Source organism: Bradyrhizobium sp. SZCCHNS1022, assembly GCF_032484835.1.
Taxonomy (GTDB): Bacteria; Pseudomonadota; Alphaproteobacteria; order Rhizobiales; family Xanthobacteraceae; genus Bradyrhizobium.
Map to the genome: position 1 here is coordinate 1 of NZ_JAUETT010000008.1, position 56,748 is coordinate 56,748.

At 64.9% G+C, this 56,748-nt stretch carries 47 protein-coding genes and 1 tRNA gene (1 of these 48 only partly in view); 21 read left to right on the forward strand and 27 right to left on the reverse strand.

The window, feature by feature from the left end; genetic code table 11:
- Positions 1 to 156: 156 nt before the first annotated feature.
- The 6 genes from QX071_RS32325 to QX071_RS32350 all read right to left on the reverse strand — a co-directional run bounded on the left by QX071_RS32325 (position 157) and on the right by QX071_RS32350 (position 5,116).
- Positions 157 to 1,581 (reverse strand): homospermidine synthase, encoded by a 1,425-nt coding sequence (locus QX071_RS32325; RefSeq protein WP_315706523.1) that lies wholly within the window; start codon positions 1,579 to 1,581, stop codon positions 157 to 159.
- A 35-nt stretch (positions 1,582 to 1,616) separates the two neighbouring features.
- Positions 1,617 to 2,006, reverse strand: a complete 390-nt coding sequence (locus tag QX071_RS32330) for a RidA family protein (RefSeq protein WP_315706524.1) — start codon at positions 2,004 to 2,006, stop codon at positions 1,617 to 1,619.
- Between the two features lie 85 nt (positions 2,007 to 2,091).
- Positions 2,092 to 2,286, reverse strand: coding sequence for a hypothetical protein (locus QX071_RS32335; RefSeq protein ID WP_315706525.1), 195 nt, complete (start codon positions 2,284 to 2,286; stop codon positions 2,092 to 2,094).
- On the reverse strand, positions 2,274 to 2,867 hold the full coding sequence (locus tag QX071_RS32340) for an N-acetyltransferase (RefSeq protein WP_315706526.1): 594 nt from the start codon (positions 2,865 to 2,867) through the stop codon (positions 2,274 to 2,276). Before QX071_RS32340 ends, QX071_RS32335 begins: the two co-directional genes overlap by 13 nt.
- 153 nt (positions 2,868 to 3,020) lie before the next feature.
- Positions 3,021 to 4,163: a type III PLP-dependent enzyme gene (locus tag QX071_RS32345; RefSeq protein ID WP_315706527.1), complete on the reverse strand. Its 1,143-nt coding sequence runs from the start codon at positions 4,161 to 4,163 to the stop codon at positions 3,021 to 3,023.
- A 692-nt stretch (positions 4,164 to 4,855) separates the two neighbouring features.
- The gene (locus QX071_RS32350) at positions 4,856 to 5,116 is read right to left on the reverse strand and encodes a hypothetical protein (RefSeq protein WP_315706528.1); all 261 of its coding nucleotides are present in this window, start codon (positions 5,114 to 5,116) and stop codon (positions 4,856 to 4,858) included.
- A 133-nt stretch (positions 5,117 to 5,249) separates the two neighbouring features.
- Here QX071_RS32350 and QX071_RS32355 point away from each other — a divergent pair, with 133 nt between their 5' ends.
- From QX071_RS32355 to QX071_RS32365, 3 genes are read left to right on the forward strand one after another with little or no spacing between them, the layout of a single operon-like run.
- A complete protein-coding gene (locus tag QX071_RS32355; protein WP_315706529.1) occupies positions 5,250 to 7,325 on the forward strand; it encodes a M3 family metallopeptidase in 2,076 nt (691 codons plus the stop codon).
- Positions 7,306 to 7,965, forward strand: a complete 660-nt coding sequence (locus tag QX071_RS32360; RefSeq protein ID WP_315706530.1) for a DUF1007 family protein — start codon at positions 7,306 to 7,308, stop codon at positions 7,963 to 7,965. Before QX071_RS32355 ends, QX071_RS32360 begins: the two co-directional genes overlap by 20 nt.
- Positions 7,956 to 9,080 carry a nickel/cobalt transporter gene (locus tag QX071_RS32365; protein ID WP_409977550.1) on the forward strand — a complete coding sequence of 375 codons (1,125 nt, stop codon included), beginning with the start codon at positions 7,956 to 7,958 and terminating at the stop codon, positions 9,078 to 9,080. The genes QX071_RS32360 and QX071_RS32365 overlap by 10 nt, the downstream gene beginning before the upstream one ends.
- Positions 9,081 to 9,113: 33 nt before the next feature.
- On the opposite strand, the gene shc is transcribed toward QX071_RS32365, so the two are convergent.
- Together shc and QX071_RS32375 are read right to left on the reverse strand one after the other, a co-directional pair.
- Positions 9,114 to 11,333, reverse strand: coding sequence for a squalene--hopene cyclase (gene shc / locus QX071_RS32370; RefSeq protein ID WP_315706531.1), 2,220 nt, complete (start codon positions 11,331 to 11,333; stop codon positions 9,114 to 9,116).
- Positions 11,334 to 11,567: 234 nt separating this feature from the next.
- Positions 11,568 to 11,966 carry an MAPEG family protein gene (locus tag QX071_RS32375; protein WP_315706532.1) on the reverse strand — a complete coding sequence of 133 codons (399 nt, stop codon included), beginning with the start codon at positions 11,964 to 11,966 and terminating at the stop codon, positions 11,568 to 11,570.
- A gap of 120 nt (positions 11,967 to 12,086) precedes the next feature.
- On the opposite strand from QX071_RS32375, the gene hemH reads away from it, so the two are divergent.
- The 3 genes from hemH to QX071_RS32390 all read left to right on the forward strand — a co-directional run bounded on the left by hemH (position 12,087) and on the right by QX071_RS32390 (position 14,871).
- Complete coding sequence (gene hemH, locus QX071_RS32380) at positions 12,087 to 13,124, forward strand: ferrochelatase (protein WP_315706533.1); 1,038 nt, start codon at positions 12,087 to 12,089, stop codon at positions 13,122 to 13,124.
- A 260-nt stretch (positions 13,125 to 13,384) separates the two neighbouring features.
- Positions 13,385 to 14,392 (forward strand): SPFH domain-containing protein, encoded by a 1,008-nt coding sequence (locus QX071_RS32385; protein WP_315706534.1) that lies wholly within the window; start codon positions 13,385 to 13,387, stop codon positions 14,390 to 14,392.
- A gap of 32 nt (positions 14,393 to 14,424) precedes the next feature.
- A complete protein-coding gene (locus QX071_RS32390) occupies positions 14,425 to 14,871 on the forward strand; it encodes an NfeD family protein (RefSeq protein WP_315706535.1) in 447 nt (148 codons plus the stop codon).
- A 70-nt stretch (positions 14,872 to 14,941) separates the two neighbouring features.
- On the opposite strand, the gene QX071_RS32395 is transcribed toward QX071_RS32390, so the two are convergent.
- Positions 14,942 to 16,645, reverse strand: coding sequence for an outer membrane beta-barrel protein (locus tag QX071_RS32395; RefSeq protein WP_316190315.1), 1,704 nt, complete (start codon positions 16,643 to 16,645; stop codon positions 14,942 to 14,944).
- 173 nt (positions 16,646 to 16,818) lie between these two features.
- Between QX071_RS32395 and QX071_RS32400 the strand changes: the two genes are divergently transcribed.
- Entirely contained in the window at positions 16,819 to 17,820 is a 1,002-nt protein-coding gene (locus QX071_RS32400; protein WP_315706537.1) for a KpsF/GutQ family sugar-phosphate isomerase, read from the forward strand.
- A 79-nt stretch (positions 17,821 to 17,899) separates the two neighbouring features.
- Here QX071_RS32400 and QX071_RS32405 read toward each other — a convergent pair whose 3' ends face one another.
- The gene (locus QX071_RS32405) at positions 17,900 to 18,457 is read right to left on the reverse strand and encodes a carboxymuconolactone decarboxylase family protein (protein WP_315706538.1); all 558 of its coding nucleotides are present in this window, start codon (positions 18,455 to 18,457) and stop codon (positions 17,900 to 17,902) included.
- Between the two features lie 230 nt (positions 18,458 to 18,687).
- On the opposite strand from QX071_RS32405, the gene QX071_RS32410 reads away from it, so the two are divergent.
- From QX071_RS32410 to QX071_RS32420, 3 genes are all read left to right on the forward strand, one after another.
- Positions 18,688 to 18,957: a helix-turn-helix domain-containing protein gene (locus tag QX071_RS32410; protein WP_315706693.1), complete on the forward strand. Its 270-nt coding sequence runs from the start codon at positions 18,688 to 18,690 to the stop codon at positions 18,955 to 18,957.
- 121 nt (positions 18,958 to 19,078) lie between these two features.
- Entirely contained in the window at positions 19,079 to 19,903 is an 825-nt protein-coding gene (locus QX071_RS32415) for an arylamine N-acetyltransferase (RefSeq protein WP_315706539.1), read from the forward strand.
- A 210-nt stretch (positions 19,904 to 20,113) separates the two neighbouring features.
- Entirely contained in the window at positions 20,114 to 21,724 is a 1,611-nt protein-coding gene (locus QX071_RS32420) for an ATP-binding protein (protein WP_315706540.1), read from the forward strand.
- 107 nt (positions 21,725 to 21,831) lie between these two features.
- Here the strand turns inward: QX071_RS32420 and QX071_RS32425 are convergent, their stop codons facing one another.
- On the reverse strand, positions 21,832 to 23,280 hold the full coding sequence (locus tag QX071_RS32425) for a glutamate synthase subunit beta (RefSeq protein ID WP_315706541.1): 1,449 nt from the start codon (positions 23,278 to 23,280) through the stop codon (positions 21,832 to 21,834).
- A 184-nt stretch (positions 23,281 to 23,464) separates the two neighbouring features.
- Entirely contained in the window at positions 23,465 to 28,198 is a 4,734-nt protein-coding gene (gene gltB / locus QX071_RS32430) for a glutamate synthase large subunit (protein ID WP_409977777.1), read from the reverse strand.
- A 533-nt stretch (positions 28,199 to 28,731) separates the two neighbouring features.
- Between gltB and QX071_RS32435 the strand changes: the two genes are divergently transcribed.
- Positions 28,732 to 29,616: a hypothetical protein gene (locus QX071_RS32435; protein ID WP_315706543.1), complete on the forward strand. Its 885-nt coding sequence runs from the start codon at positions 28,732 to 28,734 to the stop codon at positions 29,614 to 29,616.
- 50 nt (positions 29,617 to 29,666) lie between these two features.
- Here the strand turns inward: QX071_RS32435 and QX071_RS32440 are convergent, their stop codons facing one another.
- On the reverse strand, positions 29,667 to 30,434 hold the full coding sequence (locus QX071_RS32440) for an alpha/beta hydrolase (RefSeq protein ID WP_315706544.1): 768 nt from the start codon (positions 30,432 to 30,434) through the stop codon (positions 29,667 to 29,669).
- A gap of 191 nt (positions 30,435 to 30,625) precedes the next feature.
- Positions 30,626 to 31,099 (reverse strand): Hsp20 family protein, encoded by a 474-nt coding sequence (locus QX071_RS32445; protein WP_315706545.1) that lies wholly within the window; start codon positions 31,097 to 31,099, stop codon positions 30,626 to 30,628.
- Between the two features lie 224 nt (positions 31,100 to 31,323).
- Here QX071_RS32445 and QX071_RS32450 point away from each other — a divergent pair, with 224 nt between their 5' ends.
- Both QX071_RS32450 and QX071_RS32455 read left to right on the forward strand, forming a co-directional pair.
- Positions 31,324 to 32,271 (forward strand): alpha/beta hydrolase, encoded by a 948-nt coding sequence (locus QX071_RS32450; protein WP_315706546.1) that lies wholly within the window; start codon positions 31,324 to 31,326, stop codon positions 32,269 to 32,271.
- 91 nt (positions 32,272 to 32,362) lie between these two features.
- Complete coding sequence (locus QX071_RS32455; RefSeq protein ID WP_315706547.1) at positions 32,363 to 33,184, forward strand: tetratricopeptide repeat protein; 822 nt, start codon at positions 32,363 to 32,365, stop codon at positions 33,182 to 33,184.
- Here the strand turns inward: QX071_RS32455 and QX071_RS32460 are convergent.
- On the reverse strand, positions 33,181 to 33,891 hold the full coding sequence (locus tag QX071_RS32460) for a hypothetical protein (protein ID WP_315706548.1): 711 nt from the start codon (positions 33,889 to 33,891) through the stop codon (positions 33,181 to 33,183). The two genes, QX071_RS32455 and QX071_RS32460, sit on opposite strands and share 4 nt — an antisense overlap.
- A gap of 154 nt (positions 33,892 to 34,045) precedes the next feature.
- Complete coding sequence (locus tag QX071_RS32465) at positions 34,046 to 35,248, reverse strand: ABC transporter substrate-binding protein (protein ID WP_315706549.1); 1,203 nt, start codon at positions 35,246 to 35,248, stop codon at positions 34,046 to 34,048.
- 145 nt (positions 35,249 to 35,393) lie between these two features.
- Here QX071_RS32465 and QX071_RS32470 point away from each other — a divergent pair, with 145 nt between their 5' ends.
- On the forward strand, positions 35,394 to 36,068 hold the full coding sequence (locus QX071_RS32470; RefSeq protein WP_315706550.1) for a GntR family transcriptional regulator: 675 nt from the start codon (positions 35,394 to 35,396) through the stop codon (positions 36,066 to 36,068).
- Between the two features lie 82 nt (positions 36,069 to 36,150).
- On the opposite strand, the gene QX071_RS32475 is transcribed toward QX071_RS32470, so the two are convergent.
- The 3 genes from QX071_RS32475 to QX071_RS32485 all read right to left on the reverse strand — a co-directional run bounded on the left by QX071_RS32475 (position 36,151) and on the right by QX071_RS32485 (position 40,001).
- Positions 36,151 to 37,710, reverse strand: coding sequence for a TadE/TadG family type IV pilus assembly protein (locus QX071_RS32475; RefSeq protein WP_315706694.1), 1,560 nt, complete (start codon positions 37,708 to 37,710; stop codon positions 36,151 to 36,153).
- A gap of 551 nt (positions 37,711 to 38,261) precedes the next feature.
- Positions 38,262 to 38,771, reverse strand: a complete 510-nt coding sequence (locus QX071_RS32480; RefSeq protein WP_315706551.1) for a Spy/CpxP family protein refolding chaperone — start codon at positions 38,769 to 38,771, stop codon at positions 38,262 to 38,264.
- 288 nt (positions 38,772 to 39,059) lie between these two features.
- Positions 39,060 to 40,001 (reverse strand): LysR family transcriptional regulator, encoded by a 942-nt coding sequence (locus tag QX071_RS32485; protein WP_315706552.1) that lies wholly within the window; start codon positions 39,999 to 40,001, stop codon positions 39,060 to 39,062.
- Between the two features lie 92 nt (positions 40,002 to 40,093).
- Between QX071_RS32485 and QX071_RS32490 the strand changes: the two genes are divergently transcribed.
- Together QX071_RS32490 and QX071_RS32495 are read left to right on the forward strand one after the other, a co-directional pair.
- Positions 40,094 to 40,924, forward strand: coding sequence for a class I SAM-dependent methyltransferase (locus tag QX071_RS32490; protein ID WP_315706553.1), 831 nt, complete (start codon positions 40,094 to 40,096; stop codon positions 40,922 to 40,924).
- A 12-nt stretch (positions 40,925 to 40,936) separates the two neighbouring features.
- Complete coding sequence (locus tag QX071_RS32495; protein WP_315706554.1) at positions 40,937 to 41,455, forward strand: hypothetical protein; 519 nt, start codon at positions 40,937 to 40,939, stop codon at positions 41,453 to 41,455.
- A gap of 728 nt (positions 41,456 to 42,183) precedes the next feature.
- Here QX071_RS32495 and QX071_RS32500 read toward each other — a convergent pair.
- From QX071_RS32500 to QX071_RS32510, 3 genes are all read right to left on the reverse strand, one after another.
- A complete protein-coding gene (locus tag QX071_RS32500) occupies positions 42,184 to 42,993 on the reverse strand; it encodes a hypothetical protein (RefSeq protein ID WP_315706555.1) in 810 nt (269 codons plus the stop codon).
- A 98-nt stretch (positions 42,994 to 43,091) separates the two neighbouring features.
- A complete protein-coding gene (locus tag QX071_RS32505; RefSeq protein WP_315706556.1) occupies positions 43,092 to 45,884 on the reverse strand; it encodes a di-heme-cytochrome C peroxidase in 2,793 nt (930 codons plus the stop codon).
- A 175-nt stretch (positions 45,885 to 46,059) separates the two neighbouring features.
- Positions 46,060 to 47,850 (reverse strand): adenylate/guanylate cyclase domain-containing protein, encoded by a 1,791-nt coding sequence (locus tag QX071_RS32510; RefSeq protein ID WP_315706557.1) that lies wholly within the window; start codon positions 47,848 to 47,850, stop codon positions 46,060 to 46,062.
- A gap of 120 nt (positions 47,851 to 47,970) precedes the next feature.
- Here QX071_RS32510 and QX071_RS32515 point away from each other — a divergent pair, with 120 nt between their 5' ends.
- Positions 47,971 to 48,609: a LysE family translocator gene (locus QX071_RS32515; protein WP_315706558.1), complete on the forward strand. Its 639-nt coding sequence runs from the start codon at positions 47,971 to 47,973 to the stop codon at positions 48,607 to 48,609.
- Positions 48,610 to 48,611: 2 nt separating this feature from the next.
- Here the strand turns inward: QX071_RS32515 and QX071_RS32520 are convergent, their stop codons facing one another.
- Positions 48,612 to 49,364, reverse strand: coding sequence for a sulfite exporter TauE/SafE family protein (locus QX071_RS32520; protein ID WP_315706559.1), 753 nt, complete (start codon positions 49,362 to 49,364; stop codon positions 48,612 to 48,614).
- Positions 49,365 to 49,585: 221 nt separating this feature from the next.
- Here QX071_RS32520 and QX071_RS32525 point away from each other — a divergent pair, with 221 nt between their 5' ends.
- The gene (locus QX071_RS32525; protein WP_315706560.1) at positions 49,586 to 50,476 is read left to right on the forward strand and encodes a LysR substrate-binding domain-containing protein; all 891 of its coding nucleotides are present in this window, start codon (positions 49,586 to 49,588) and stop codon (positions 50,474 to 50,476) included.
- A 26-nt stretch (positions 50,477 to 50,502) separates the two neighbouring features.
- On the opposite strand, the gene hisN is transcribed toward QX071_RS32525, so the two are convergent.
- Entirely contained in the window at positions 50,503 to 51,285 is a 783-nt protein-coding gene (gene hisN, locus QX071_RS32530; protein WP_315706561.1) for a histidinol-phosphatase, read from the reverse strand.
- Between the two features lie 647 nt (positions 51,286 to 51,932).
- Positions 51,933 to 52,817 carry an N-formylglutamate amidohydrolase gene (locus QX071_RS32535; protein WP_315706562.1) on the reverse strand — a complete coding sequence of 295 codons (885 nt, stop codon included), beginning with the start codon at positions 52,815 to 52,817 and terminating at the stop codon, positions 51,933 to 51,935.
- Positions 52,818 to 53,179: 362 nt separating this feature from the next.
- On the opposite strand from QX071_RS32535, the gene cpdR reads away from it, so the two are divergent.
- The 3 genes from cpdR (at position 53,180) to QX071_RS32550 (ending at position 55,151) form a co-directional block, all read left to right on the forward strand.
- Positions 53,180 to 53,539: a cell cycle two-component system response regulator CpdR gene (gene cpdR / locus QX071_RS32540; protein WP_006610087.1), complete on the forward strand. Its 360-nt coding sequence runs from the start codon at positions 53,180 to 53,182 to the stop codon at positions 53,537 to 53,539.
- A gap of 126 nt (positions 53,540 to 53,665) precedes the next feature.
- Positions 53,666 to 53,740 (forward strand) — tRNA-Val (locus tag QX071_RS32545).
- 511 nt (positions 53,741 to 54,251) lie between these two features.
- Complete coding sequence (locus QX071_RS32550; protein ID WP_315706563.1) at positions 54,252 to 55,151, forward strand: NAD(P)-dependent oxidoreductase; 900 nt, start codon at positions 54,252 to 54,254, stop codon at positions 55,149 to 55,151.
- A 40-nt stretch (positions 55,152 to 55,191) separates the two neighbouring features.
- On the opposite strand, the gene QX071_RS32555 is transcribed toward QX071_RS32550, so the two are convergent.
- Positions 55,192 to 55,971 (reverse strand): ABC transporter permease, encoded by a 780-nt coding sequence (locus tag QX071_RS32555; RefSeq protein ID WP_315706564.1) that lies wholly within the window; start codon positions 55,969 to 55,971, stop codon positions 55,192 to 55,194.
- Positions 55,968 to 56,748: the 3' portion of an ABC transporter permease gene (locus QX071_RS32560; RefSeq protein WP_315706695.1), read on the reverse strand. Its footprint extends 335 nt past the window's final position; only the last 781 of its 1,116 coding nucleotides appear in the window; its start codon lies beyond the right edge, outside the window; it ends in the stop codon at positions 55,968 to 55,970. Before QX071_RS32560 ends, QX071_RS32555 begins: the two co-directional genes overlap by 4 nt.

The window sequence follows — 56,748 nt, forward strand, 5'->3', positions numbered from 1 at the left end:
GCAACCGGGAATCCAACGAGCTGTCTCTACCCGCCGCCACTATGACAGTGACACCCGGTCAGATACAGGAATCTCGACGTTGTTTTGCGTCGTTTCCCTCAGCTCGAGGTTCCGGGTTCGACGCTTACGCCTCGCCCCGGAACGACGGCGTTGGAATCACCGCACCAAAATATTCCGGAACTGCCAGGGATCGTTGGTGTCGATGTCTTCCGGGAACAGGCCCGGGCGATCGGTCAGCGGCGTCCAGTCGGTGTAGAAGCCCTTGACCGGGCCGAGATACGGCATCTGGATTTCGAGGCAGCGGCGGAAATCCAGTTCGTCGGCTTCGACGATGCCGGCGTTCGGGTTCTCCAGCGCCCACACCATGCCGGCGAGCACGGCTGAGGAGACCTGCAGGCCGGTCGCGTTCTGATAGGGCGCGAGCTTGCGCGTCTCCTCGATCGACAGCTGCGAGCCGTACCAGTAGGCGTTCTTGGCGTGGCCGTAGACCAGCACGCCGAGCTCGTCGATGCCATCGACGATCTCATGCTCATCCAGGATGTGCCACTTCTCCTGCATCTTGCCGGTGGCGCCGAAGATCTCGTGCAGCGACAGCACCGCGTCGTTGGCGGGGTGATAGGCGTAGTGGCAGGTCGGGCGGTACGCCACCTTGTCGCCGTCGCGCACGGTGAAATAGTCGGCGATCGAGATCGACTCGTTGTGTGTCACCAGGAAGCCGTATTGCGCGCCCGGCGTCGGGCACCAGGAGCGCACGCGGGTATTGGCGCCGGGCTGCAGCAGATAGATCGCGGCACCACAGCCTTCCGAGTGCGTGCGGCCATTGTCCGGCATCCATTTTTCGTTGGTGCCCCAGCCGAGCTCCGCCGGCTGCATGCCTTCGGATACGAAGCCTTCGACCGACCAGGTGTTGACGAACACGTCCATCGGCTTCGGGTTCTTGGAACGCTGGGTGTCGCGTTCGGCGATATGGATGCCCTTGACCCCGAGCTTCTGCGCGAGTTGCGCCCAGCCCTCGCGGCTCTTCGGCTCGACGATCTCGGTCTTGGTGTCGCGGGCGATGTCGAGCAGCGCCTGCTTGACGAACCAGGACACCATGCCGGGATTGGCGCCGCAGGTGGAGACGGCGGTGGTGCCGCCCGGGTTCTTGCGGCGTGCCGCCAGCAACGTCTCGCGCAGTGCGTAGTTGGAGCGCTGCTCGACCCCCATGTTCTTGTCGAAATAGAACCCGGCCCAGGGCTCGACCACGGTGTCGACGTAGAGCGCGCCGATTTCCCGACACAGCGTCATGATGTCGACCGAAGACGTGTCGACCGAGAGATTGACGCAGAAGCCCTGGCCGCCGCCCTCGGTGAGCAGCGGCACCAGCAGTTCGCGATAATTCTCGCGGGTCACCGCCTGCTGGATGAAGCGGACGCCGTGCTGCTTGGCGAGCTCGCCATTGTCATGCGGATCGATGATCACGAAGCGGTTCTTGTCATAGGCGAAGTGCCGCTCGATCAAGGGCAGGGTGCCCTTGCCGATCGAGCCGAAGCCGATCATGACGATGGGACCGGTGATCTTCGCGTGGATCTGCGAGCTCATCATGTTCTCCGAAAACGATAGGGTACTGAACGGGTTCAGGCGCTGCGGCGCTTGGCCGTGACTTCGATCTCGACCTTCATCTCGGGCTTGAGCAGCGCGGCGACGACGAGCAGCGTGGCCGCAGGGCGGATGTCGCCGAACACCTCGCCGCAGACGGCGAAGTGGGCGTCGGCGTCCTTGGGATCGGTGATGTAGTAGGTCGCCCGCACGACGTCGGCCATCTCGAAGCCGCCCTCCTTCAGGGCGGACTCGATGGTCTTGAAGCAGTTGCGTGACTGGCTCGTGACGTCGGCCGGCATCGTCATGGTGGTGTAATCGTAGCCGGTGGTGCCGGCGACAAAGGCGAAGTCGCCGTCGACGACGGCGCGGCTGTAGCCAAAGGTCTTCTCGAAGGGCGATCCGGTGGAGATCAGGCGGCGGGACATGGGCAACCTCATATGGGATTTGGCCGGGGTTTAAGGGGTTTTGCTGCACCTGCGCAACCCCGGAGCCGGGATTGCTGGGAGATCGTCAGCGCGGGCGGGTGACGTCCGGCGGCGCTGCAGGGGAGCCCGTCCAGCGCCGGACCACGATGTCTCGGACGATCATGATGGCGAGCAGGAGCAGGACGAGGCTTGCGACCAGCGTGCCGCGACGCCGCGCCGGCACGGCGATGGCCGCTCCGGGCTGCTGCGCCTTCGCTGTGCGGGCCGTCACGCCGCGCATGATACCAGCGCCGCCTTGCGGCTGCGCCGCGATTTGCGTTCTTGCGCGCCCGTCGGCACGATCATGCCCCAGGCGCCGTCGAGCGCACCGGCGATGAGCTCGCGGCCGAGCAGGCGCTCGCGCTCGAACGGGCCCGGCAGTTCCAGCTCGACTGTCTTCTCGGCCGAGAAGCCGAAGCGGGCGTAGTAGGGCGCATCGCCGAGCAGGATCACCGCGCCATGGCCGCGGGCGGCCGCGATCGCGAGCGCCTCTTCCATCAGCGCGGCCCCGATGCCGAGGCTCCGGACATCCGGATCGACGGCCAGCGGGCCCAGCATCAGCGCATCGCGCCCACCGGCGTTGACGTGCCACAACCGCACGGTCCCGATCACCCGGCGCTCGCGAACCGCCGACAGGGCAAGGCCTGCGGCGGGCGCGCGTCCGTCGCGCAGGCGCTGGCAGGTGCGCTCATGACGGTTGTCGCCAAAGCAGGCATCGAGCAGCGCCTCGCGCGCCGCCACGTCGGAGCCGCGCTCGCTGCGGATCGCGAACGCAGCGGCGGCTTGAACAGGCGCAGTGGTGGTCGGCCGAAAAGCAGTCATGGCACATCAGTCCCGGCTCGCCGCTGCAGACTGTCGCCCGCGCGCAAGCACGTCATGTCAGGTCAATAAGGAAGCTCTATCGCTCCCTCTCCCGCTTGCGGGGGAGGGTCGGGGTGGGGGCTCATCCCACCCGGGGCTCGGAAATGCGAGCGCTCAGATGTGGTAGGTCTTGAGCGGCGGGATGCCGTTGAAGGCCACCGACGAGTAGGTCGAGGTATAGGCCCCGGTCCCCTCGATCAGCACCTTGTCGCCGATCGAGAGCGTCACCGGCAGCGGATACGGCAGCTTCTCGTAGAGCACGTCGGCCGAATCGCAGGTCGGGCCGGCGAGCACGCACGGCGCCATGTCCGCGCCGTCATGCGGGGTGCGGATCGCGTAGCGGATCGATTCGTCCATCGTCTCGGCGAGGCCGCCGAACTTGCCGATGTCGAGATAGACCCAGCGCAGTTCGTCCTCGTCGCTCTTCTTCGAGATCAGCACCACTTCCGACTCGATAACGCCGGCATTGCCGACCATGCCGCGGCCCGGCTCGATGATCGTCTCCGGGATCTGGTTGCCGAAATGCTTGCGCAGCGCACGGAAGATCGAGCGGCCGTACTGCACGACCGGCGGCACGTCCTTCAGGTACTTGGTCGGGAAGCCCCCGCCCATGTTGACCATGGTCAGGTTGATGCCGCGTTCGGCGCAGTCGCGGAACACGGTCGAGGCCATCGCCAGCGCCCGGTCCCACGCCTTCACCTTGCGCTGCTGGGAGCCGACATGGAACGAAATGCCGCAGGGCTCGAGACCCAGCCGCTTGGCGAGATCGAGCACCTCGACCGCCATTTCCGGGTCGCAGCCGAACTTGCGCGACAGCGGCCACTCGGCGCCGGCGCAGTCGTAGAGGATGCGGCAGAACACCTTGGCGCCCGGCGCGGCGCGGGAGATCTTCTCGACCTCGGCAGCGCAGTCCACCGCGAACAGGCGGATGCCGAGCGCATGGGCGCGCGCGATGTCGCGCTCTTTCTTGATGGTGTTGCCGTAGGAGATGCGGTCAGGCGTCGCGCCGGCGGCCAACGCCATCTCGATCTCGGCGACGGTGGCGGTGTCGAATGAGGAGCCGAGCGAGGCCAGCAGCGACAGCACTTCGGGGGCCGGATTGGCCTTCACCGCGTAGAACACGCGGCTGTCCGGCAGCGCCTTGGCGAAGCTCATGTAGTTGTCGCGCACGACGTCGAGATCGACAACGAGACAGGGCTCGGTGTCCAGACCTTCCTCGCGGCGGTTGCGCAGGAATTCCCGAATACGTTCGGTCATAGCACCCTCCAAACGGCCCCAGCGACGAGACCCGTTCAAACGTTCTCGACGGCGGTGCTTTGGCGTTGCCACCCGATGGAAAGGCGACAAAACCTCGGACCGAAGCCGAATTGTGCTGCCGTGGATTGGTTGGGAGGGGTCCCGCCCGCACACCTGGCAATGAAGGACAAGCCTTTTCAGTAGCCCGCGCCGGCGTTGGACTGCCGGTAGAGACCAAAAAAGCCCGATCCGTCGTTGCTTTAAGTCGCGTCCCCCGTTGAGAGCGGGGTGCGCCGGTTCGCCTCCGGCTGCCAGTCACGGTTGCAAGAGGCGAGGTCACCTTCAGCGGCATCTCTTGAGAGAGATGCTGGGCTTTCGGTTTGTGCTGATCCCGATCGGTGCGATCGCGATCCTAACAAAGCCGAGGGCCCCTCGGTTCCTCATCCCTTGGCGGCTGTCCGGCCTCTTGTCCGGATACCTACCGACTGACACACGACCACAGGCACGTGCGAAATTGGGCAAGTCGGGAAATAAGCGTTTTGAATTTCGACCGCAAGATTTTTTTGAAGTCTCGCGCGTGATTTCCCTAACGGTGTGCTTGGCGGACACAGCTTGTGCGGGAGCGCGGGCTTGTGTGAACGAACGTTAAGCTAGCTTAAAGCTCTGTCACGCGCGAAAGCCTTGTGGCGTAGTGCTTTCGTGCAGCGCCAGGACTACGCGCGCTTCACGAACGGCTCGACGCGCTGCGCGCCGCGGATGAAGGCCACCATCACGAAGACGCCGAGCGCGAACAGCAGCGCCTGCAGCACATGGGTGCCGGTGTCGCCGAGCCCGAACAGAATCGAAAGCGCCCAGCCGCCGGCGAAGGCCGCCCCGAACACTTCGGCGCCGATCAGGATCGCAGCCGAGAGCACGGTGATGACGCTGGTCCAGACGATCTGGCGGGAGGCGGCGGTCTGGTTCTCTGAGCTCATGATCGGGTCCTTGTGGGCGGGCCGCAATCTCTCCGAAAAGCTGCGCTGCATCAAGGGGAAATGACCCAAAAAGGGCGCCTTGCGTGGTAAGAGGAGCCAGATTTGGATTTCGAGAGACCACGGACCTTTGCCGATGACAGACACCGCCGACGCGACCGCGATCAACCCGCTCCTGAAGGCGTGGGAAACGCCGCACCAGACACCGCCGTTCGACGCGATCAAGCCGGAGCACTTCCTCCCCGCTTTCGAGCGCGCCTTTGCCGATCATGCCGCGGAGATCGCCGCCATCACGCATGATCCGGCGGAGCCCGACTTCGCCAACACGATCACGGCGCTGGAGCGCTCGGGCAAGCTGCTCTCCAAGGTGTCCGCCGTGTTCTATGATCTGGTCTCGGCGCACTCCAATCCGCAGATCCTGGAGATCGACAAGGAAGTCTCGCTGCGGATGGCGCGGCACTGGAATCCGATTCAGATGAATGCGGTGCTGTTCGGCCGTGTCGCCCGGCTGCACGAGAACCGCAAGACGCTCGACCTGACCGGCGAAGAGATCCGTCTCTTGGAGCGCACCTATACCCGCTTCCGCCGTGCCGGCGCCGGCCTTTCCGAAGAGGCCAAGACGCGGATGGCCGAGATCAACGAGCGGCTCGCCCAGCTCGGCACCACCTTCAGCCATCATCTGCTCGGCGACGAGCAGGACTGGTTCCTGGAGCTTTCCGAGGACGACCGCGCCGGCCTGTCCGAGCAGTTCATCGCGGCGGCCAAGGCCGCGGCCGAGGAGCGGGGTCTGCCGGGCAAGGCGATCGTGACGCTGTCGCGCTCGGCGGTCGAGCCGTTCCTGCAGAGCTCCGCCCGGCGCGACCTGCGCGAGAAGGTTTACAAAGCGTTCACGGCGCGCGGGAACAACGGCAACGCCAATGACAACAAGGCCATCATCGGCGAGATCCTGAGCTTGCGCGAGGAAGCTGCCAAGATCATGGATTTCCCGAACTACGCGGCCTATCGCCTGGAGGACTCCATGGCGAAGACGCCGGAGGCGGTGCGCGGCCTGCTGGAGCGGGTGTGGAAGCCGGCGCGCGCCAAGGCGCTGGCCGACCGCGACGAATTGCAGAAGCTGATCACGGAAGAGGGCGGCAACTTCAAGCTCGAAGCCTGGGACTGGCGCTTCTATGCCGAAAAGCTCCGCCAGGCCAAAGCCAATTTCGACGACGATGCGATCAAGCCGTATCTGACGCTGGACAACATGATCGCCGCGGCCTTCGACTGCGCGACGCGCCTGTTCGGCATCACCTTTGCCGAGCGGAAGGATATTCCGGTCTGGCATCCGGACGTCCGGGTCTGGGAGATCAGGGATCCCGCCGGCAAGCACAAGGCGCTGTTTTATGGCGACTACTTCGCCAGGGCCTCGAAGCGCTCCGGCGCCTGGATGACCTCGCTGCGCGACCAGCAGAAGCTCGACGGCGAGGTGGCGCCGCTGATCATCAATGTCTGCAACTTTGCGAGGGGGGCCGAGGGCCAGCCTGCGCTACTGTCGCCGGACGAGGCGCGCACGCTGTTTCACGAATTCGGCCACGGCCTGCACGGCCTGTTGTCGAACGTGACCTATCCCTCGCTCTCCGGCACGTCCGTGTTCACCGACTTCGTCGAGCTGCCGTCGCAGCTCTACGAGCACTGGCAGGAGCGGCCCGAGGTGTTGCAGCGCTTCGCCCGCCATTACCAGACCGGCGAGCCGCTGCCGGACGACCTGCTGAACCGCTTTCTTGCCGCGCGTAGGTTCAACCAGGGCTTTGCCACGGTCGAGTTCGTCGCCTCGGCGCTGGTCGATCTCGAATTCCACACCCAGCCGGCCTCGGCGGCCAAGGATGTGGGAGCCTTCGAGCGGGCCGAACTCGAAAAAATCGGCATGCCGGCGGAGATCGCGATGCGGCACCGGCCGACCCAGTTCGGCCACATCTTCTCCGGAGACCATTATGCCTCGGGCTATTACAGCTACATGTGGTCGGAGGTGATGGATGCCGATGCGTTCGGCGCGTTCGAGGAGGCGGGCAACATCTTCGATCCCGCGGTCGCCAAGCGGCTCCATGACAACGTCTATTCCTCCGGCGGCTCGGTCGATCCGGAAGCGGCCTATGTCGCCTTCCGCGGCCGCGAGCCGGAGCCGGACGCGTTGCTCCGGCGCCGCGGCCTGCTCGATGTTCCCAAGGCGGCGTGAGGTGGTGGCCTTGCTCCGCACTCTTCTCACCGTGCTTGCGCTGGTCGTGGGCGCCAGCGCCGCGCAGGCGCATCCGCATGTCTGGATCACGGCGAGCAGCGAACTGCTCTACGCGCCCGACGGTTCGATCACCGGCGTGCGCCATGCGTGGACCTTCGACGACATGTTCGCGAGCTATGCCCTGCAGGGCACCGAGAGCAAGACGCGCGGGGTCTACACCCGCGAGGAGTTGGCGCCGCTGGCGCAGACCAACGTCGAGTCGCTGAAGGAATACGCCTATTTCACCTTCCTGAAGGCGGACGGCAAGAAACAGAAGTTCGAGGACCCGGTCGACTATTTTCTCGAATACAATGACACCAAGCTGATCTTGCATTTCACGCTGCCGCTGAAGGCGCCGGTCAAGCCGAAGCAGCTCTCGGTCGAGGTGTTCGATCCGAGCTATTTCATCGACTTCCAGATGGCGGACAAGGATCCCGTCCGGATGGTCAGTGCGCCGGCGGGCTGCAAGCTCGGCTTGGTTAGGCCGAGCGATGGCGGCGCGGTCGCGCAGACGATGAACGAACAGACATTCCTGAGCGGCGGGGCGAACGCCAATTTCGGAATGAACTTTGCCAACAAGATCTCGGTGGAATGCCCATGATACTGCAAGCTCGCCCCAACGCCGTTCGTCCGCTCCTGATCTGCGCTGCGATCCTTGCCGCGCTGGCCGCCGCAGATGCCGCCTCGCATGTGCTGCTTGCCAAATCGCCGTTCGGCGCGCCGGCCGAGCCCCAGGCAGGCGGCATCGTCGGCTGGCTCCTGGCCAAGCAATCGGAGTTCTATCGCCAGATGTCGTCGACCATCCGCGCCGCCAAGTCCGACGGCTCGGCGGTGTGGCTGCTGCTGGCGATCTCGTTCGCGTACGGCATCTTTCACGCGGCCGGTCCCGGCCACGGCAAGGCGGTGATCGCCTCCTATCTGGTCGCCAACCAGGAGACCGCGCGCCGCGGCATCCTGCTGTCATTTGCTTCGGCCCTGATGCAGTCGCTGGTCGCGGTCGTCATCGTCGGCATCTGCGCCTGGCTGCTCAACGCCACCGCGGCGACGATGTGCAGCGCCGAGAAGGCAGTGGAGATCGGCAGCTACGCGCTGATCGCGCTGCTCGGGGCGCGGCTGGTCTGGACCAAGGGCGTTGCGCTGCTGCGGACGCTGCAGCCCCAGCGACCGGCGCTGGCTCTGGCCGGCCACGAACACGTCCACGCGCATGCGGCTCACGACCACGCGCACGATCATGATCATGGCCATCATTATCGCGAGCATCATCACCATGGCGATCATGATCACCACCATCACGACCACGATCACGGCCCCGCACACGTCCATGACGCCCATTGCGGTCATTCGCACGGGCCGGAGCCGAGCGAGCTTGCCGGCCCGGGCGGCTGGCAGCGGGGTATTCAGGCGGTCTTCGCTGCCGGGGTGAGGCCCTGCTCCGGAGCGATCCTGGTGTTGGTCTTCGCGCTAGCGCAGGGCCTGTTCTGGGCGGGCATCGCCGCAACCTTCGTGATGGGGCTCGGGACCGCCGTGACGGTCGCGACCATCGCGCTGGTTGCCGTCTCGGCGCGGGGAGTGGCGCAGCGGCTGAGCCAGGCGCGCGAGGGCGGCGGCGTGCTGATCATGCGCGGGCTCGAATTCGGCGCCGCCGGTCTCGTGCTGCTGTTCGGCACCGGGCTGCTGCTCGGCTACATCGCTGCCGAGCGCACCACCTGTTTCTGACGCAGAGGAGCGGACGTCGGTCGCGCACTGTCGCTAGGGCTGTGCGTTCCCTCTCCGCAACGCGCGGCCGAGCGCGGCGACCGGAAAGTATTGCCGGTACAAGTCCCAGCGCAGCATGAACGCGCGCGATAGTTCCGGACCTTGCTGGCCGGCAGGGGCCGTTGCTGGCTGCGCCGCAGCTGCTCCTTGCACCGGAGCCTTGCCATGCGCCTGCGGCCGCAGGGTGCGGCCGAGCGCCATCAGCGGGAAATAGTGCCGGTACATCTCGTAGCGCAGCATGAAGGCGCGTGACAGCTCCGGGCCTTGCATCAGCCGTTGCTGCAGCGCTGGATCGGTGAGCTTGATGGTCTGGCCGACGCCGTAGCCGGGAAAGCCGGTGCCGGTGAATTCCGGCTCAACCCAGGTGCCTTCGGACTGCCGCTCGACCAGCCACAGGCAGCCGCGCTCGATCGCCTCGCGGTCCTGCGCGCGGTTTGCGGCGAGCAAGGCCATCAGCGCCCACGCCGTCTGCGACGCGGTCGCGGTGCCGCGGCCGACCGCGCCGAGATCCATGTAGGAGGCACAGCTCTCGCCCCAGCCGCCGTCGTTCTGCTGATGGGCGAGCAGCCAGTCGCAGGCGCGCTGGATGTAGGGCTGGCTCATGTCTTCGCCGATCGCAGCCAGTGCCGGCAGCACGGCGCTGGTGCCGTAGACATAGTTCACGCCCCAGCGGCCGAACCATGGTCCGCTCGGCTCCTGCTCGCGACGGATGTAGTCGAGCGCGCGCACCATGGTCGGATGGTTGCGTGAGAGGCCGAGCTTGCCGAAGGCTTCGATGACGTGCGCCGTGACGTCGACCGACGGCGGATCGAGCGCCTCGCCGAAGTCGCAGAACGGGATCTTGGTCAGGATCTGCTGATTGTTGTCCTTGTCGAAGGCGCCCCAGCCGCCGCTTCGGCTCTGCATGCCGATCAGCCAGTCGACGCCGAGCTGGATCGCCTCGTCGATGCCCTTGGCCTTCCACTTCGGATCATGCCGCAGCGGCGCCAGCGCGATCAGCGCCACCGCCGTGTCGTCCGTATCGGGATAGAAGTTGTTGGCATATTCGAACGCCCAGCCGCCCGGCTTGACGTGCGGCAGCTTCACCGACCAGTCGCCGGGCACGCGCACCTGGCGCTCCAGCACCCAATTCACCGCCTTCTCGATCGCCTCGGGATAATCGCCGATCACGCCCGCGTCGTCGAAGGCGAGCAGGGTCAGGATGGTGTCCCAGACCGGGCTGTTGGTCGCCTGGATGTAGGTCGCTTCTCCGATGTCGACGCGCCAGCCCGGGTCGTTCAGGGCATCGAGGCCCTTGGCGATGACCGGGTGGTTGAGCGGATAGCCTTCGACATGGAGCGCCATCAGGCCGTAGATCCAGGGCGGCTGGATGCCGCCCCACGCGCCGTCGAAATCCTGGTGGCGGATCATCCATTCCAGCACGTGGCGCACGGCGGCCGGGCGGAAGAGGCCGAGATTGAGCCTGTTGCCGAGGTTCTGCAGCGCGTGCAGCACCTTGTCGGCGCCGCGGAAGAACTTGTCCCAGCCACCGGCGCCGACCTTGGTCGGCAGCTCATAGTCGAACGCGTCGCGCCCCTGCGGAAACAACGCATCCAATCGGTTCTCGGGCGGTAGCGGCCGGCTCGGCCGCCGCGCCGAAAGGACCGCGATCGGCATCAGGGTTGCGCGCGCCCATTGCGCGAAATTGTAGATCGAGAACGGAAACCAGACCGGAAACCAGATCACCTCCGGCGGAAGGTTCGGGGTCTTCTCCCAGGGCCATTCGCCGATCAGCGCCAGCCAATAGCGGGTGAAGACGCGGACGTTGCGCAAGCCGCCCTTGGCCTCGATCCATTCGCGCGCGCGGCGCAATGCCGGCTCATCATCGCGGTGGCCGAGCGAGCGGAGGGCGGCATAGGCCTCCACGGTCGCATTGATGTCGCCGTTCGGCGCGTTGAAATAGATCTGCCAGGAGCCGTCGCCGCGCTGGGTCTGCAGCAGCGCCTGCCCCATGCGCGGACGCAGCGGGTGATCTTCCAGGCCGATGAACCACAGCGCGAGGCACCATTGCGCTTCCATGCACGCGTTGGATTCCGCGCGCCCGACCCAGTGGCCGTCCGGCTTCTGATGTGCGATCAGCCAATCGGCGGCCGCCCGCACGGTCGATTTCAGGGCGGTCTGGAAATTATCGGGGGCGCTGGCCGTGGTCGCCAGCGTCGGGCCGTTCGACGTCATCACAATCCCTTTGGCGTTTCCCTTGGCGGGGCGCCTTCACCGGTCCAAAGTTCCGTCGCCGTATAGAAAATTCTGGCGGCGAATCCAATCAATTGGCCGTGGCGCCCTAGATCAAAGCCGGAACAAAGGTGCGTCAGCCTGCACTCCCGGATCGGTGGCCTGCACGTGCCGTTAACCGTCTCAACAGCCATTCGATGTGATCCGCGTCATCCTATGGGTGCTGGGCCTCTCCACTCAGATTGGGAGATAGTTGCGCAACAGCGGCAGGAAGAAGATCGCCACCGTGATCGCGAAACCCAGCACCCACAGGATCGAGCGCAGCGCCGGGCGGTTGCCGACATAGGTGAGCACGTAGGCCGTGCGCACGATCAGGAACAGCATCGCGAGCTCGTTGATCAGGTTCTGCGGCGCTGCGCGGAACTCGGCCAGCAGCACGGCGGCGGCGAAGAACGGGAATGCCTCGATGCCGTTCTGATGGGCGCCCAGCGCGCGCTCGCGGATGCCGCTCTGGTAGAAAGTGGGGTCCCGGGGGCGCGCATTGTCGTATTGTCCGGCGCTGATCCATTTCACCGGGGCGATCGTTAAGAGGTACAATATCACGCTGGCGAAGATGCAGAGTTCAGCAATCGTCATGGCTCCTCCGGCCTGATGACATCGTCGTCACAACCATTATCTAGACAGGGCTGCCGCACCCCGCCAAGCGGCCTGTTACAAGTCGCCCGTCACGAGCCGTCCGACATCAGCCTGGATACCATGACCGCTGCCATCTCCCTCGACAATGCAAGGCCGCTCTCTGCCGCCAATCCATCGCGCGTCGGTGTGCTCTTGGTCAATCTCGGCACGCCCGACACCGCCGATGCTGCCGGCGTGCGCGTCTACCTGAAAGAGTTCTTGTCCGACCCGCGGGTGGTCGAGGACCAGGGGCTGCTGTGGAAGCTCATTCTCAACGGCATCATCCTGAACACGCGGCCGCGCCGGAAGGCGCGCGATTACCAGACCATCTGGAACAATGAGAAGAACGAGTCGCCGCTGAAGACGATCACGCGCGCCCAGAGCGAGAAGCTGGCGGCGAGCATTGCCGATGCCGGACACGTTGTGGTCGATTGGGCGATGCGCTACGGCAATCCATCGATCAAGGCGGGGATCGATGCTTTGATGGCCAAGGGCTGCGACCGCATCCTGGTGGTCCCGCTCTATCCGCAATATTCCGCCGCGACGTCGGCAACCGTCTGCGACGAGGTCTTCCGCGTGCTCGCGAGCCTGCGGGCGCAGCCGACCCTGCGGGTGACGCCGCCTTATTATGATGACGAGTTCTACATTGAGGCGCTCGCGACCTCGATCGAGGACCATCTTGCGACGCTGCCGTTCAAGCCCGAGTTGATCGTGTCCTCGTTTCACGGCATGCCGAAGGAATATGTGGACAAGGGCGACCCCTATCTCGAGCAATGCGTCGCCACCACCGCCTTGTTGCGCAAGCGGCTCGGCCTGGACGAGTCCAAGCTTCTGCTCACCTTCCAGTCGCGCTTTGGCCGTGCCGAGTGGCTGCAGCCCTATACCGACAAGACCATCGAGAAGCTCGCCAAGGACGGCGTGAAGCGCATCGCCGTGGTGATGCCGGGCTTTACCGCCGACTGCCTCGAGACCTTGGAGGAGATCGCCGGGGAAAACGCCGAGATCTTCAAGCACAATGGCGGCGAGGCGTTTTCCGCCATCCCCTGCCTGAACGACAGCGAGCCGGGCATGGACGTGATCCGGCAATTGGTGCTGCGCGAACTGCAGGGTTGGATCTGAGCAGGCTGGATCTCGGACGCGGCGGTTGATCGCTTCGAATTTGAAGCTTTGGTGACGTGCCGCGGCTCCGGCGGGGCGTAGCTTCTTAGGAGCACCGCTGCTGCCTGCAAGGCCTTTACCACGTCGGTATGTCGAAAATAGTTCGCTGAACCGGCCCCGCCGCCGCCGAGACAAATTCACGCGGCAATCCTTACGTCTTGATTGCTGTGGAATTGTGCGGAAGCCCATCCTTGTGACGGGTCTTTCGTCTTGGAGGTCTTATGAGCGGTTTCGACATTTTCGCGATTGCGCTGGCGCTCTTGGTCATCTTTACGTTGTTTGCCGGCGTGAAGACGGTGCCGCAGGGCTATGACTGGACCGTCGAGCGGTTCGGCAAATACACCCGGACGCTGTCGCCGGGGTTGAACATCATCGTGCCCTATTTCGACCGGATCGGGCGCAAGATGAATATGATGGAGCAGGTGATCGAGATTCCCGAGCAGGAGGTGATCACCAAGGACAACGCCACCGTGACGGTGGACGGCGTCGCCTTCTTCCAGGTGTTCGATGCGGCGAAGGCGAGCTACGAGGTCGCCAGCCTCTCGCAATCCATCATCGTGCTGACCATGACCAACATCCGCTCGGTGATGGGCGCCATGGACCTCGACCAGGTGCTGTCGCATCGCGACGAGATCAACGAGCGGCTGCTCCGCGTCGTCGATGCCGCGGTCTCGCCTTGGGGCGTCAAGGTCAACCGCATCGAGATCAAGGACATCGTGCCGCCGGCCGACCTCGTCGAGGCGATGGGCCGGCAGATGAAGGCCGAACGCGTCAAGCGCGCCGACATCCTGCAGGCGGAAGGCCAGCGGCAGTCCGAGATCCTGCGCGCCGAAGGCGCCAAGCAGAGCCAGATCCTGCAGGCCGAGGGCCGCAGGCAATCCGCCTTCCTCGATGCGGAAGCGCGTGAGCGTTCCGCGGAGGCCGAGGCCAAGGCCACGCAGATGGTGTCGGAGGCGATCGCCAAGGGCGATGTCGCTGCGCTCAACTATTTCATCGCCGACAAATACATCAAGGCGTTCGGCCAGCTCGCGGATTCGCCGAACCAGAAGGTGATCATGCTGCCGGTGGAGGCGATGAGCATGCTCGGCTCCCTGGCTGGCATCGGCGAGATTGCGAAGGCGACCTTCGGCGAAAGCGCGGCCTCCGCCGCGGCGGCTGCGCGCCGCACCGGCTCGGTGCCGCCGGCCGGAACGACGCCCCCTGCGCCGCCGCTCCCGCCGCGCGCGTGATAGGATGCGGGGCATCTAGCGAGGGTCACGTCATGGCCGAAATGTTTGAGAGCCTGAGCACCTGGAACTGGTTGATCTTCGGTGTCATCCTGATGGCGCTGGAATTGCTCGCCCCGGGCATCTTCCTGTTCTGGTTCGGCTTGGCCGCGCTTTTGGTCGGGCTCGCATCGTTTGCGTTCACGCCGTCCTGGCAGATCCAGATCCTGATGTTCGCGCTGTTCGCGGCAGCCGCAGTGCCGGTCTGGCGCCGGCTCGCCCGCAGCGCGGCACGGCCGGCCAGCGATAATCCCTATCTCAACCGCCGCGCGGCCGCGCTCGTCGGCCGCGTCTTCACGCTTGAGAAGCCGATCGTCGACGGCTCCGGCACGGTGCGCGTCGACGACACCGTCTGGCGTGTCGCCGGGCCCGATACGCCGGCCGGCAGCCGCGTGCGGATCGTGCAGGCCGACGGCGCCAATCTCACGGTGACAGGGGCGTAGGAGCGAGCCGACTTCGATTTGTAGGGTGGGCACGCTTCGCTTTGCCCACCCTACAGTCGTTCGCTTAAGCTCAATTCTGCAGCCGGACGCCGAGCATCACCACCGTGCCGGATGAGCTTGCGCCTGCGACGTTCGAATCCAGCACGTCGTAGCGTAACGTGCCCTTGAGCCAGAGGTTGCGGGTCATCTTGTAGATCAGGTTGCCTTCGGTCGAGTAGGTCTTGTCGCTGCGACCGTAGCCCTGATAGTCCAGCGTGCCGAAGGTGAACTTGCCGATGGCGGTGAGCCAGCGGCGGAAATCGTGGTCGACCTCGACGGTGTAGGTGCGCACGAGGACGCCGGAGGCGCCGGCCACGGTGGTTTCCGCAAGCTGCGTGTCGGAGAGGAATTTGGCCGTCGTCAACGGCGTCGCCGACCACACCAGCGAGGCCGTGGTCAAAAATCCCTGCAGCCGGTTCAGTCTGGGATCGACATAGCTGCGCGCGGCGTAACCGATCGAGACCTCGCCGGTCAGAAGTCGCGTCAGCTCGAACGAGCTGCCGGCCTTGGCGTAGCCGCCGCTCGAGTCGCGCCGATAGAAGGAGCGGTCGTACGGCAGGTCATGCACGCGGCTGTCGCCCTCGATTTCCGCGAACGGCTTCAGACCGGGCGAGACCTCGTAGGAGACGCGCCCGACCCCGCCATATTGGTTGAAGTTGCGGTCGTCGTTCGAGGTCATGGCGCCGTTGGTCAGCTTGCTCTGCTCGTAGCTGGTGCGGTCGATGGTGGCGCCGGCCGAAATCTGCAGGCGATTGAAGCGCTGGTCGACGCCAATCGTCGTGCCCAGCGTGGTGTAGACCGGATAGCGGGCGAGCCCGGCCTGGATGTTCGGGCTGCCGGGATTGTCGGTCGCAGCCCGCAGCCGCAGCTGCGCGCCGACCGAGGTGTCCCCGGTGACGTCGAGCCGGCCGTCGACGTGGCCGGTGAAATCCGGCCGGTCGAGATTGGTGGGCGCCGGGTTGATGCCGCCGTCGATGATGGCCGGCAGCGAGCCGCCATAGCCGGTGAAGGAGCCGCGCAGATCGGCGACGACAGCGTGGCGCTCCCAGTTCGATACCGCGAGAAACTCCGGCGCGACCACCCAGAACGGCAGCCCGCGCGCGTTCGCAAGCCGCGCCGGATTGGTGTCGTAGCCGGCGGAGATCTCGACCGCCGATTTCACCAGGAACGGGCCCATATAGTCGCCGACCGCGCCGAATGGATCGTCGTCGACCCTGAGCCGCTTCCGGGGTGGCTGGCCGGGCACGCTGCCGGCCATCGCCGGCGGCAGCGGCGGCCTGTTGGCACCGGCAGACGGCGGCAGGGACGGGCGGAGCTCGCCGACGAGGCCGCCGGGCGGCGGCGTGCCAGGGCCGAGGGCGGGCTTCGGGCGGGGCTGCGCCGGATAATATTTCGGCTTCCTGCGGGTGCGGTTCAGCGAATCATACCCAGAGTCCGCCGCCCCGCTCGCGGCCGACAGGCCGGCCAGCGGCCCCAGGCTGACCCGTGATGCGGCGGCGCCGCCGGGGGACTGCACAACGCGGGCAGGGGCGGCCGGCGCGGGCAGTTCGCTTGTGGCGATCCGACGCAGCGGTGAATCCTGCGGCAGCAGGAAGCCGTCAGGGACCGGGCGAAGCATATCCGTGGTCTGCGCCGAGGCAGGCGCGGCCGCGGCGGCCAGGAGCCATAGGCTTGCGGCGGCGCGGTCGCACCACGAAGGGCGCCTGATCCGGCCGCTGTCGGGCCCCCAACCCACGATGAAAATACTCCAACAAAATCATGTATTTGGCCCGCGCGGCCCCGCGCCGGTCGGCAATTCCTGCCGTGAAGGGAGTAAAAACAAATATGGTTAATGGGCTGTTGATGCCGCCTTTACCGCCCGACCCGTGGTAAGACCTCCGCGTCATCTGTCTGTCGTGGAATGCGTCGATGCCGAGCTCCAATCCCCTGATCGAATCCGCCGCCGACCATGCCGATGTGCAGTCGGCGCTGCGCACCCTGGAGATCGGCAGCAACGGTATCGTCGCGATCTCGGCCGCGCTGCGGGGAACGCTCGGAACGGCTTTCACCGCGGCGACGACGCTGATCCGCGAGGCCAAGGGCCGCGCCATCCTGACCGGGCTCGGCAAGTCCGGCCATGTCGCGCGCAAGATCGCGGCGACCCTGGCCTCGACCGGCACGCCCGCCTTCTTCGTGCATGCGGCGGAAGCCGGCCATGGCGACCTCGGCATGATCACCGGCGACGACGTCATCATCGCGCTGTCCTGGTCCGGCGAGCAGTCGGAGATGAAGAACCTCGTCAATTATTCCAAGCGCTTCGCGATCCCGATGATCGCGGTGACCTCGAATGCGGCCTCCTCGCTCGGTCAGGCCGCGCGGATCGTGCTGGAGCTGCCGAAGGTGCGCGAGGCCTGTCCGCACAATCTGGCGCCGACCACCTCGACCCTGATGCAGGCGGCGATCGGCGATGCGCTCGCGATCGCGCTGCTCGAAGGCCGCGGCTTCACCGCGCTCGAATTCGCCAATTTCCATCCTGGCGGCAAGTTAGGGGCGATGCTCAAGCACATCGCCGATCTGATGCGCTCGGGCGATGCGGTGCCGGTGAAACCGCTCGGCACCGTCATGACGGACGCGCTGCTGGAGATGTCGGACAAGGGGCTCGGCTGCGTCATCATCACCGATGGAAACGGCCACGTCGCGGGCATCATCACCGACGGCGATCTCCGGCGGAAGATGCGGCCCGATTTGATGACGGCGCTGGTCGACGACATCATGACGCAGACGCCGCGCACGGTCCGCAGCGACGCGCTCGCCTCGGAAGCGCTGGAGATCCTCAACTCCGCGAAGATCACCACGCTGATCGTCACCGAGGCAGGCAAGCCGGTCGGCATCCTGCACATGCACGATCTGCTGCGCGCCGGGGTGGCGTGATCTCTCTCCAGCCGTCATTGCGAGGAGCGTTAGGCTCCGAAGCCAATCCAGATTAGGGCTGAGCGCCGGATTGCTTCGCTCACGCTCCGCATGAGGTCCGTGCAGGAAAACGCGCCGAAGTTTCCTCCAGCGGCAGGTCCAGTGCGTTCGCCAGATACGACACGGTGCGATAGAATCCGCAGAGCAGGATGATCTCGAGGATCTGATCCTCGTTGTAATGTGCGCGTAGTGTCGCGAACTCGGCCACGCCCAGAGTCGCACGCCGGTGCAGAGCGTCGACGGCGAGGAGCAACGCCCGCTCGGCTTCGGACCAGCAGGCCGCCTGACTGTCTTCGAGGACGGTTGCGCGAATTTGCTCGGCAGTCAGCTCGGCGGCAGCAGCGAACGTGCTGACATGCACGCCCCACTCATATTCGCATCCATTCAGGGCGCAGGTCCGGTCGATCGCAATCTCGCGTTCGCGCAGGGACAGGGGACCGCGATCGAGCAAGCTGCCCCCACCGAACTTGCCCCACGCCCGCTGGTGGCCGGCCATGACGCGGAACAGCATCAGCGGCGGCGCGCCGCGCATGATGCGATCGAACTGCGCCTGGATGTCTGCAGGGTAGGGCGGCTCCAGCGGGGGGATGCGGGGCATGCGGCGGCTCCTCCTGTGTGCTACATTTATTGTAGCGAAACGCTACGCTTTTTGTAGCGTTTGGCAAGAGCCGTATTTCTGTGCGAAGGGGGCACGACATGCCGGCACCGACCAAACCGGGGCCAAACAAGCCAAGTCTGGCAAAATCGCGTCGGACCATCTCGGCTGCAGCCGAGTCGTCTCCGGTCAAATCACGAGCCGTGCGTGGCTCCCGCTCGGGCCGTCCGATCATGGTGCTGCTCGATCTGTTGGGCAGGCGCTGGTCCTTGCGTATCCTGTGGGAGTTGCGTGATGACGCGCTGACCTCGCGTGCACTTCGCACGGCTTGCGACGAGGTCTCGCCAACCGTGCTGCAGACGCGCATCACCGAGCTGCGCGAGGCTGGCTTTGTCGCGCTCGGCGAAGGCGGCTATGCACTCACGCCGCTTGGTCGCGAACTGTTGGAAACCTTCATGCCGCTGCATCACTTCGCGGAGCGCTGGAGCAAGAAGGCAGGGTGATGGGGGTAGGATGGGGCAAAGCACCTGCGCAGCCGGCGGGTGGACTGCAGCTCGTGCGATCTGGAACGACTGCATGCGACCATGCTATGCCCTCTAGCGAGAGAAAACAGAGGCGCGGCCGATGCCTGACGAATTCCACCTCGACAAATATCTCGCCCGCATCGGCTATCGCGGGCCGCTTCAGCCAAATCGGCAAACGTTGGCAGCACTCCATGCCGCGCATGTGGATGCGATCGCGTTCGAGGGGCTCGATCCGCTGCTCGGTCGTCCCGTTCACCTCGATCTCGCCTCGGTGCAGCGGAAGCTCGTCGATGGCCGTCGTGGCGGTTATTGCTTCGAGCAGAACGCGCTGCTGCAGGCCGCGCTCGAGGCAGTCGGCTTTACGGTCACCAGCCTGTCGGGGCGGGTCCGCTGGCGCTTCGAGCCCGATGCTCCGCTCGGCCCGCGCACGCACATGCTGCTCAAGGTCGATCTCGCCGACGGGCCTTATCTGGCCGATGCCGGCTTCGGCTCCTGCCTGCTCGATGCGCCGCTGAGGCTTCAGGCTGACATCGTGCAGCCGACGGCGATGGGGACGTTCCGCCTGACCCAATCCGATGACGGCCTGTTCTGGCTCGCGGCGAAGCAGCCCGCGGGCTGGCGGACGATGTATGTGTTCGATCTGCATCCGCAGCTGCCGGCTGACTATGCACTGGGCAATTGGTACACCTCCACCCACCCCAGCGTGCCGTTCACCTCGATGGTGGTGATGGAGCGGCTTGCGCGCGAGGCGCGCTACAAGCTCGTCAACCGGCGGCTGTTGATCGAGGCGCGCGACGGGGAGATGGTCTCCGAGCGTATGATCGAGACCGCCGGCGAACTGGGGCGGGTGATCGAGGAGACCTTCGGCGTCACGCTGCCGGTGTTAGCGGACGAGATCTGGGGTCGGATCGAGGGGCAGGGTTGAGCTTGCGCTCGTAAGCCCGGGACGTTGCCGCACCCGCTGGCTGCCCAGCGGGCGGGCACTCCCCGCGGGACCGGAGCCTTCCCCACGATCACTCCTGATCCAGGCGTTGTGCGCTTGCGCGGTAAGCAGGAACCTGAATGATCCGTCTGACCATTCCGACTCGGCGCGGAGCCGGTGCCGGGGTGGCTATGGCCTGGAGATGTTCTGGACATGTCGACGCTCACCCCGCACGAGGCCTGCTTGCCGTGGCAGCCGGGATTGCTCTGGTTGAATGTGGTTTCCGAGGCCGTGCTCGCCTGTGGATCGCTTGCGATGGCGATTGCAGTCGCGGTTTTCCTGCTGCGCCGGCACGGCGACATGTTGCGAATCTTCGTCAGCCTGATCGGGGCACTCGGCGGGCTCGCCGCGGTCGGCGCCGTGAGCTGTGCGCTTTCGATCGCTGGGCTGTGGGTGCCGGTCGATGGCCTGGCTGTAGCCATCAAAGTGGTCCTGGCGCTGATCTCCGCCGTGCTCGGGACCGGGCTGCTGCTGGGACTGCCGCATCTCCTGGTGATGCCGACGCGTGTGCAGCTTCTGCAGGCCTATGCGGCGCTCGAGGAGGAGACCCGGCAGCGCCGCAACGCCGAGGCCATGGTCCGGCGCTTTCAGGAGATGGAGGCGACCGAGGCTCAGGTGCGGCAGGCGCAGAAGATGGAAGCGATCGGCCAGCTCACCGGCGGCGTCGCGCACGACTTCAACAACATCCTGACCGTGATCACCGGCTCGATCGAAATGCTCAGCGACGGCGTCAAGGATCGGCCGCTGCTGGCCCAGATCACCTCCATGATCGGCGCCGCCGCGGCGAGGGGCGCGGACCTGACCCGGCATCTGCTGGCGTTCGCCCGCCAGCAGCCGCTGCAGCCGCGCAGCACGGACATCAACGCCCTGGTCGTGGATGTCGCGGGCCTGCTGCGCCCGACGCTCGGCGTGCAGATCGAAATCGAATCGATGCTGGCGCACGATGCCGCGCCGGCGCTGATCGATCCGAGCCAGCTCTCGACCGCGATCCTGAACCTCGCCTTGAACGCGCGTGACGCCATGCCCAATGGCGGCAAGCTGATCTTGGAGACCAAGAACGTCGTGCTCGACGCCGACTATGCCAGCCGCAATAGCGAGGTCCGGCCCGGCAATTACGTCATGATCGCGGTGAGCGACACGGGAGAGGGCATCCCGCGTCCCTTGCTCGACAAGGTGTTCGATCCCTTCTTCACCACCAAGGGCCTCGGCAAGGGATCAGGGCTCGGCCTGTCCATGGTCTATGGCTTCGTCAGGCAGTCCAACGGGCACATCAAGATCTACAGCGAAGAAGGCCACGGCACCACCGTGAGGCTGTATCTGCCGCAGGCCTCCCCCGCCCAGGATGCGGAGGCCGATGCGCCGGAGGTCGAGCCCGCCAGTTCGGGAAGCGAGCGTGGCGACGAAACCATCCTGATCGTCGAGGACGACGTGCTGGTCCGCGATTACGTCGTGGCCCAGATCGAGCGCCTGGGTTATCGCACCATCGCCGCCGGCAATGCCGGCGAGGCGCTGGCGGTCATCGACGAAGCCGGCCACATCGACCTGTTGTTCACGGATGTGATCATGCCCGGCGGAATGAATGGTCGCCAGCTCGCGACCGAGGCCGTGAAACGGCGGCCGGACCTGAAAGTGCTCTACACCTCCGGCTACACCGAGAACGCGATCGTGCATCACGGCCGGCTCGATGCGGGCGTGCTGCTGTTGCCGAAGCCGTATCTCAGCTCCGATTTGGCGCGAGCCATTCGCACTGCACTGGCGACGTGAGTCTGCCTTGTGCGGGTGAGAGGCGGCGCTGCTTCGGAAAATCCGGCTAGATCACCCGCGAAAGCGGGTGCGGCGCGAGCGCCGCAACCAACAGGTTGACCGCCGCTTCACCGCGGCAGGTCGGTCCTGCCCATCAGGAAGGTGTCGATGGCCTGCGCGCAGAGCCGGCCCTCGCGGATCGCCCACACCACCAGCGATTGGCCGCGGCGCATGTCGCCGGCCGAGAACACCTTCTGCACCGAGGTCTGATAGTCGGTGAGGTTGGCCTTGACGTTGCCGCGCGGGTCGAGATCGACGCCGAGAGTCTTCAGCAGACCCTCATGCACCGGATGCACGAAACCCATCGCCAGCAGCACGAGGTCGGCGGCGAGCTCGAACTCGGTGCCGGGGATCGGCTTGAACTGGCCATCGACGCGCACGCAATGCAGCTTCTTGACTGCGCCGTTCTCGCCCTCGAACTTCTGGGTGAGCACCGCGAATTCGCGCGCGGCACCTTCGGCCTGGCTCGACGAGGTCCGCATCTTCAAGGGCCAGTTCGGCCAGGTCAGCGGCTTGTTCTCGTGCTCGGGCGGCGCCGGCATGATCTCGAGCTGCGTGACCGACAATGCGCCCTGGCGCAGCGAGGTGCCGATGCAGTCACTTCCGGTATCGCCGCCGCCGATCACGACGACATGCTTGCCGCCGGCGAGGATGTCGGTGGCGTTAACGGGCTCGTTGCCGACGCGGCGGTTCTGCTGCGGCAGGAAGTCCATGGCGTAGTGGATGCCGGAGAGATCGCGGCCGGGGATCGCCAGGTCGCGCGGCGCCTCGGCGCCGCCGGTCAGCGCCACGGCATCATAGTCCTTCAGCAGGCTCTTGGCATCGAGCCCGCCATTGCCGCCGACATGGACGCCGTAATGGAAGGTGACGCCTTCGCCTTCCATCTGCGCGAGGCGGCGGTCGATGATGCCCTTCTCCATCTTGAAGTCGGGAATGCCGTAGCGCAGCAGGCCGCCGGCCTTGGCGTTCTTCTCGAAGACGTGGACGTCATGGCCGGCGCGCGCCAGTTGCTGCGCGCAGGCGAGCCCGGCGGGGCCGGCGCCCACGACCGCGATCTTCTTGCCGGTCTTCACCGCCGCCGGCTCCGGCCTGATCCAGCCCTGCTCGAACGCCTTGTCGACGATCGCGCATTCGATCGTCTTGATGGTGACCGGGTTGTCGTCGATGTTGAGCGTGCAGGAGGCCTCGCACGGGGCAGGGCAGATGCGGCCGGTGAATTCCGGGAAGTTGTTGGTCGAGTGCAGGTTGCGCGCGGCCTCTTCCCAATTGCCGTTGTAGACGAGGTCGTTCCAATCCGGGATCTGGTTGTTGACCGGGCAGCCGGGCGCCCCCGGCGCGGCCGAGCCGGTGCCGTGGCAATAGGGGATGCCGCAGTTCATGCAGCGTGCCGCCTGGTCGCGCAGCTCCTTCTCGGAGAGCGGGACCACGAATTCGTGGAAGTGTTTCAGACGCTCGGCCACGGGCGTGTACTTGCGATCGTGCCGCTCGATTTCGAGAAAACCTGTGACCTTGCCCATGAACCTACGACGTCCCTTACGATCCTTGTCCCGTCATTCCGGGATGCGCCGATCGGCGCAGACCCGGAATCTCGAAGTAATTCCCGTCATTGCGAGGAGCGAGGCGACGAAGCAATCCAGCCTTTGTCTGGAGCCATGGATTGCTTCGCTGCGCTCGCAATGACGCTCGCGGTTTTGTCCCGCATCAAGCCCCGATCGCGATCTTCGGCTCGGCGTCGGCATTGGCCGCCATTTCCTTCAGCGCGCGGCGGTATTCCACCGGCATCACCTTCCGGAACTTCGGCGCATAGTCCTTCCAGTTCGAAAGGATCTCGGCCGCTCGTTTGGAGCCTGTCGCCTTGGCGTGACGCGAGATCAAGATATGCAGCCGTTCGACGTCGGAGGCGAGCAGGTTCTTGAACACGTCGACCCGGCCATGCGCCTCGAGATCGCTCATCTGGTGGTAGGTGTCCTCGGCGATCATCTCCTCGGACAGCACCGGTTCGAGCTCGACCATCGCCATGTTGCAGAGCTTGTCGAAGTCGCCGGCCTCGTCCAGCACATAAGCGACACCGCCCGACATGCCGGCCGCGAAGTTGCGCCCGGTCTTGCCCAGCACGACGACGATGCCGCCGGTCATGTACTCGCAGCAATGGTCGCCGGCGCCTTCGACCACCGCGACCGCGCCGGAGTTGCGCACGGCGAAGCGCTCGCCGGCGATGCCGCGGAAGTAGCACTCGCCGGAGATCGCGCCATACATCACGGTGTTGCCGACGATGATCGATTCCTCCGGCACGATGCCGGAGATCCGCGGCGGCTTGACGATGATGCGGCCGCCGGAGAGGCCCTTGCCGACATAGTCGTTGCCTTCGCCTTCGAGCTCGAAGGTGACGCCGTGCGCCAGCCACGCGCCGAAGGCCTGGCCCGCGGTGCCCTTGAGGCTGACATGGATCGTGTCATGCGGCAGGCCGGCATGGCCGTAGATCTTGGCGACCGCGCCGGAGAGCATCGCACCGGCCGAGCGGTCGGTGTTGTTGATCTCGGCCTCGATCTTCACCGGTGCGCCGCGATCGAGCGCGGGCCGCGCCTGCTCGATCAGCTTGCGGTCGAGCACGGCCTCCAGGTGATGGTTCTGCGCTTCCGAACGATAGATCTTCTGGCCCGGCTGCTCCTTCTGCTTCACGAACAGCTTGGAGAAATCGAGGCCCTTGGCCTTCCAATGCGCGACCAGCTTGGACTGATCCAGCATCTGCACCTGGCCGACCATCTCGTTGAAGGAGCGATAGCCGAGGCTCGCCATGATCTCGCGGACCTCTTCGGCCACGAAGAAGAAGTAGTTGATGACGTGCTCGGGCTGGCCGGTGAAGCGCTTGCGCAGCACCGGGTCCTGCGTCGCGACGCCGACCGGGCAGGTGTTCAGATGGCACTTGCGCATCATGATGCAGCCGGCCGCGATCAAGGGCGCGGTGGCGAAGCCGAACTCGTCGGCACCGAGCAGCGCGCCGATCACGACGTCACGCCCGGTGCGGAAGCCGCCGTCGACCTGGACCACGATGCGGCTGCGCAGCCGCTCGCGCACCAGGGTCTGGTGGGTTTCGGCAAGGCCGATCTCCCAGGGCGAGCCGGCATGCTTGATCGAGGTCAGCGGCGAGGCACCGGTGCCGCCCTCGAAGCCCGCGATCGTCACATGGTCGGCACGGGCCTTGGCGACGCCCGCCGCGACCGTGCCGACGCCGATTTCCGAGACCAGCTTGACCGAGACCTGACCGTCCGGATTGACGTTCTTCAGGTCGTAGATCAGCTGCGCCAGGTCTTCGATCGAATAGATGTCGTGATGCGGCGGCGGCGAAATCAGGCCGACGCCCGGCGTCGAATGCCGCACCTTGGCGATGGTGGCATCGACCTTGTGGCCGGGGAGCTGGCCACCTTCGCCGGGCTTCGCTCCTTGAGCCATCTTGATCTGCATCATGTCGGAGTTGACGAGATATTCCGTCGTCACGCCGAACCGGCCCGAGGCCACCTGCTTGATCGCCGAGCGCATGGAATCGCCGTTCGGCAGCGGCTTGAAGCGGTCGGCTTCCTCGCCGCCTTCGCCGGTGTTCGACTTGCCGCCGATCCGGTTCATCGCGATCGCCAGCGTCGTATGCGCCTCGCGCGAGATCGAGCCGAAGCTCATCGCACCCGTGGCAAAGCGCTTGACGATCTCCTTGGCCGGCTCGACCTCGTCGAGCGGGACCGGCTTGCGCTTATCGTCCTCGGCCGACTTGATCCGGAACAGGCCGCGCAAGGTCAAGAGCCGTTCCGATTGCTCGTTGAGGATCTTCGCGAACGCCTGGTAGCGCTCCTTGGAGTTGCCGCGCACCGCATGCTGCAGGGTCGACACCGACTCCGCAGTCCAGGCGTGATCTTCGCCGCGGCTACGGAAGGCATATTCGCCGCCGACATCGAGCGCGCTCTTGTAGACCAGCGCCTCGCCGAAAGCGTCCGTGTGACGGCGCGTGGTTTCCTCGGCGATCTCGGCGAGCCCCACGCCTTCGACGCGGCTATGCGTGCCGGCGAAGAACTTCTGTACGAACTCCCCCTTGAGCCCGACCGCGTCGAAGATCTGCGCGCCGCAATAGGATTGATAGGTCGAGATGCCCATCTTGGACATGACCTTGAGCAGGCCCTTGCCGATCGACTTGATGTAGCGCTTCACCACCTCGTAGTCGCTCAGCGCGCCAGGCAGCTTGTCCTTCAGAGCGATGATGGTCTCGAAGGCGAGATAGGGGTTGATCGCCTCGGCGCCGTAGCCGGCGAGGCAGGCGAAGTGGTGCACCTCGCGCGGCTCGCCCGATTCGACCACCAGGCCCACCGAGGTGCGCAGCCCGGTGCGGATCAGATGATGATGCACGGCGGCGCAGGCGAGCAGCGAGGGGATCGCGATCCGCTCGGCCGAGACCATGCGGTCCGACAGGATGATGATGTTGACGCCCTCGCGCACCGCGGCTTCGGCGCGGCCGCAGAGATCGTCGAGCATCTCTTCCAAACCGTTCGCGCCCAGGCCGGCATCGAAGGTGGTGTCGAGCGTGCGCGAGACGAAATGGCTGTCGGAGACTTCCGAGATCGACCGGATCTTCTCCAGGTCCGCATCGGTCAGGATCGGCTGGTGCACTTCGAGCCGCTTGGTCGAGGCAACGCCCTCGAGGTCGAACAGGTTCGGCCTGGGTCCGATGATCGAGACCAGGCTCATCACCAGTTCCTCGCGGATCGGATCGATCGGCGGATTGGTCACCTGGGCGAAGTTCTGCTTGAAATAGGTGAACAGCAGCTTCGGCTTGTCCGACAGCGCCGAGATCGGCGTGTCATTGCCCATCGAGCCCGTGGGCTCTTCGCCGGTGGCGGCCATCGGCGTCATCAGGATGCTGATGTCTTCCTGGGTGTAGCCGAACGCCTGCTGCCGATCGAGCAGCGGCAGGTTGGTGCGCGCGCCCTTGGTCGGCGCATCCGGCAGCTTCTCGACCTGGATCTGGGTGCGCGCGAGCCACTCCTTATAAGGATGGCTGGCCGCGAGCTGCGCCTTGATCTCATCGTCCGGAATGAGGCGGCCCTGGTCGAGATCGACCAGCAGCATCTTGCCGGGCTGCAGCCGCCACTTGGTGACGATCTGGTCCTCCGGGATCTTCAACACGCCCATTTCGGACGCCATCACGATGCGGTCGTCCTTGGTGACGAGATAGCGCGCCGGACGCAGGCCGTTGCGGTCAAGCGTGGCGCCGATCTGGCGGCCGTCGGTAAAGGCGATCGCAGCCGGTCCGTCCCACGGCTCCATCATGGCGGCGTGATATTCGTAGAACGAGCGGCGCTCCTCGCTCATCAGCGGATTGCCGGCCCACGCTTCCGGGATCATCATCATGACCGCGTGCGGCAGCGAGTAGCCGCCCTGCACCAGGAATTCGAGCGCGTTGTCGAAGCAGGCGGTATCGGACTGGCCTTCATAGGAGATCGGCCAGAGCCGGCTGATGTCCTTGCCGAACAGCTCCGACGAGACCGAGGCCTGGCGCGCCGCCATCCAGTTGACGTTGCCACGCAGGGTGTTGATCTCGCCGTTGTGCGCGATCATGCGGTAGGGATGCGCCAGCGACCAGGTCGGGAAGGTGTTGGTCGAGAAACGCTGATGCACCAGCGCCAGCGCGCTCTCGAAATCCGGCTCGTGCAGATCGGCGTAGTATTTGCCGAGCTGGTCGGCCAGGAACATGCCCTTGTAGATCACGGTCCGGCACGACATCGAGCACGGGTAGTAGCCCGACATGCCGCGGTCGCGGCGCTGATAGATCGCCTGCGAGATCGACTTGCGGAGGATGTAGAGCTTGCGCTCGAACTCGTCCTCGGTCTTGGCGGCGCCGTTGCGGCCGATGAACACCTGCATGGTGCGCGGCTCGGTCGGCTTCACGGTGACGCCCAGCGAGGAGTTGTCGGTGGGCACGTCGCGCCAGCCGAGCAGCACCAGGCCTTCGTCCTCGATCTGGTCGGCGATGATGCTCTTGATGACGTTGCGCCAGGCCTCGTCGCGCGGCATGAACAGCGCGCCGATGGCATATTCGCCGGGCGCCGGCAGCTTGAAGCCGAGCTCGGTCGCCTTGCGCGAGAAGAACGCATGCGGGATCTGCACCAGGATGCCGGCGCCGTCGCCGAAGCGCGGGTCGGCGCCGACGGCACCACGATGCTCGAGGTTGCACAGGATGCTCAGCGCATCCGCAACGATCTGGTGAGACTTCTGGCCCTTGATGTTGGCGATGAAGCCGACGCCGCAGGAATCCTTCTCCTGAGCCGGGTCATAGAGACCCTCGGCCTCCGGGCGCCAGGTGTGAAGTTCCTTGTGGATTTCGTGGGTGGTCTCGGCCGGTTTGAAGCGGGAATCCGTCGCCAGCACTGCGCCACCCGATTGTTCGTGCTTCATCGACCCGCTCATGTCCATCCCTCGTCTTTTTCGGTCTGGGCCTTGCCACCACCACCGTCCGGCGCACCTCGGTCGTCGCGCGGCCCCTCTCCGGAACCCACGCTCGTCCTCATCAGCGAGCCGCATTTTCAGAATTCAGGCTGGGGTCCGGGTGAATGTCCCAACGGACGGCCCGAGCCTGGTACGTCTGCCTGTCATGTCACAGCGCCCTTCGGCGCCGCAATATCATTGCAAAGGTCAGGCACTCTTTGCAACGAAATTTGAGACAGTCATTCTGTCCTAACGCTTCACCATGTCAAACCTTTCTTTATCATACAAGGGCCGCAGTGTCCCGGCGCGCGCAGTAGGACCTGCCTTCCCAGCAGGACTTTTCGTGAAATCGGGCCGGCCATCGCATTACCGATTGCGATCAGCCGCCGTGATCCGGCCGCAGCCCCGGCCAAGGACCGCCAGAATCGGGGCCGAACGTCTCCGCCCCAACGCCTCAGGCGCGTAAAGCTCCGAGGTGCAGGGGCATTCAGGAGCGTGAAGCCATGAAATTATCCCTTGGTGCCGTTTCGGCCGCCTTGATCGCAGCAGCCGCAGCGCAGGCCGAGCCGCTGGCGCCGTCTTACCGCGCGGTGTCGGATTTCGACGGCCCTTATGCCGACCAGCCGCTTCCGCCAGCGCCGGTTCCGGCCCCGCCGCCCTACGGTTATGCGCCGGGGCCGGCTCCAGCTCCGGATTATGCGTATCGGCCCGATGACCGCTACCCGCCGCAGCGGCTGTACCGGCCGGAGGGCTATGCGCCGGACTACGGCTACGCTCCGGCGTTCCTGCCGGCACACGAGGTCTATGCGATCCTGCGCGACCACGGCTTCTCGCCTCTGGGCGCGCCGCGGCAGCGTGGTCATGTCTATGTCGTCGCCGTGCTCGATCGCGACGGCGAGGACGGCAAGCTCGTGATCGACGCCGTATCCGGGCGCATCGTCCGCTTCGTCCCGGCCTCCCGGTGGGGCGGCGACTACGAGCGGATGCGCTATGCGCCGCCGCGCGGCCAGATCGACAGCCTGCCGCCGCCGACGGTGATCCGGGCCGATCCGCGGCTCATGCCGCCGGCGCCCGTGCCGTCGCCGCGGGTGGCGAGCCGCGTTGCGCTTCCACCCGCGCCGAAGCTGGCCGCACCCGCGGTCAGGCCGGCCGCTCCGGCGGCACAGACCGCGGCCCTCAATCCCAAGCCTGCCGAGGCGAAGCCGGTCGAGAGCCCGCCGGCGCCGCAGGCCACGGCCACCGTCACTCAGCCGCAGCCTGCGGCGGAGCCGAAGCCAGCTCCCCAGACCACGGCGTCCGTTACGCCGCCGAAGCCTGCGGCAGAGCAGAAGCCTATGCCGCGGGTGCTGCCGACGCAGGCCATGCCGCCGGTGCAGGGGCTGGAGTAGGAAGCCGGAGCTTGGCCTATCGCTTATCGACCGGGAACTGGCCTCGCCTGTTACTCCGCCCGTCCCGCTGCCTTCAGGATCAGGTCCGCGACCTCCTTCGGATGCGAGACCAGCGACAGGTGGCCGGCATCCAGTTCGATCGTGGTGGCCTTCATCCGCTTGGCAAGGAAGCGCTCGAAATCCGGATCGATGGTCTTGTCTTCCTTTGAGACTGCATAGAAGGAAGGCTTGTCGTGCCAGGCCGCTGCCGTGGTGCGGCCTGCAAAGATCGAGGCGGCGGTCGGCCATTGCACCGCATAGAGCTCCTTCGCCGTCGTCGCATCGACGCCATTGGCGAAGTACTTCAGGAACGCATCCTCCGACAGCTTGGTCTCGCCGTCATGGTTGACGATGCCGGCCCGTGCCGGCGGATTGGGAAACTTGCCGGCCAACGCCAAGAAGTCTTCGCCGGCATCCGGCGCCCGCGCGGCGATATAGACGAGTGCGCTGACCTTGGGATCGGTGCCGACCTCGCTGACGACGGTGCCGGCCCAGGAATGGCCGACCAGCACGGTCGGCCCGTCCTGCAGCGCCAGCGCGCGGCGGGTGGCGGCGGCGGAATCCTCAAGAGAGGTGAGCGGATTCTGGACCGCAGTCACCTTGAGGCCTGCCGCCTGCAGATAGGGAATGACCTTGGCCCAGCTCGAGCCGTCCGCCCAGGCGCCGTGCACCAGCACGACATTATTGGCTTTGACAGGCTCGGCCGGTGCGGCAGAGGCGGCGGTGCCGGCCGCAATCAATGCAGCGGCGGCAAGCGTGAGAGTGCGAAGGAGGTTCATCGGTTTGCTCCATGAGGAACTGAAAAAGAGGCTCGATCTGGTCACGCTCTCGTCTTCGTCGTGGAGCGGTGCGCCATTACTGCATCACGGTCGTTTGATCGCAGTGCAACAGACGGGAAAAGGTACCGGCGCAAACAAGAACGCCCCGGAGGCCCGGGGCGTTGCATTATTCAGAATAGTTCGGGATCGCCTTATGCGGCGGCCTTGTCGGCCGAGCCCTCGATTACCGGCTGCTGCGCGCCGGTCTGGATCGGGATGCTGCGGGGCTTCTTGGCCTCGGGAATCTCGCGCTCGAGGTCGACATGGAGCAGGCCGTTCTCGAGGCTGGCATTCTTGACCACCACATGGTCGGCGAGCTGGAACGAGCGCTCGAAGGCGCGCGCGGCGATGCCGCGATACAGCACGTCGCTCTTGGCCTTGGCGTTCTCGTTGGCGGCCTTCTCGCCCTTGATGGTCAGCGTGTTTTCCTTGGCGACGATCGAGAGGTCATCCTTGCCGAAGCCGGATACCGCGACCGTGATGCGGTAGGCATTCTCGCCGGTGCGCTCGATGTTGTAGGGCGGGTAGCCGGGGCTGCCGTCGGAGGTGGCCTGGTCGAGCAGGTTGAAGAGACGGTCGAAGCCGACGGTGGAGCGGTAGAAGGGGGTGAGATCGTAGGTACGCATGAAAGTCCTCCAATTGAGCGACTGTTTCGAATGACCCGCCCGCCATCGGGCCGGGCCGCGTCGTGCAGCCTGATGTTCCGGATGTCGTCCGAAAGCACTGGTAGCGGCCTGCACGCTGCTGATATGGGTCTTATGCGGCGCCGTTCAAGCTGATCTTGCCGTCCCTCTTTTTCGCTTCGTTCACCCTTGATTCCCGGCTTCATTGACCTATTCGATCGCGCCTCATGACGCTCGTCTCGATCCCTGCCAATCCCGTCCCGGAAAACGTCGTCGCCGGCACCATCAAGACCCCTGATGGCGCCGAGCTGCGCTTTGCGCGCTGGGCGGCGCCTTCGGGCCGCAAGGGCACGGTCTGCATCTTCACCGGCCGCAGCGAGATGATCGAGAAGTATTTCGAGACGGTGCGGGACCTGCGCGACCGCGGCTTCGCGGTGGCGATCCTCGACTGGCGCGGACAGGGCCATTCGTCGCGCCGCCTGCGCGATCCCCGCAAGGGCTATGTGCGCTCGTTCGCCGATTACGAAGTCGATGTCGAGACCTTTGTCCAGCAGGTGGTGCTGCCGGATTGTCCGCCGCCGCATTTCGCGCTGGCGCATTCGATGGGCGGCACGGTGCTGCTCAGGCTTGCCCATGCGGGCAAGCGCTGGTTCGACCGCATGGTGCTGTCGGCGCCGATGATCGACCTGCCGGGCCGGCGCACCGCGTTGCCGGCGCGGCTCTTGTTGAAGGTGCTGCGCTTCGCCGGGCAGGGCGGCAGCTATGTGCCCGGCGGCAACGACAGGATGGCCGGGCTCGAGCCGTTCGTCAGCAATCCCGTCACCTCGGATCCCGTGCGTTACGCCCGGAACGCGGCGATCCTGGAGGAGGACCCGACGCTCGGCATCGCGTCGCCGACCGTGGCATGGGCCGATGCCGCCTTCTCGGCCATGGTCACTTTCCGCGGCGTCCACTATCCCTCGCAGATCCGCCAGCCGGTCCTGATGCTGGCCGCCTCCAACGATGCCGTGGTCTCGACCTCGGCGATCGAGGAGTTCGCCTATCATCTGCGTGCCGGCTCGCATCTCGTCATTGCCGGCGCCAAGCACGAGATCCTGCAGGAGCAGGACCGCTATCGCGAGCAGTTCTGGGCGGCCTTCGACGCGTTCGTTCCGGGAACGCCATTGTTCGGCTGAGCGCGTTGCTGGACACCCCTCGGCCATCGGGCTAGTGCTGACATGTCCCCGCAAGTCGTGACAGAAGCGCGTGAGTGAACGGCGGAAAAATTTGCAGGCTCAGGCTCTGCAGGAAGCGATCCACGCGCTGCGCGCGCGGCAGTTCGCCCGCGCCGAGCAGATCGCCGCCTCGATCCTGAAAGCCAGCCGGACCGACCGGACGGCACTTCTTGTTCTGGCGCATGCGCTGCTCGGCCAGCAGCGCGCCGGCGAGGCGATCGGACCGCTGGAGAAGGCGGCGCTTCGCGGCACTGATCCCGAGATCGAAACCCTGTTGGGCGCAGCGCTCTGCGATGCACGGCGTTCGGCCGACGGCATCGCGCAGCTGCGCAGGACCGCGGCGCGGCGTCCGCCCTATCTGCCGTCGTTCCAGGAGCTGGCCGGTCGGCTGGCCAAGGCGGGCCAGATCCATGACGCCATCGGCGTCATCGAGGATGCGCTGGCTCTGTCTCCTGACAGCGTCGACCTGAAGCTCGACCTCGCCCGCCTGTGTCTGCGGACCAATGACCGGGCACGCGCGCATGCGAACCTCGTGGCGGCGCGGGACGCCGCACCCGGACGTCCCGATATCCTGATCGAGCTCGCCTCGGTGCAGTTTCTGGACGGCGCCTATGCCGATGCTGCCGACACCTTCCGCCGCGCGCTCGGCTTGCGGCCCGACGATACGCAGTCGCGCGCCAGTCTGGCGATGTGCCTGCTCGAAATGGGCGAGCGCGACGGCGCGCAGGCGGCGCTGCGCACATTGTTGCGCGGCCGGCCGCATCTGCTCACCCGCGCCGCCTATGCGCTGGCGGCCAGCTCGCATGGCCGCTTCTTCTTCCGCCCGAGCGCCGCCGCGAAATTTCTGCAAGCCGATGGCGCAGGGAACGGCTAGGCCCTGAACTTCTTGCGATAGAGTCCCTGCTCGCGTTTCAGCGCGTCGCGCACCTCGTGCACCTCTGCAATCTCCTCATCGGTGAAGCTGGACGTCTGCATCGTCCACGCCTGCCGCTTCACCGGCATGCATTGAGCCACCGGCGTGCCCTTCGGAAGAACGCCGCGGAACGCCGTGTCGTGCCAATGGACCGGAAAATGCACGAAGGAGTCGTGATAGCGATCGCTGTCGACCAGCCCGGTCAGCGTGGTGAACGGCAGATCGAAACGGTTGATCGGATGGGTGAACAACACCGCCCAGCCTTCCGGCGCCTCGATCGTCCACAGATTGTGAAACTTGAGGAGGAAGCGGTCGGCTTCGAACAGCGGCGATCCCGTGACCTGCGCAACATCGTGGAAGCTGACCGGCGAGCGCGGAAAATCGATCGCGCCGCCCGGCGGCAGCTCGTTGTCCCAGCTGATTCCGCCGTCCTCGACCTTGAGGTCGCACACCAGCGGAATCAGAAAGCCTGATGTCATCGCGTCGACGAAAGGCGGGCAGCGCTTGATGGTCTGCTCCTCGCCCTGGTTGAGCGCGCTGAAGGCCGTCGACGGCATGGCCTTGAGCCAATCGGGAAGCCCCAGCGTCGCCGGGACTGGCTGTGGGATCAGGCCTTCGAGCTCCTTCGGGCAGCGGAATTTGAGCGTGAGGGGATCGGTCTCGGACATGGCGCCGCGGCTCTCTTGTTCTCGACGGAAAGCTCTACGCCTTCAGCGCCGAAAGTCCAACGGCCAAGCCAAAGCGCAGCCCGGATAAGCGTGAGCGGCATCCGCTCGCCCAGGTTGCTTGCCGCGATCACGCGGTGCCGGGTGCAGCGTTTCGCTACTTGGTCGAGAGCACTTCGCCGAAGCGCTCCCACTGCTTGCCGGTGAAGCGCATGAACTGCACCTGCTCGACCGGGAGATGGTCGCTCTCGCTGGTGTTCACCTTGATGCCCGGCAGCAGCATCGGCAGCTCCAGGTCCTTGATCGACAGCGCCTGCCGCAGGATGTTCTCGCGGCTCAGGTCGTTCCCCGCGGCCTTCAGGACGTGCTCCAGCAGCATGCCGTTGTTGTAGCCGTTGACGTAGTTGGAATCGCGGATGTCGCCGTCGGGAACGTATTTGGCCATGTAGTCGCGCCAGCCCTTCACGCCGGGATCGTCTGCCCAGGCCGGATCGAGCGGGTCCTTCACATAGGCCGTGGAGATGATGCCCGTACCGGCCTCGAGCCCGGCCGGCTCCATCACCGAGGACATCCACACCGAGACATTGGTCAGGAACGTCATCGGACGCCAGTTGATCTCGAAGGTCTTGCGGATCGCCTGTGCGGCGAATTTCGGTGTCGCGGCGATGATCAGCGCGTCGGCGCCGGTCGATTTCAGCTTCACGATCTGGGAGTCGATCGTCGGCTCGGTCGACTCGTAGCTCGCGACCGTGACCGCGCTGTCGAAGCGCTCGCCGAGCACGTCCTTCAGCCCGGCGAGATAGTCGCGGCCGAAATCGTCGTTCTGCGCCAGCACCGCGAAGGTCGCGTCGGGCTTCTTCTGCAGCGCGTAGCGCGCATACATGCGGGCTTCGTTGCGGAACGGCGCCATCACGCCCATCAGCGCCAGCGGAAACTGTGCGGGATCGCCGAACTTCGAGGCGCCGGAGGCCACGAACAGCTGCGGCACCTTCTTGCCCTGCAGATATTTGGCGATCGCCGTGTTGTGCGCGGTGCCCATGGTCGAGAAGATGAAGGAGACCTCATCGCTCTCGATCAGCCGCCGCGTCTGCTCGACGGTCTTGGGCGGCACGTAGCTGTCGTCGAGGGAGAGCAGGTTGACCTTGCGGCCGTTGATGCCGCCGCGGTCGTTGACCATCTTGAAATAGGCGACCTCGCCCTTGCCCAGGATGCCGAAGGCGGAGACCGGCCCGCTATAGGGCATGGTCTGTCCGATGCGGATTTCGGTGGCGGTGACGCCGGGCGGGTCTTCGGCCTGAGCAGGCGCGCCGAGCACGGACGAGACGACGAACAGCCCTGCAATCGCGATGATGCTTCGCATGGACACCTCCCTGGTGGGCCGCGCTGGCGGCGGCTTTTTGCCAACCATAAGGACCGTGCTGACGTCTCGCAACAAAAAATATATTTTTCGAAGAAAATGAACTTTTGGTTTGATAGTCTGGCTCGGCCCGCAGCGAGAATCGCCCATGTCCGGAAGCGCCACCCAGACCGTCTATGAACAGCTTCGCGCCAGCCTGCTGACGGGCCTCTATCGGCCCGAGGAGAAGCTGAAGATCAGCGAGCTCGGCTCGGCTTTCTCGGTCAGCACCGGGGCGATCCGCGAGGCGCTCGCCCGGCTCACGGCGGAAGGGCTCGTCACCGCGATGCCGCAGCGCGGCTTTCGCGTCGCCCCGGTGTCGGTCGCCGATCTGCGCGATCTCACCGACATGCGCATCGAGATCGAAACCAAGTGCCTGCGCCGCGCCATCGCCAACGGTGATCTCTCCTGGGAAACGGCAATCGTTGCCGCGCACCATCGGCTGGCTGCCACGCCGATCGCGGCCGCGGACGGCAGCTTCTCGCCGGCCTGGATCGTGGCGCATGGCGAGTTTCACGCCGCGCTCGCTCAGGCCTGCGGCAGCGCCTGGATGATGCGGGTGCGCGATCTGCTGTTCGCCCACAATGAGCGTTATCTCGACCTCGCCCGCAAGACCGACCGGGGCAATCGCGATGCCGCACGCGAGCATCGCGAGCTGATGGAGGCCGCGCTGGCGCGCGATACCGAGCGCGCGGTCAGCGCGATGACGGAGCACATCGACAAGACCCGGCACACGATCGAAGCGGTGCTGCTGCAGGCGGCGGCGAAGAACGCGGCGGGATGAGGGAACGGTCAGGCCGGATCGGCGGAGCGTTTCGTTCGCCGCAGCCTGAACCAGGGCGGATCCTCGCAAACCGTCCTCGCTGCTATTTCGTCAGATGGGCTTCGGCCACCGCGTGGTTGAACATCGCATTCAGCGCCGACGTGATGTCGGCCGGCGAGTTCGCCGTGTAGAAGAAGCCCGGCGACGCACAGGCCTGCAGGCTCGGTGGAATATACGGGATGTTGTTGTTGGCGTAGTCGTCCTCGTCGCCGGCGAACGATGCGTTGACCGGATTGATCGGCTGATAGGGAATGTACAGCACCGCAATGATGATGCCGCGGCTTTTCAGCGGGCTGCAGGAAGTGCTCGGATCGATCACGGTGGCATGGTTGCTGCCGGACCAGGAGCCGTTGGGGACGCCCTTCACCTGCGGGTCCTGCGCACCGTCGGTGACCAGGAACACGTAGGGCAAGGTGTTGTTCGAGGCGCTGCCGTTGCCCACGCTGACGATCAGGTTGTTGACGCTGGATAAGGCCGTGTCGATATGCGTGCCGCCCGAGCCGAGATAGCTATTGGTGTTCGTGTCGAGAAGCGTCGCAAGGTTGGCCGCGGCATAGTTGATGGTCGACGAATCGGTCGTCGAGCCGTTGATGTTGCTGGTGAGCGGGAAGTAGGAATAGAGATAGCGGATGAAGGGATAGAGGCCGATCCTGAACTGGTTGCTGACCTTCTTGGTATTGTTCGCCGTCACGAACAGCTGGTTCACGGCATAGCCGACCGCGTCCAGCCGCAGCTGGATACACGCATCCGTGCCGTCGGTCGGGCAGTTCGCGACGGTCGGCAGGTTGTTGTAGAGCGAGTTCGGCAGGCCGGACACGATCCAGGACGGCAGTTGAACGCCCTTGGGGTAGTTGCGGTTGGTGGTCAGCAGGTTCTTGTATCCGCTCTGACTGACGCGCGAGATCGCATAGCCGAGGCAATAATTGTTGGTGGGATATCCTTGCGTGCCCGAATCGGTGCAGGCGCTGTTCTGCGGGGAAAAATGGCAGGCGAGGGTGCATCCGGTGGGGTATTGCCTGTAGTTGTCCGGGCTGACCGCCTGCATCCGCTGAGCTTCCGCCGTTGTCGACGGCAGCCCCATCGATCCCGAGACATCGAGCGTCAGATAGAAGTCGAGATAGAGCGGCAACGTGGTCGAGGAAGACGACTTGCCGCTGACCGTCAGGTTCTGATAGCCGAGCACGACCAGGAAGGTGACCGGAACGTTGGCCGTGAATTGCACTTGCGACGTCAATGTGGAGCCGGTCTTGGTGACGGTGCTGGTTTCCGACACTATGGTGTAGCCGCTCGCCGTGGACGCATCGCCGTTGAAGATGTTGTTCGCCTCGGTGATGCCGGCCGCAACGGATCCGTCCGATGTCATCGACATCGCCGCGTTGTAGCCTGCCGAATTGACCGCGATCGAGGCGATGCTCGCGGCATCTGCCGCGGACTGGAGCTTCGTCTTGATGCGCATCGCCATCGAGTAGTCGGTCGCGCAGCCGATCGCCGCGAGGATCGGCAACAGCGCCACTGCGAATGTGACCGCGATGTTGGCGTTGCTGTCCCGCGAAAAGCGGGCCAAGAGGGCGATCGCCCGGTTTGCTGTTCGGCTGACGCCCATCATGCCATGCCCTCCAAGATCCCGTTCTCGACGCGGTAGAGACCTTTGATCTCTTTGCTTGTTGGCGATGTCCGCGGCGAAGACGCCCTTGACCGTTTTCGTGCAGCGGGATCGCGTTCCCAGCGCGTGCAGACGGATCCAGGCGAGTTCGGCCAACCTGCGAAAGATCGCATCGGGCTGTTGCGATTGGGTTTACGTGAATGTCGACTCGCGCCGTCTTCGAATACCGCGCGGCGCAGACACCCCTGCAGCTCGGCCTGGGCGGGAGAGGGGAAGCGTGCTTGCGGATACACGCGTGGCGTGCAGATGCCGCGCGTGTTCTCACGCTGAGCTGCTCACGAACGGCGGCGCATTACGCTGCTACGGATCTTCCGTGATCGCGCAGTCGGACGTCGTTTGTGCGATGGGCCGCTGCGTCAAGTGTGGCCGATGCGGGCGCAACCTGTGCGTTTCGCCCGCTGGTCAGGTGGTGCGCTTTCCTTTGGCCGGTTGTCGTGCCGCACGTTGGGACCGACTGCGCACGCCGTGACGCTGCGCGAGCGGCGATTCCACTAATCCTCGCTCCAGGGCCAGTGCCAGTGGTGCCATCCCCAATGGCGGGGTCCGCTGGCATCCAGCGTCGCCTTCTGCTTGTCGTCGAGTGAATCGTAAAAGGCCTGAAAGGCTGGCCGGACTATCTTGATGGCCTGCTGCATGGCATCGAGCCGCTGTTCGGCCAGGGCGAGGCGGTCGGTCGCTTTGGCCGGGAGCGCCGTCGGACAGTCCTTCGTGATGATGTCAGCTGCCTTGGCGGACGCCGCCTTCAATTCGTCGAGGCGTGCGCGCTGGGTGTCGTTCGGCTTGACGGCGGCCTCGATCGCGGAGATGCGCCACTCTGCAAACCCCGCCATGCGCGGGTGGCAGAAAAAGCCGAAGCCGCGTCCTCCCATCATTCCGGGGCCCATCATCATGCCGGGGCCCCAGCCTTGCGTCGCGCTTGGCCCGGGTTGGGCTGAGGCGGGCGAGGCGAAGATCGCCAACACCAAAGTCGCTGCAAAGAATGTGGTTGCCTGCACGCGCATGGGGCTCTCCCTCAGGTGACGTCACGCAGTGTAAGAAGCCCGAAGCAATGCACTGTTGACGTAGGTCAACTTACGGCCACCCGACGGCTTTGGGCATGGTGGCCATCATGCGCGCAAAAAATATTCCGGTTTCATCTTCGAAAATCGATTAGGAGCGTCCCGCCTCCTTTGAGGGCGCGCGCGGGCCTGCCGCGAGACTGGCGAGCGCTCGCCACCGTCATTCTCAACGCCAAAAGGCCTGATCGCGGCATGCATTCCGGCTGCTACCTCCGACTGGCCAGCAGGTTATCAGGCGGTCCTGGTTCGGGACCGCCGCATCGCCGGCGAGTGGCTTTTCGCATGATCGACGAAGGCGCGGAGCTTCGGCATGATCTCGCGATGCGCCGGATAGTAGAGGAAGACCCCCGGCGCGGTTGGCGCGAACGGCGCCAGAACCTGTACGAGCTTTCCAGCGCGCAATGGCTCGGCGGCCACCGGCTCGGGAAGTTGCGCCAACCCCACGCCTTCGACGGCCGCGCCGAGCATGGTTGTAAAATCGTTGGCGATGAGCGGACCGCTGACCGCAATCTCGATGGAGCGGTCGCCATCGTTGAGCGTCCACGATCCGACTGCACCGTTGGAGCGCCGCAGCCTGATACAGCGGTGATGACGCAAATCGTCCGGGCGTTGGGGCCGCCGGTTGCCGCCGAAATAAGCCGGGCTGCCGACCATCACGAGGCGAAACGGCGGGGACAGCCGCACCGCGACCATGTCGGCCGCGATGAATTGCCCCAATCGGATACCGGCATCGAAACCCGCGGCCGCAAGGTCGACCAGCTCCTCGCCTGCGGCAATCTCGACTTCGATCTCCGGATAGGCCTTGCAGAAGGATGCGATCAGCGGCTGCAGGAGGACCGGCAGAACCGCGCGCGGCACCGAAAGCCGCAGCAGTCCGGTTGGCCGCCGTCCGAGGTCACGCGCGGTCTCGCTGGCGGCCACGAGTTCCTCGAAGGCCGGCTTCGCACGGGACAGGAAACGCGTGCCAGCCTCCGTCAGCCCGACACTGCGGGTCGTGCGAATGAAGAGGGCTGCGCCGAGACGTGTCTCGAGCGCCCTGATCGCCTGGCTGATCGCGGACGGCGTCACGCCAAGCTCCGCCGCCGCTCTGCGAAAGTTGCGGTGTTTCGCGACGCCGAGGAAGGCCTCGATGCCGTCGAGCGCACCCTGCCGGACTGTGAAGCTCTGCTTCATGGCCCATCGACATTATCGCGAATAGTTGTCCGGGGAAAGCGAGCGTATCTCATGAGCTGCAACCGGCATCCGTGCCGATCAGGAGGACCGCCATGAACGATGCGCTTGATGGTGTACGCAACCATTACCGGGCGACGGGTCTGACGGAGCGGCTGAAGGCGGCGCTCGCCGCGTTCGGCTCGGAGGATCAGCGTCTCGACCCGCGACAGCTCGCTGGTCTCGACCAGTTTCACAGCATCGGGCTTGCCGCGACCGACGAACTGGCCAAGCTGGCCGGAATCACCGCCGACACGTCGGTTCTGGACGTCGGCTCAGGCGTTGGCGGTCCGGCGCGCTTTGTCGCCGCGAGCTGCGGCTGCAAGGTGACCGGCATCGACCTCAGCGTCCCGTTCGTGGAGGCCGCGCGCTATTTGACCGAGCGCACGAGGCAAAGCGGGCAGGTGTCATTCCAAGTCGCAAGCGCCCTGGAGCTGCCCTTCGGCGATGGCGCATTCGATGCCGTTCTCATGCAGCACGTCGCGATGAATATCGCGGAACGGGCACGGCTGTATCGCGAGATCCGGCGCGTGCTGAAGGCAGGCGGCAGGTTCGCGATCTTCGACGTCGTCTCGAACGGCGCCGAGCCGCACTATCCCGTACCCTGGGCACGGACCGCGGCGACGAGCTTTCTGCTGACCGCGGACGCAACGCGCGAGACGATCGAATCGGCGGGCTTCCGAACGCTGGTCTGGCGCGACGATACCGAGGCGGCAAAAGCCTGGATCGCGCGACTGCGCGCCTCGGGGCCGCCACCGTCGCCCAATCTCGGCGTGGTGATGGGTCCGGATTTCGCAGAACTGTCCGCCAATCTCGGACGGAATCTGCTGGAAGGCCGGATCGTCATTCTGACCGCCGTGTTCGAAGCCGCGCCGGCGAGCGCCTGAGAGGAGGAGATCATGTCACCCGAGGCCATCTTCCGCACTCAGCTCGTCTTCGGCTATGTCGCGTGGCTGCTTTGCTTCGCCACCTATATCGGGCCGCGTCTCAGATCCATGGACCATGTCGAAGCCCAGCGTGCCATCGCGACGCTGCACAGCTTCCGCTTTTTCGGCCTGGTCTTTATCCTGCCCGGCTACGTCGGGCCCCATCTTTCGGCCGACTTCGCGACCTTCGCCGCGTACTGGGATTTCGTGACCGGGCTCCTTGCCACGCTGGCGCTGCTGGCCGTCAGGATGCGTCCCTTGTTCTGGCTGTTCGTCACAGCCTTCAACGTGGTGGGTATCATCGATCTCTTCGTCGACTACGCCCAGGCCGTCAGCGTCGACCTTCCATCGATGGCGGGCGAGTTGGGTGCCGCCTATGCGATCCCGGTCATCTACGTGCCTCTGCTCATGATCACGCATGTCGCCGCCTTCTATCTGCTGTTCCGGCAACTCAGGGCGACGCGGATCGCGGTCGGCGGTGCGTCCGCGTAGCGATGCGACCCTGATAGACACGCTGATCGTGCGTTCGAGTTCAGGCATGGCGGCGCTTCGCCGCGAGATGGGTGGTTTGCCCGCCAGGCGCGCTCTGCCAAACCCTGTCCAGTCCCCGCGCGAAAAATATTTCACTTTCGTTTTTTCAGAAGTCGTGCATTAATCAGCGCTGTCCCGCTTCCTTTCAGGAGGGGCGCTTCGCGATCGTCACGGACGTTGGCAGCGGGATGCGGTGGGCGTGTCGGGTTGCAGCGTGATCAATCATGCGGACGAACAATCCGATGCGCACGATCAAGCCGTGTGGTCCTGGTCTCCCGGTGCTGAGGCCAAGTTCGCGCTGACGTTTGCGCGGATGACAGGGGCAATAAAGCCGGTCCCTGGGGAGAGCGCGGAGTAAGTCGTAAAGCCATCGCGCAGGGAATGCCGGATGTTCGGCTTAACCTGTGGTGACTGCCGCCTGCTTTCTTTGTTGCAGGCGGGCCATGGGTGAGGCCTTCACCCGGCATTCCCTGCGCCTCCGATTTTGTCGAAGGCGAAGTCGTCAGCAAAGCTCGGGCAACTCATGCCGCGAGAGCGTGGATGCATGCACCGAGCCTGTTTAACAGTTGAACGGAGTCGCACGCATGCGTCGCTGTGGCGGCGATGTTCGGTTCGAATGGAGAGAATTTACTCTGCGAGCTCTCCGGGAAGGCGGTGATCCCGCATTTTTGATGAAGGGAGTCTTTTGTCTACTTGGAGGCAGCTTTTTCAGTTGCTTGCTTTGCCCGCTCTTCCTCTTCAGTGAGATCATGGAAATCATTGTGTTGAAAGCAGGTGTCAGCAGCGGCTTCGGACATGTCAGCGCCTTTGAAGGTCCAGCAGTACCGGCTGCAGTGCCGATTTCCGAATACGTCTTTGTAGAACAGCGCACCCCAATACATGATGACAAAGGTGGTGCCCTTTTTCACTAAATCGACTTGCTCGAGAGTTATGTTGTGTCCGCGCATCTCGAAATTGGATTCTTGTTGGGGAAACAGAGTGAAGGAATTAACTACAGTTGGAGCAGGAGTGCAAAGAGTCGGGGCAAACTGCGTGAGTCTATCGATTTGAACGACTGCGATGTTAGGAGGCGTCATGAAAAGATCTATGGCCGGCGTCAACCCGTAGTTCTTGCGGCTGATTTTCAATGTCTGGGTTGGCGTTCCGAAATTCTGGATACCGTGCTGAGTCAATCCGACGTAAGCCTTCAATTGCTTGCGTTCGGAATCCCTCATGATTTCTAATTGGTTTTGGCTTGCAGTAACTTGTCGGCCGCCGACGATCAAGATACCAAGAGTGAGCGCGATGTTAATTGCAACACCTGCCGCGACGGCGATTTCGACCCAAAACTTTATGCCCGCACGCCGGCGTTCCATTGGATCGCTTTTGCGATAGCTTTCGGCAAAGGCTTTAAATGTTTTGTTGAGGGCAGCAGTTTCCTCGGCGGTGCTGCCATGCTGTCTGGCAAGCTCTCCGCTGCGATCGCCGTGATGTTGTTTATCTCCCTTATTGCCGATCATCTGTTTCTGCCAATCTACACCGAGAACGCTCCGCAGCTCTCTGCTGTCATTATGTCGCTCGGCGCGATGCCGGGCTGTCCAGTTCGTCGCGACGTGCCCTACAGCGTCTTCAGATATTCGATCAGCTGCCAGCGCTCCGTGTCGCTGAAGCCGCGGCCGATCACGCCCGGGGGATAGTCGTGCGGATCGCGCTCGGGTCCTTCGAAGGAATGGCCCATCACGCTGTTGCCCTTGATCGGCCCCTTGCTGTCGGATGCCATGAAGCGGGTCTGGCCGGTCTTGCAGGAGGCCTCGCCGCCGGCAGGCACGGCAAAGCCGACCGTGATCGGATCATAGTCGCGCGCGCCCTGGCAGAACGAGGTGGGCCGGTCCGCGGCCGGGCTCAGCAGCCAGTAGAGCGAAGGCACCGAGCCGTTGTGCAGATAGGGCGCGGTGGCCCAGACGCCGTTCAGCGGCCGGGCGCGATAGATCGGCTTTGGCGCCGGGTTGGGGCAGTTCTTGCGCTTGCCCCACACCTGGCTCCGATCGACGACCGGATGCTCGTCGAACCATTTGTCGCTGGCGCGCTGCACGACGTCCATCAGCGCCAGCGCGTAAGGCATGTCGGTGGTCGATGTGCTCGGCGGCAGGCCGCAGCCCTTCAGGTCCTTGGCCGGATCGAGACCGAAGAAGCCGGGCACCTTGACCATTCGCGTCCGCAGGATGCTGGACTGGCCAGGGTCGGTCCTCATGTCGGCGACCGGCTTCTCCACCAGATTCACGGCGTCGCCGGACTTGTTCCAAGGCCCGCCGTCGCGTCGCCAGAAGCTGAGCGCCTTGGTGTCTTCGTCGGTGTCGAAGCTCTGATCGTCGACCGGGCCCAGATGGCACTCGACGCAGATCTTGCCATAGAGCTTGCGGCCGGCATCGACCTTGGCCTGATCGATGGTCCACGCCTTGTCGCCGGGAAACAGCTTGCCCGGCCATTTCGGCGAGGTCAGGCCGCCGAAGCGCGGCGGGTCGGCCGCGAACGGATCCGGGCCGTGCAGCATGTTCTCGATGTACACGAGATTCTCGATTGCGATCGAGGAGCGGAACAGCCGGTTCGCCGGCCGATCGGGCGAGAAGTTCACGGCGGCGAACACGCCGAGCGCCTCGCCGGCATTGCGGATCAAAGGCTGCGAGATCGAGGCGTCATATTGCGCCCAGGAGAACCACGGCACGGTCCAGATCGGCGGATAGCTGACGGGAGCAGCGATGGCCTCTTGATTGTCGAGGTAGCCGGGCAGGCCGCCGACCGCCATGTCGAGATAGAACACCTGGTTGCCGATGCGGTTCAGCGCGTCCAGCCGGCCGAAACCTTCCTGGGTTTCGCTCTGGCCCTTGGCCTCGATCGCTTTCTGATAGTTCTTGGCCTGCATGGTCAGCGCGAAATCGGTCGCGGCCTTCAGCCCTTTCTTCAGGGCCGTGCGCTCCGACTCGCTCGCGCCGGCGCCGAGCACCTGCTCGGCAAAGCGCGAGAAGCGCGTGGGGACCCATTGCGTGAGCATCATTGCAAAGCCCATGGCCTTTTCGAGCTTGCGCAAGTCCACCATCGCCGGGCCGCCATCGAAGCGGATGCTGGTGCCCTTGTAGCGGATGCTGCCGGTATGGCAGGCCGCGCAGGTGAGGCCGATCTTGTCGGGCTCGGCCGCGCCGGTTGCGGGATCGACCGCGCCGCTCAGCCGCGCGAAGCCGACCGGCAGGCCGTCGTTGTTGGCGGCCGGGGTCGGCGCGAGGCCCGGCAGCGGCGCCGGCGCAGGGCTCGCATTGGCATCCGCGGCTGCATCGAAGCCATAGGCTTTGAGGCCGGCGGAATCGCCATCGGTGCTCTTGGGACTCGGGATGAAGCCGAAACGTTCGAGATAGCTGCTGTCGGAAATCCGGCCGGGCGTACCGAATGGCGACAGATAAGGCTGCTCCAGCGCCATGAACCATTTGTAGGGCACCGGGAAGGTCGCCGTGCCCTGGGTTGCGTGGTGAAACCACTGGCGGTCCTTGACTGTCCAGCCCTGATTCAGCCAATGCGCCGTCTTCGGCGCCTCATAGGCCGGCAGCGCCGGTGGGACCATTTCCGCAATCGACTTTGGCAGGATGCTGCTCAGGGTCTCATCGGTCTGGTCGGGGAAGGCGATCCACGCGACGCCGAGCAGAACAACCAGCGCGACCGCGAAGCCGATCGTCGCCCGGCCGAGGCGCCACAGCAGGCCCGCGGGCCTCGGCTTGGTCAAGAGCCGTGTCACGATCCGCTCGGGCAGGTGGCGGTCGACGAACAAGGTGCGCACCTCGGCGACGCTGAGATAGCGATTGTCGCCTTCGCCCTTGCCCATCACGCGCAGCAGCACCGGCCATTCGCCTCGCATCAGCAAGGGGAAGTACCAGCGCGCATCGGCTCCGTCCCGATCGATGTTGGAGCGCATGTAGGTCTTGATCTGCGCCGCGTTCAGCCCGCGCTCGGTGCCGCCGCAAGGGTTGGGATAGTCGCTGCCGAAACAGGCGAGGCGGTCGATCTCGCCTTCGTGCACATGGGCCTCGGCATCGAGGATGCGCGAGCCGCCGCCGTGCTTGTCCAGCGGGCCGTTGCGAAGCTGGTCCAGATTCACGCCCGACCACAGGCTGTGGATCAGCCGCAGCGGGCCGAACCCGTTGGCGATCAGTGCCACACCAAAGGTCTGCGGCCAGACCATCCGCCGCCGCAAGCCGGTCTCGCCGCTCGCGGCCTGGATCGTGCTGCTGATCTTCGGCAGCGCAACGGTGTGCCTATCGACGAAGCCGCCGGCCACGAGTGCGCGCAGGAACGGGCAGGGATTGTTGGCCGACACCGGAATCTGCTCAGGCAGCGCGTTGCTGCCGGGGGCGGGGTCTGGGGGCATGCAATCGCATCCTTGGGAAGAAACCGGTGATGAAAGGAGTAGCGCGGACCAAGGCGGCCGGACGTGAGCCAGCCCACATCTACGCGAGGATTTTCACGAGAGTCTGCGGATGATGGCGTATTCGGATTTGGTGTCAACCAGAAGTCGCGGGGCGTCCACTGCCGGACGTCTGCTCTCATCCACGCGCGCGGGGCGCGACCGTCTCCACCAATGTGAGCTTCGACGAGGGCATGCGCGCCTTCACCAGACCGTCACGGTAATGCGCGATGTCATCCGAACTTTTCCAACGGTTGCTCAACAACCGCTCCACCGTGAGCCACGGATAGAGCTCGAGCATCGCGGCGACGACCTCCTTGGCTTCGGCGCATCGCCCAAGTTGCGCGAGGCTGGCGGCCCGGATCGAGAGGCCCTGCAGATGGTCGGGGTTCTCGTAGTAGGCCTCCCGCGCCCAGGACAGCGCCGCATCATAGTGCCCGAGCAGATAATGGCTGAACGCGCTCAGCACGTTCCACTGATAGCGAGGGTCGCTGTTGCCGCGTTGCGCTGCGATCGAGAACAGCTCCACAGCCTGCCGGTGCTCGCCGCGAACCATGTGACACACGCCGAGCACGCCACGGGCGCCCATGTCGTAAGGGTTGAGCTCGAGCGCTTTCCGCGCCGCGGCCATGCCCGCGTCCGGCTGCCCCTCCATCGCGTTGACGTATGCGAGCAGCGAATAGGCGAAGGAGGAGCGGGGGGCGAGCCGCACGCTGGTTTCGGCCAGCTGCATCGCCTCGTCCCACAATTGGTGGGTGCTCCTGATCCAGCCGAAATGGATGCCCTGCAGCAGGATAGTGCCGAGATAGGTGTGGGCGATCGCAAGCGCCGGATCGAGCGCGATCGCCTCGCGGAACAGCGCGATCGACCGCTCATAATCCGCTTTGGTCGGCTGATAATAGTGCGACAGCCCGCGCAGGAAGCGGTCCCAGGCGGTGAGATCGGTGTTGAGCGACCGGGTCGGGACCGAGGCCTCGGCGCGGTAGATCTCGGGGATCAGCGCCGCGCACAGATTGCTGGTGATGTCGTCCTGCACGGCGAACACGTCGCCGATATCCCGGTCATAGCGCCCGGCCCAGAGTTGTTCGCCGCTCTCCGGCGCCACCAGCTCGGCCGTGACCCGGATCTTGGCGCCGGCGCGCCGCACCGAGCCTTGGATCAGATAGGTGGCGTCGATCTCGCGCGCGATCAGGCGGGCGCTCAGGTCTGCGGTCTTGAAAACGAAGGTCGAATTCCGGCTCAGCACGCGGAAGAACGACTGCAGCGAGAGCGCATGAATGAGGTCCTCGGCCAGCCCGTCGGAGAAATAATCGTCGGTTGCATCGCTCAGGTTGACGAAAGGGAGAACGCCGACGATCGCGGTCCGGTATTGTGGGGGCAGGACCGAAGCGGTGCGCGGCTCGCGGACCTTATCCGGTCCGCCGGGCTCCCAGGTCCAGACATTGATGGTGTCTTCGATGTTCTTGAAGCGGAAATTGCCGGCATCGGCGAAGCTGACCGCGACGTGCCGGCTCGCCTCCTGATAGGCTTTGGCGGAAATCGCAACGCCGCCGGGGTTGGCTGCCGCTTCCAACCGCACCGCAAGGTTGACGCCGTCGCCGAACACCTCATCCTCATCGGCAATGACATCGCCCATGTGGACGCCGAGGCGGAACCGCATGGTGCGTTCCGCCGGCAGATGCGCATTGCGTTCGGCCATCAGGGTCTGCATCGCGACCGACGCCTCGACGGCGCCGACCACGCTCGGGAATTCGAGCAGAAAGCCATCGCCGGTCTTCTTGATGATCCGGCCGCCATGATTGAGGATGATGGGATGGATCGCGCCGCGATGGGCCTTGAACGCGGCATGCGTGCCGGCTTCGTCGGCTCCCATCATCCGCGAGTAGCCGGCTACGTCGGCGCAAACAATGGCAGCCAGCCGTCTTTCCATCGCACTCCCGCTCCTGCGTTCCCGATACCATGGCTGCAGCTCTTGAATCCAATGCTTTTGCAACTGATAATTCGTCTAGGTGAACGCTCGTCGGTTCGGTCACTTTGAAAGGAGCCATCCATGTTGGGGATTCACGATTTCGGGCTGTTCATCCTGTCGGGCTTATTGCTCAACGTTACGCCGGGGCCGGACACGGCCTATATCGTCGGCCGCAGCGTGCAGATGGGCTGGCGGGGGGGTGCCGCCGCTGCGGTCGGCATCAGCGCCGGGTGCTTGGTCCATGTGTTTGCCGCGGCGGTTGGGCTCTCGGCGCTGCTCGCGGCGTCGGCGACCGCGTTTTTTGCCGTGAAATGGCTCGGCGCGGCCTATCTGGCCTATGTTGGTATCAAGATGCTGCTCACGCGGCAGCATTCATCTGCCCAGGGCACGAGCTTCGTCTGCACGGCACTTCCGCTTCGGAGCGTGTTCCTGCAGGGTGCGCTGACCAACGTGCTGAACCCCAAGGTGGCGCTGTTCTTCCTCGCCTTCCTCCCGCAATTCGTCGCAGGCGACGCGCCGCAGAAGGCCTTGGCCTTTCTGCTGCTCGGCGGAATTTTTATTTTCAACGGCACGATCTGGTGCCTCGGCGTCGCCGCGGTCGCGGCGAGGACGGCCAAGCGCGTCCAGCGCTCTTCGCAGGTGATGGCGTGGCTCAACCGGGCGATCGGCGGTCTGTTCGTCTATTTGGGCGTCCGGATCGCGCTGCTGGAGGCGCGATAGATCTACCAATAGAGTTCCAGGACCGCGCTACCGACGAGATAAAGGCCGAGCAGGATCATCGCGATCAGGAAGACGCGGCGGAAGGTTTCGGCCGGCATTTTCGAGCGCACGCTCTGGCCGATGAACATGCCGAGGAAAGCGCACGCCATCGCCACCGCGCCCGGGAGCGCGGTGGCGGTCGAGAGCAGGCCGGAGCTCGTGAGGTTGAAGGCCAGCGTAATGGTGGCCACGGTGAAGAACACGCCGAGCGCCTGCACCAGCTCGTCCTTCTGCAGCCCGATCGCCTGCATGTAGGGAACGGACGGAACCACCTGCACGCCGGTCGCGGCCGAGATCAGGCCGGTGATGAGGCCGACGATGCCGCCGACCCATTTCTCGTGGCGCGGTGCCACGCTGAAGGCGAGCTTCGACAGGCCGAGCAGCGCGTAGACGACGAGCAGGAGCCCGAGCGCGATGTTGCCGTAATGGGTCGAGCCGTGACTCAGTGCCGATGCGTTCAGGCAGATGCCGATCGCGGTGCCGAGCATCAATGGCCACAGCCGTCGGGCGATGTCGCGCAAATAGGGGCCGACGAAGGTCTGCCAGATGTTGGTGATCACGGCCGGCACGATGACGATGGCGAGGGCGCGGCCCGGCGGCATCGCCACCGCCAGCAGCCCGACCGAGACGGTCGGCAAGCCCAGCCCGAGCGCGCCCTTGATGAAGCCGGCGAGCGTGAGCGCGAACGCGATGAAGATCAGGATGGGGTCGATCATGGCCCGGAGATTGACCGATCGCGGAGAAGGGCACAATCTGGAGGTTACGGAGCAAGCCTTCGGCCTGCCCGAAGCCTAGAGCATGATCCGGAAAAGTGGAAACCGGTTTCCCCTCGCGACAAACGCCATAGGCGTTTGCGCGGAGATCATGCTCAATCACAGGGATGGGATCATGATGCGATTCCTTTTAATCGCGTCATGATCTAAGGGAGCATGAGGCGATGCGGTTCGACCTGGTCGATCTCAGGCTGTTCATCGCGGTTGCCGATGCGCGCAGCATCACCGGCGGCGCCGATCGCGCGCATCTGGCGCTGGCCTCGGCGAGCGCGCGCATCAAGGGCCTGGAGGACGCGTTCGGCGTGCCGCTGTTCAAGCGCGGCCGTCGCGGCGTCGCGCTGACCGCCGCCGGCGAAAGCCTGCTCGATCACGTCCGCATCATCATGCACAATGTCGAGACGATGCAGGGCGAGATGGCCCGCTTCGCCTCAGGCCTGCGTGCCAATGTGGAGCTGCTCGCCAACACTGTTGGTCTTGCCGAACATCTGCCGCGGGCTCTGGCCGCGTTCCTGCGCGACCATCCCGATATCAGCGTCGACGTCGAGGAGCGGGAGAGTACCGACATTGCCGCCGCCATCGCGGCCGGCAGCGCCGATCTCGGCTTCGCCGCCGAGCATGCGCTGCCCGACAATGTCGAGCGCTTCGTGTTCGGCGAGGACCGGCTCACGCTGGTTGCCGGACGGCGCGGCCCGTTTGCGGGCCGCCGTCAGATCGATTTCGTCGAGACCGCAGGCCAGGATTTCGTCGGGCTGACCCAGGCTACCGCGCTGCAGGTCCATATCGGCAAGCACGCAGCGCGACTCGGCATCCGCCAGCATTTCCGGGCGCGGCTGCGCGATTTCGACGCGATCTGTCAGATGGTGGCGGCGGGGGTCGGCATCGCGGTGGTGCCGGAAGCCGCCGCCCGGCGCTGCGCGCGCACGATGCCGATCTCGGTGGTGACGCTGCGTGACAGCTGGGCCAATCGCCGGCTCGTGATCTGTGCGCGCAGTTTCAAGGCGCTGCCACGGCCCGCGAAGCTCCTGGTCGATCATCTGCGCAAGGCGGCGGGATGAGTGCACGCACGCACTCAGCTGCAAGGTCAGCCAGCCAGCATCTTCAGCGCCGCCTCGTGCACGCGCTTGTCGCCGGCGGCGATGATACGGCCGCCGGTCTGCGCCGGGCCGCCGTCCCAATTGGTAACGATGCCGCCGGCGCCGTTGATGATCGGAATCAGCGCGGCGATGTCATAGGGCTTGAGCTCGGTCTCGATCACGAGGTCGAGGTGACCCGCCGCCAGCATGCAATAGGAGTAACAATCGCCTCCGTAACGCGACAGCCGCACCTCGGCTTCGACCCGCTCATAGGTGGCCCGGTCGGCCTTGTTCATCAGCAACGGGCTCGTGGTGTAGCAGACGGCTTCTTTCAGGGATCCACAGCGCCGCACCGAGAGCCGGCGCTCGCCGACGGAATTCCGGTAGGTTGCCGAGCCGTTGTCGCCCGAGAAACGCTCGCCGATGAAGGGCTGGTGCATCATGCCGAAGACTGGCGTGCCCTTGTGCAGCAGCGCGATCAACGTGCCCCAGATCGGAAAGCCCGCGATGAAGGACTTGGTTCCGTCGATCGGGTCCAGCACCCAGACGTAATCGGCGTCCTCGCGTTCATTGCCGAACTCCTCGCCGACGATGCCATGCTGAGGGAAGTTGGCCTTGATCAGCCGGCGCATCACGGCTTCCGCGGCGCGGTCGGCTTCGGTCACCGGATCGAAATCCTGCCGGATGCTCTTGTTGTCGATGGAGAGCGAGGTCCGGAAGAACGGCAGAATGGTTTCGCCGGAGGCGGTTGCCAGGCGGCCAATGAAGGCGGAGAAGTCGATAACCGTCACAATAGGTCCTTCAATGCGAATTCGGCGGAACCAGTATCGCCGATTGCAGCCTCCGCGTCATTTGCGGGCTCTCAATCAAGGCGACTTATTAGAATGAGATGCGCCCGCCACGTCTCAAGCGCCGCGGGCCGAATGGCCGTAACCGCCTGGTCGTGGAGTGCGCGCCCATGCCGGCATGCCCTAGCCCAAATGCCGCGGAGATGCACCGTTGGCGGAACCATCGGTCAAGATATCAAATATCTTTCGGCCGCTGAGGTCTTCCAGGCGCGGTCTATTTTCGATTTTTGCCATCACGAAACGGAGAACGAAATCGGACGGTATCCAGGTCTCTTCCGATCTCTCGATCAAGCAATTGAAATAGCTTATGAAACGAAGCTAGGTTCGCGGAAGGCGCAACCCGGCCTGCGATTTTCGCATGGGAAACGGCAGAAAAACCCTTGCGCTTTGTGCAGCGCGATTGCATATTGTTGCGGTGCGGTAGCGCTTCGCGTTACCGCTGCCCTCCTTGGGCGTTTCCTCCCTAGACTTGGGCCGCTTGTCTTCACAAGCGGCCCTTTTTTTGTGGCGGCGCTTTCGGCTATCGTAACAGTCGTCGCTGCTCATGCGGCCACTGGCCGAGTCGGCCAGCGCTGCGACGGGCGTCGTGGCTATTCCGCCGCGGCCTGGAACGGGCCGAGATCGTCGAGCGGCACGGTCGCCAAGACTTCGGCGAGCACGGCAAGATCGGAGGCGATCTGTGCGAAGCGCGGTCCGCGTTCGCGCCGGCGCTCGTCCATATAGATGGCACGATTGAGCTCAATCTGCACCGCGTGCAGCCCGCTGGCCGGATTGCCATAATGCTCGGTGATGAAGCCGCCGGCATAGGGCTTGTTACGTCCAACCGAATAGCCGAGCCGGCCCATCACGTCTTCGATCAGGTCGGGCAGCAGCGCCGCGCAGCTCGTGCCATAGCGGTCGCCGATCACCATGTCCGGACGCCGCGGCTCGTCGCGCGAGACGCCGACCGACGGCATCGAATGACAGTCGACAACGATTGCCGTGCCGAAGTGCTGGTGCACGCGGTTGATCAGCCGTCGCAGTGCCCGGTGGTAGGGTTTGTACAAGGTCTCGATGCGGTGCAACGCGTCCTCGACACCGAGCCGGTCGCGATAGATCTCCTGACCGTCGCCGACCACGCGGGGAATAGTGCCGAGACCCCCGGCGACCCGCATCGAGCGCGTGTTCGCAAAGCTCGGCAGCCGTCCGGTGAACATCCGGGGATCGAGTTCGTAAGGTTCGCGGTTCACGTCGACATAGCAGCGCGGGAAATGCACCCGGACGACCGGGAAACCGCTGGTCACGAGACCCCCGACCAGTTCGTCCATGAAGGAATCTTCGGAGCGGCGCAGCGTCGGCAGGTCGATCCGCGAGGCCTTGAGGAATTCGTCTGGATAGACCGAGCCGGAATGCGGCGAGTTGAAGATGATGGGCGCCCGCCACGTCGAGGGCTCCATGATCTCAAATGGCGGCAGTTCCCCAGTCAACTCCGTCATCCCTTAAGTGCCGTCCCTTGGAGTGATCCCTTGGAGCGGTCCCTTGACCATGTCGCCGACTCCGCCGGACCTTTACGGCCGAGAGCCAAGGCCAGGACAACGCGGACTCGTTCATGATGAGCGAACATTGTCGGTAATCCCAGCCGTTCTGCCAAGTGAAAAGCAAGGAAAAAGTTCAACGCCGGCTTGGAACAACTCTGAGATTACGGCAGAACGCTCCGGAGCATGTGGTGGCGCGACGGCCCTGAAAATGCCTTGCGGATATCGGATCAACATCCTCAACCCTTCACCCGAAATTTACCGTCCGTCGGGCTAAGTGACGCTAGCCGCTCCGTTTTCACCGGGACATACGACCTTTCGCCATGCACAAGATCCTCCTCGCCGAAGACGACAACGACATGCGCCGCTTTTTGGTCAAGGCCTTGGAAAACGCCGGTTTCCAGGTCTCGCCGCATGACAACGGCATGTCGGCCTATCAGCGGCTGCGCGAGGAGCCGTTCGAGATGCTGCTTACCGACATCGTGATGCCCGAGATGGACGGCATCGAGCTGGCCCGCCGCGCCTCCGAGCTCGATCCCGACATCAAGATCATGTTCATCACCGGCTTTGCCGCCGTGGCGCTGAACTCCGACTCGGAAGCGCCGAAGAACGCCAAGGTACTGTCGAAGCCGGTTCATCTGCGCGAGCTGGTCAGCGAAGTGAATAAGATGCTGGCGGCCTGAGCCGTATTTCGGGAGGCAGGCCGGCCTGCGGGCGAAATATCCCGCATTCCATGGTTTTGCGTCCTTGCTTGCCCGCGCGGGAGCCGATATACGGACCCCCACCCGATAATGACCTTCCTGGTTCCAGGGCACGTAGCTCAGCGGGAGAGCACTACCTTGACATGGTAGGGGTCACAGGTTCGATCCCTGTCGTGCCCACCATCGGCTGATCCGGCCGGTGACCCAGCCTCGAATATCTCAATTGACGCGAGATCGCAGAATTTTGTGGTTCGCGCTGTGGTGGATGTGACCGCTCCGCAGGGTGGTCCGGATCGCCGCCAGAGCCGCCAGATATGACGGATGACGGCGGGCATGAGCGTGCTCTCTTGCGGCGCTCCCCTCGCGTCCGATCTGTGCCGAACGACCGTCCTCGAAAGCCAGAGGCGCACGGGCGCTGGCCCCGCCCAACGGCTCGTTTGCAAAAAAGTAGCCGGCATTCATCACGGCCCCTGTGCTGATGGTGCGACCTGGCCGCAGCCAAGTGCGCGCTGCAACCGGCGGGCAAGGTTCAGCGCTTTGGAGGCGTATCGGGAGCAGGGCACAATCGCCCGAGCGATTGCGCTTGAGTGGCCGGCGCACATCGTCCTCGCGCGGCAAGTTGGAAGTTCCTATGGAGCGGGTGCAGCCGAAACTGCTAGAAACGAATTCGCGCACTAACGAGGATGAGAAATCAATGACAGGCAAGCGCGTGGTGTTCACCGGGGGAACGGGCAAGGCCGGCAGGCATGTGCTGCCGCATCTGCAGAGCAAGGGCTACGAGCTTCTCAACGTCGATCTCAAGCCGTTCGATCACCCTGGCATCAATACCCTAACCGCTGATCTGACGGACAGCGGCGAGGCCTTCAACGCTTTGACCACGCATTTCGGCTTCGACGGCTTCAAAGCCGGCAGGGCGCCGCAGGCGCCGGACGCCGTGGTTCATTTTGCGGCAATTCCGCGCGTTCTCATTGCGCCTGACAACGAGACCTTCCGTGTCAACACGATCAGTACCTACAACGTCATCGAAGCCGCAGCGAAGCTCGGCGTCCGCAAGGTCGTGATCGCCTCCAGCGAGACCACCTATGGCGTCTGCTTTGCCGAAGGCGATAAGGACTTCAAGAGCTTCCCGCTCGAGGAGGACTACGACACCGACCCGATGGACTCCTACGGATTGTCCAAGGTCGTCAACGAAAAGACCGCGCGCGCTTTTGCCATGCGCTACGGCATCGACATCTATGCGCTGCGTATCGGTAACGTCATCGAGCCGCATGAGTACGACATGTTCCCCGGCTTCCTGGCCGATCCTCCGTCGCGAAAGCGCAATGCGTGGTCCTACATCGACGCTCGCGACCTGGGGGAGATCGTACACCTCGCCATCCAGAAGGACGGGCTCGGCTTTCAGGTCTTCAACGCCGTCAACGACACCGTCACCGCCAACATCCCGACGCGCGAGTTGCTGCGCCGTTATTGTCCCGATGTCCCGGTGACCCGCGAACTCGGCGACGACGAGGCGCCGCTGTCGAACCGCAAGGCACGCGAGGTGCTCGGCTTCAAGGAAGCGCACAACTGGCGATCCTACGTCAAAGCCGGGTAGCGATCGTGGGCACAGTTGCCGCGCCCGCTGCGGCTGGTATTCACGAAAGGCGGCGGCGGATCGCGACCATCAGCAGCGACAGCACGATGGTTCCGGCGATGAAGACGGCGGCGGCCGACACGATCGCCGGGCTGATGTTCTCGCGGATGGTGGCGAACATCTGCCGTGCCAGGGTGCGCTGATTCGGACCCGCCACGAACAGGGTCAGCACGACCTCGTCCAGCGAAGTCGCAAAGGCGAACAGCGCGCCGGAGACGATGCCGGGCAGGGCCAGCGGCAGCGTCACCGCGAACAGCACGGTCTGCGGCGAGGCGCCGAGGCTCGCGGCGGCACGCTCGACCCTGGTGTCGACGCCTTGCAGCGCCGAGGATACGTTGACCAGCACGAACGGGACCGCGATCACCGTGTGGGCGATGATGACACCGAGATAGGTGTTGACCAGCGCATAGCGCGCGAACATCAACTGCATGCCGACGCCGAGCACGACCGCCGGTACCACCATCGGCAACAGGAATAAGGTGCGCATGGCAGCGAACGTCAACGACGCCCGTTTGCCGCGCAAGCCGAGTGCGGCCAGCGTGCCGAGTAGCGTTGCAAGCACCGTGGTGCCGGTGCCGATGATGAGGCTGTTAAGGATAGACAGGCGCCAGGAATCGGCTTCGATCAGTTCGCGAAACCAGCGCGTCGAGTAGCCGGGGATCGGATAATTTAGGAACACGCTGTCGGTCAGCGAGAGCGGCAGGATCGCAACCAGGGGGCCGAGCAGGAACAGCACGACCAGGCTCGCGAAGAGAGCCTTGATGAGGGGAAGCGCCTTCATGCGTGCTCCTCCTCCTGCGCGAGCCTGATGTAGACCGCATAGAGCAGCATCGTCATTGCCAACAACACGAGGCCGAGCGCGCCGGCCATGCCCCAATTGGCGGCCGCGGTGGCGTAGTAGGCGATGACGGACGAGATCATCTGGTCGTTGGCGCCGCCGATCAGGGCGGGGGTAATGTAGTAGCCGAGCGCCGCCATGAACACGAGCAGCGCACCCGAAACCACGCCGCGCAGGCTCAGGGGCAGCAGCACGTGGAGGAAGGCGCGAAGCGGATGCGCGCCGAGCGAGGCCGCGGCCGGCATCAGGTTTTTCGGGATCGCGACCAGCACGCTGAAGATCGGCAGCACCATGAAAGGCAGCAGCACATGGGTCATGGCGATGACCACGCCGAGCCGGTTGAACATCAAGGGAAGCGGATTTGAGATGATGCCGAGCGCCTTCAGCGTCACATTGATCAAGCCGTTGTCCTGCAGCACGATGTACCAGGCCGCGGTGCGCACCAGCAGCGAAGTCCATAGTGGCAGCAGCACCGCACCGAGCAGGAGCTGGCGACGCCATCCCTCGACCGAGGCAGCGACCATCGCAAACGGCAGCCCGATCGCGATGCAGACCAGCGTTACGATGGCCGCGGTCACGAAAGTCCGGGTCAGGATCAGCCGGTTGGCGGATGTGCCCTCGGGCATCGCGGCGACCGCGCCGGCTGCGTTGCGTTCGAGATCGACCGCCGCCAGCAGGTTCTGGTCGGTCCAGCGCGAGGCGACCGCCTCGGCAATCGTG

What these genes read in the sequence shown, in the direction of transcription:
- QX071_RS32340 (WP_315706526.1), bottom strand. Translation starts at nt 2,867, where the DNA reads ATGACTGCTTTTCGGCCGACCACCACTGCGCCTGTTCAAGCCGCCGCT.
- QX071_RS32555 (WP_315706564.1), bottom strand. Translation starts at nt 55,971, where the DNA reads ATGAAGGCGCTTCCCCTCATCAAGGCTCTCTTCGCGAGCCTGGTCGTG.
- QX071_RS32550 (WP_315706563.1), top strand. Translation starts at nt 54,252, where the DNA reads ATGACAGGCAAGCGCGTGGTGTTCACCGGGGGAACGGGCAAGGCCGGC.
- QX071_RS32325 (WP_315706523.1), bottom strand. Translation starts at nt 1,581, where the DNA reads ATGAGCTCGCAGATCCACGCGAAGATCACCGGTCCCATCGTCATGATC.
- QX071_RS32535 (WP_315706562.1), bottom strand. Translation starts at nt 52,817, where the DNA reads ATGACGGAGTTGACTGGGGAACTGCCGCCATTTGAGATCATGGAGCCC.
- gltB (WP_409977777.1), bottom strand. Translation starts at nt 28,198, where the DNA reads ATGAAGCACGAACAATCGGGTGGCGCAGTGCTGGCGACGGATTCCCGC.
- QX071_RS32480 (WP_315706551.1), bottom strand. Translation starts at nt 38,771, where the DNA reads ATGCGCGTGCAGGCAACCACATTCTTTGCAGCGACTTTGGTGTTGGCG.
- QX071_RS32475 (WP_315706694.1), bottom strand. Translation starts at nt 37,710, where the DNA reads ATGGGCGTCAGCCGAACAGCAAACCGGGCGATCGCCCTCTTGGCCCGC.
- QX071_RS32515 (WP_315706558.1), top strand. Translation starts at nt 47,971, where the DNA reads ATGTTGGGGATTCACGATTTCGGGCTGTTCATCCTGTCGGGCTTATTG.
- QX071_RS32495 (WP_315706554.1), top strand. Translation starts at nt 40,937, where the DNA reads ATGTCACCCGAGGCCATCTTCCGCACTCAGCTCGTCTTCGGCTATGTC.
- QX071_RS32350 (WP_315706528.1), bottom strand. Translation starts at nt 5,116, where the DNA reads ATGAGCTCAGAGAACCAGACCGCCGCCTCCCGCCAGATCGTCTGGACC.
- QX071_RS32360 (WP_315706530.1), top strand. Translation starts at nt 7,306, where the DNA reads ATGTTCCCAAGGCGGCGTGAGGTGGTGGCCTTGCTCCGCACTCTTCTC.
- QX071_RS32465 (WP_315706549.1), bottom strand. Translation starts at nt 35,248, where the DNA reads ATGCGAAGCATCATCGCGATTGCAGGGCTGTTCGTCGTCTCGTCCGTG.
- QX071_RS32510 (WP_315706557.1), bottom strand. Translation starts at nt 47,850, where the DNA reads ATGGAAAGACGGCTGGCTGCCATTGTTTGCGCCGACGTAGCCGGCTAC.
- QX071_RS32525 (WP_315706560.1), top strand. Translation starts at nt 49,586, where the DNA reads ATGCGGTTCGACCTGGTCGATCTCAGGCTGTTCATCGCGGTTGCCGAT.
- QX071_RS32345 (WP_315706527.1), bottom strand. Translation starts at nt 4,163, where the DNA reads ATGACCGAACGTATTCGGGAATTCCTGCGCAACCGCCGCGAGGAAGGT.
- QX071_RS32450 (WP_315706546.1), top strand. Translation starts at nt 31,324, where the DNA reads ATGACGCTCGTCTCGATCCCTGCCAATCCCGTCCCGGAAAACGTCGTC.
- QX071_RS32390 (WP_315706535.1), top strand. Translation starts at nt 14,425, where the DNA reads ATGGCCGAAATGTTTGAGAGCCTGAGCACCTGGAACTGGTTGATCTTC.
- QX071_RS32490 (WP_315706553.1), top strand. Translation starts at nt 40,094, where the DNA reads ATGAACGATGCGCTTGATGGTGTACGCAACCATTACCGGGCGACGGGT.
- QX071_RS32425 (WP_315706541.1), bottom strand. Translation starts at nt 23,280, where the DNA reads ATGGGCAAGGTCACAGGTTTTCTCGAAATCGAGCGGCACGATCGCAAG.
- QX071_RS32400 (WP_315706537.1), top strand. Translation starts at nt 16,819, where the DNA reads ATGCCGAGCTCCAATCCCCTGATCGAATCCGCCGCCGACCATGCCGAT.
- shc (WP_315706531.1), bottom strand. Translation starts at nt 11,333, where the DNA reads ATGACGTCGAACGGCCCGACGCTGGCGACCACGGCCAGCGCCCCCGAT.
- QX071_RS32435 (WP_315706543.1), top strand. Translation starts at nt 28,732, where the DNA reads ATGAAATTATCCCTTGGTGCCGTTTCGGCCGCCTTGATCGCAGCAGCC.
- QX071_RS32440 (WP_315706544.1), bottom strand. Translation starts at nt 30,434, where the DNA reads ATGAACCTCCTTCGCACTCTCACGCTTGCCGCCGCTGCATTGATTGCG.
- QX071_RS32385 (WP_315706534.1), top strand. Translation starts at nt 13,385, where the DNA reads ATGAGCGGTTTCGACATTTTCGCGATTGCGCTGGCGCTCTTGGTCATC.
- QX071_RS32415 (WP_315706539.1), top strand. Translation starts at nt 19,079, where the DNA reads ATGCCTGACGAATTCCACCTCGACAAATATCTCGCCCGCATCGGCTAT.
- QX071_RS32405 (WP_315706538.1), bottom strand. Translation starts at nt 18,457, where the DNA reads ATGCCCCGCATCCCCCCGCTGGAGCCGCCCTACCCTGCAGACATCCAG.
- QX071_RS32335 (WP_315706525.1), bottom strand. Translation starts at nt 2,286, where the DNA reads ATGCGCGGCGTGACGGCCCGCACAGCGAAGGCGCAGCAGCCCGGAGCG.
- QX071_RS32365 (WP_409977550.1), top strand. Translation starts at nt 7,956, where the DNA reads ATGCCCATGATACTGCAAGCTCGCCCCAACGCCGTTCGTCCGCTCCTG.
- QX071_RS32520 (WP_315706559.1), bottom strand. Translation starts at nt 49,364, where the DNA reads ATGATCGACCCCATCCTGATCTTCATCGCGTTCGCGCTCACGCTCGCC.
- QX071_RS32375 (WP_315706532.1), bottom strand. Translation starts at nt 11,966, where the DNA reads ATGACGATTGCTGAACTCTGCATCTTCGCCAGCGTGATATTGTACCTC.
- QX071_RS32410 (WP_315706693.1), top strand. Translation starts at nt 18,688, where the DNA reads ATGGTGCTGCTCGATCTGTTGGGCAGGCGCTGGTCCTTGCGTATCCTG.
- QX071_RS32470 (WP_315706550.1), top strand. Translation starts at nt 35,394, where the DNA reads ATGTCCGGAAGCGCCACCCAGACCGTCTATGAACAGCTTCGCGCCAGC.
- QX071_RS32500 (WP_315706555.1), bottom strand. Translation starts at nt 42,993, where the DNA reads ATGATCGGCAATAAGGGAGATAAACAACATCACGGCGATCGCAGCGGA.
- cpdR (WP_006610087.1), top strand. Translation starts at nt 53,180, where the DNA reads ATGCACAAGATCCTCCTCGCCGAAGACGACAACGACATGCGCCGCTTT.
- QX071_RS32460 (WP_315706548.1), bottom strand. Translation starts at nt 33,891, where the DNA reads ATGTCCGAGACCGATCCCCTCACGCTCAAATTCCGCTGCCCGAAGGAG.
- QX071_RS32330 (WP_315706524.1), bottom strand. Translation starts at nt 2,006, where the DNA reads ATGTCCCGCCGCCTGATCTCCACCGGATCGCCCTTCGAGAAGACCTTT.
- hemH (WP_315706533.1), top strand. Translation starts at nt 12,087, where the DNA reads ATGACCGCTGCCATCTCCCTCGACAATGCAAGGCCGCTCTCTGCCGCC.
- QX071_RS32445 (WP_315706545.1), bottom strand. Translation starts at nt 31,099, where the DNA reads ATGCGTACCTACGATCTCACCCCCTTCTACCGCTCCACCGTCGGCTTC.
- QX071_RS32505 (WP_315706556.1), bottom strand. Translation starts at nt 45,884, where the DNA reads ATGCCCCCAGACCCCGCCCCCGGCAGCAACGCGCTGCCTGAGCAGATT.
- QX071_RS32420 (WP_315706540.1), top strand. Translation starts at nt 20,114, where the DNA reads ATGTCGACGCTCACCCCGCACGAGGCCTGCTTGCCGTGGCAGCCGGGA.
- QX071_RS32485 (WP_315706552.1), bottom strand. Translation starts at nt 40,001, where the DNA reads ATGAAGCAGAGCTTCACAGTCCGGCAGGGTGCGCTCGACGGCATCGAG.
- QX071_RS32355 (WP_315706529.1), top strand. Translation starts at nt 5,250, where the DNA reads ATGACAGACACCGCCGACGCGACCGCGATCAACCCGCTCCTGAAGGCG.